The sequence below is a fragment of the Micromonospora sp. NPDC050276 genome (assembly GCF_044459545.1).
Classification (GTDB): Bacteria; Actinomycetota; Actinomycetes; order Mycobacteriales; family Micromonosporaceae; genus Micromonospora.
In genome coordinates this window covers 110,172-167,842 of the sequence record NZ_JBITJA010000006.1, presented here as the reverse complement: position 1 = coordinate 167,842, position 57,671 = coordinate 110,172, and the positions used below count along the sequence as shown (strand labels likewise).

Annotated in this window: 49 protein-coding genes (2 of these 49 cut by a window edge); 25 read left to right on the top strand and 24 right to left on the bottom strand. The window is 70.0% G+C overall.

Going from position 1 to position 57,671, the window contains the following annotated elements; translation table 11 throughout:
* On the bottom strand, window positions 1–1,385 hold the 5' portion of the coding sequence (gene dnaA / locus ACIBF8_RS14765) for a chromosomal replication initiator protein DnaA (protein WP_396783325.1). Its footprint begins 562 nt before the window's first position; only the first 1,385 of its 1,947 coding nucleotides appear in the window; it begins with the start codon at window positions 1,383–1,385; the stop codon falls past the left edge of the window.
* Window positions 1,386–1,894: 509 nt separating this feature from the next.
* On the opposite strand from dnaA, the gene rpmH reads away from it, so the two are divergent.
* The 9 genes from rpmH (at window position 1,895) to ACIBF8_RS14720 (ending at window position 10,353) form a co-directional block, all read left to right on the top strand.
* Window positions 1,895–2,032, top strand: coding sequence for a 50S ribosomal protein L34 (gene rpmH / locus ACIBF8_RS14760; RefSeq protein WP_007453904.1), 138 nt, complete (start codon window positions 1,895–1,897; stop codon window positions 2,030–2,032).
* Window positions 2,033–2,066: 34 nt separating this feature from the next.
* Window positions 2,067–2,483: a ribonuclease P protein component gene (rnpA, locus tag ACIBF8_RS14755; RefSeq protein WP_396783324.1), complete on the top strand. Its 417-nt coding sequence runs from the start codon at window positions 2,067–2,069 to the stop codon at window positions 2,481–2,483.
* The gene (yidD, locus tag ACIBF8_RS14750) at window positions 2,480–2,776 is read left to right on the top strand and encodes a membrane protein insertion efficiency factor YidD (protein ID WP_396783322.1); all 297 of its coding nucleotides are present in this window, start codon (window positions 2,480–2,482) and stop codon (window positions 2,774–2,776) included. The genes rnpA and yidD overlap by 4 nt, the downstream gene beginning before the upstream one ends.
* 2 nt (window positions 2,777–2,778) lie before the next feature.
* On the top strand, window positions 2,779–3,768 hold the full coding sequence (yidC, locus tag ACIBF8_RS14745) for a membrane protein insertase YidC (RefSeq protein ID WP_396783759.1): 990 nt from the start codon (window positions 2,779–2,781) through the stop codon (window positions 3,766–3,768).
* A 212-nt stretch (window positions 3,769–3,980) separates the two neighbouring features.
* Window positions 3,981–4,601, top strand: coding sequence for a protein jag (locus tag ACIBF8_RS14740; protein ID WP_396783321.1), 621 nt, complete (start codon window positions 3,981–3,983; stop codon window positions 4,599–4,601).
* A 130-nt stretch (window positions 4,602–4,731) separates the two neighbouring features.
* Window positions 4,732–5,439: a 16S rRNA (guanine(527)-N(7))-methyltransferase RsmG gene (gene rsmG, locus ACIBF8_RS14735; protein WP_396783758.1), complete on the top strand. Its 708-nt coding sequence runs from the start codon at window positions 4,732–4,734 to the stop codon at window positions 5,437–5,439.
* 256 nt (window positions 5,440–5,695) lie between these two features.
* Window positions 5,696–7,021 carry an AAA family ATPase gene (locus tag ACIBF8_RS14730; protein WP_396783320.1) on the top strand — a complete coding sequence of 442 codons (1,326 nt, stop codon included), beginning with the start codon at window positions 5,696–5,698 and terminating at the stop codon, window positions 7,019–7,021.
* Between the two features lie 27 nt (window positions 7,022–7,048).
* On the top strand, window positions 7,049–8,062 hold the full coding sequence (locus ACIBF8_RS14725; RefSeq protein WP_396783318.1) for a ParB/RepB/Spo0J family partition protein: 1,014 nt from the start codon (window positions 7,049–7,051) through the stop codon (window positions 8,060–8,062).
* 1,028 nt (window positions 8,063–9,090) lie between these two features.
* Window positions 9,091–10,353, top strand: coding sequence for a hypothetical protein (locus tag ACIBF8_RS14720; protein WP_396783317.1), 1,263 nt, complete (start codon window positions 9,091–9,093; stop codon window positions 10,351–10,353).
* A 92-nt stretch (window positions 10,354–10,445) separates the two neighbouring features.
* Here ACIBF8_RS14720 and ACIBF8_RS14715 read toward each other — a convergent pair whose 3' ends face one another.
* Both ACIBF8_RS14715 and ACIBF8_RS14710 read right to left on the bottom strand, forming a co-directional pair.
* Complete coding sequence (locus ACIBF8_RS14715) at window positions 10,446–11,447, bottom strand: D-alanine--D-alanine ligase (RefSeq protein ID WP_396783316.1); 1,002 nt, start codon at window positions 11,445–11,447, stop codon at window positions 10,446–10,448.
* A 7-nt stretch (window positions 11,448–11,454) separates the two neighbouring features.
* On the bottom strand, window positions 11,455–12,768 hold the full coding sequence (locus tag ACIBF8_RS14710; RefSeq protein WP_396783315.1) for a PLP-dependent aminotransferase family protein: 1,314 nt from the start codon (window positions 12,766–12,768) through the stop codon (window positions 11,455–11,457).
* A gap of 295 nt (window positions 12,769–13,063) precedes the next feature.
* Between ACIBF8_RS14710 and ACIBF8_RS14705 the strand changes: the two genes are divergently transcribed.
* Window positions 13,064–13,729, top strand: coding sequence for a GNAT family N-acetyltransferase (locus ACIBF8_RS14705; RefSeq protein ID WP_396783314.1), 666 nt, complete (start codon window positions 13,064–13,066; stop codon window positions 13,727–13,729).
* Between the two features lie 36 nt (window positions 13,730–13,765).
* Here ACIBF8_RS14705 and ACIBF8_RS14700 read toward each other — a convergent pair whose 3' ends face one another.
* The 7 genes from ACIBF8_RS14700 to murJ all read right to left on the bottom strand — a co-directional run bounded on the left by ACIBF8_RS14700 (window position 13,766) and on the right by murJ (window position 22,161).
* Window positions 13,766–14,929, bottom strand: a complete 1,164-nt coding sequence (locus ACIBF8_RS14700; RefSeq protein ID WP_396783312.1) for an N-acetylmuramoyl-L-alanine amidase — start codon at window positions 14,927–14,929, stop codon at window positions 13,766–13,768.
* A gap of 171 nt (window positions 14,930–15,100) precedes the next feature.
* Window positions 15,101–15,424, bottom strand: a complete 324-nt coding sequence (trxA, locus tag ACIBF8_RS14695) for a thioredoxin (RefSeq protein ID WP_396783311.1) — start codon at window positions 15,422–15,424, stop codon at window positions 15,101–15,103.
* Between the two features lie 31 nt (window positions 15,425–15,455).
* Window positions 15,456–16,406 carry a thioredoxin-disulfide reductase gene (gene trxB / locus ACIBF8_RS14690; protein ID WP_396783309.1) on the bottom strand — a complete coding sequence of 317 codons (951 nt, stop codon included), beginning with the start codon at window positions 16,404–16,406 and terminating at the stop codon, window positions 15,456–15,458.
* A 183-nt stretch (window positions 16,407–16,589) separates the two neighbouring features.
* A complete protein-coding gene (locus ACIBF8_RS14685) occupies window positions 16,590–17,615 on the bottom strand; it encodes a hypothetical protein (RefSeq protein WP_396783308.1) in 1,026 nt (341 codons plus the stop codon).
* Complete coding sequence (gene sigM, locus ACIBF8_RS14680) at window positions 17,612–18,325, bottom strand: RNA polymerase sigma factor SigM (RefSeq protein ID WP_396783307.1); 714 nt, start codon at window positions 18,323–18,325, stop codon at window positions 17,612–17,614. Before sigM ends, ACIBF8_RS14685 begins: the two co-directional genes overlap by 4 nt.
* 43 nt (window positions 18,326–18,368) lie before the next feature.
* Window positions 18,369–19,976 carry a protein kinase family protein gene (locus ACIBF8_RS14675; protein WP_396783305.1) on the bottom strand — a complete coding sequence of 536 codons (1,608 nt, stop codon included), beginning with the start codon at window positions 19,974–19,976 and terminating at the stop codon, window positions 18,369–18,371.
* Between the two features lie 445 nt (window positions 19,977–20,421).
* Window positions 20,422–22,161 (bottom strand): murein biosynthesis integral membrane protein MurJ, encoded by a 1,740-nt coding sequence (gene murJ, locus ACIBF8_RS14670; RefSeq protein WP_396783304.1) that lies wholly within the window; start codon window positions 22,159–22,161, stop codon window positions 20,422–20,424.
* A 127-nt stretch (window positions 22,162–22,288) separates the two neighbouring features.
* Between murJ and ACIBF8_RS14665 the strand changes: the two genes are divergently transcribed.
* Together ACIBF8_RS14665 and ACIBF8_RS14660 are read left to right on the top strand one after the other, a co-directional pair.
* On the top strand, window positions 22,289–23,746 hold the full coding sequence (locus ACIBF8_RS14665) for a CCA tRNA nucleotidyltransferase (RefSeq protein ID WP_396783303.1): 1,458 nt from the start codon (window positions 22,289–22,291) through the stop codon (window positions 23,744–23,746).
* A gap of 247 nt (window positions 23,747–23,993) precedes the next feature.
* The gene (locus ACIBF8_RS14660) at window positions 23,994–26,000 is read left to right on the top strand and encodes a S8 family serine peptidase (RefSeq protein WP_396783302.1); all 2,007 of its coding nucleotides are present in this window, start codon (window positions 23,994–23,996) and stop codon (window positions 25,998–26,000) included.
* Window positions 26,001–26,130: 130 nt separating this feature from the next.
* On the opposite strand, the gene ACIBF8_RS14655 is transcribed toward ACIBF8_RS14660, so the two are convergent.
* Together ACIBF8_RS14655 and ACIBF8_RS14650 are read right to left on the bottom strand one after the other, a co-directional pair.
* Window positions 26,131–27,681: a flotillin family protein gene (locus ACIBF8_RS14655; protein WP_396783300.1), complete on the bottom strand. Its 1,551-nt coding sequence runs from the start codon at window positions 27,679–27,681 to the stop codon at window positions 26,131–26,133.
* Between the two features lie 29 nt (window positions 27,682–27,710).
* A complete protein-coding gene (locus ACIBF8_RS14650) occupies window positions 27,711–28,232 on the bottom strand; it encodes a hypothetical protein (protein WP_396783757.1) in 522 nt (173 codons plus the stop codon).
* A gap of 90 nt (window positions 28,233–28,322) precedes the next feature.
* Between ACIBF8_RS14650 and ACIBF8_RS14645 the strand changes: the two genes are divergently transcribed.
* Together ACIBF8_RS14645 and ACIBF8_RS14640 are read left to right on the top strand one after the other, a co-directional pair.
* Window positions 28,323–28,802: a methylated-DNA--[protein]-cysteine S-methyltransferase gene (locus ACIBF8_RS14645; RefSeq protein ID WP_396783299.1), complete on the top strand. Its 480-nt coding sequence runs from the start codon at window positions 28,323–28,325 to the stop codon at window positions 28,800–28,802.
* A gap of 110 nt (window positions 28,803–28,912) precedes the next feature.
* Window positions 28,913–29,854, top strand: a complete 942-nt coding sequence (locus ACIBF8_RS14640) for a hypothetical protein (RefSeq protein ID WP_396783298.1) — start codon at window positions 28,913–28,915, stop codon at window positions 29,852–29,854.
* 92 nt (window positions 29,855–29,946) lie between these two features.
* On the opposite strand, the gene ACIBF8_RS14635 is transcribed toward ACIBF8_RS14640, so the two are convergent.
* A complete protein-coding gene (locus ACIBF8_RS14635; protein ID WP_238669615.1) occupies window positions 29,947–31,026 on the bottom strand; it encodes an inositol-3-phosphate synthase in 1,080 nt (359 codons plus the stop codon).
* A gap of 23 nt (window positions 31,027–31,049) precedes the next feature.
* On the bottom strand, window positions 31,050–31,688 hold the full coding sequence (locus ACIBF8_RS14630; RefSeq protein WP_396783297.1) for a PadR family transcriptional regulator: 639 nt from the start codon (window positions 31,686–31,688) through the stop codon (window positions 31,050–31,052).
* Window positions 31,689–31,863: 175 nt separating this feature from the next.
* Here ACIBF8_RS14630 and ACIBF8_RS14625 point away from each other — a divergent pair, with 175 nt between their 5' ends.
* The gene (locus ACIBF8_RS14625) at window positions 31,864–32,313 is read left to right on the top strand and encodes a DUF5318 domain-containing protein (RefSeq protein ID WP_396783296.1); all 450 of its coding nucleotides are present in this window, start codon (window positions 31,864–31,866) and stop codon (window positions 32,311–32,313) included.
* Window positions 32,314–32,452: 139 nt separating this feature from the next.
* On the opposite strand, the gene ACIBF8_RS14620 is transcribed toward ACIBF8_RS14625, so the two are convergent.
* A complete protein-coding gene (locus ACIBF8_RS14620; RefSeq protein ID WP_396783295.1) occupies window positions 32,453–33,178 on the bottom strand; it encodes a hypothetical protein in 726 nt (241 codons plus the stop codon).
* Between ACIBF8_RS14620 and ACIBF8_RS14615 the strand changes: the two genes are divergently transcribed.
* Together ACIBF8_RS14615 and ACIBF8_RS14610 are read left to right on the top strand one after the other, a co-directional pair.
* Window positions 33,141–35,366: a transglycosylase domain-containing protein gene (locus tag ACIBF8_RS14615; RefSeq protein ID WP_396783294.1), complete on the top strand. Its 2,226-nt coding sequence runs from the start codon at window positions 33,141–33,143 to the stop codon at window positions 35,364–35,366. The two genes, ACIBF8_RS14620 and ACIBF8_RS14615, sit on opposite strands and share 38 nt — an antisense overlap.
* 125 nt (window positions 35,367–35,491) lie before the next feature.
* Window positions 35,492–37,003 carry a glycosyltransferase family 87 protein gene (locus ACIBF8_RS14610; protein WP_396783293.1) on the top strand — a complete coding sequence of 504 codons (1,512 nt, stop codon included), beginning with the start codon at window positions 35,492–35,494 and terminating at the stop codon, window positions 37,001–37,003.
* 79 nt (window positions 37,004–37,082) lie between these two features.
* Here the strand turns inward: ACIBF8_RS14610 and ACIBF8_RS14605 are convergent, their stop codons facing one another.
* The 3 genes from ACIBF8_RS14605 to ACIBF8_RS14595 form a co-directional block, all read right to left on the bottom strand.
* Window positions 37,083–37,586 (bottom strand): DUF2690 domain-containing protein, encoded by a 504-nt coding sequence (locus tag ACIBF8_RS14605; protein ID WP_396783292.1) that lies wholly within the window; start codon window positions 37,584–37,586, stop codon window positions 37,083–37,085.
* A gap of 182 nt (window positions 37,587–37,768) precedes the next feature.
* A complete protein-coding gene (locus ACIBF8_RS14600; protein WP_396783291.1) occupies window positions 37,769–40,096 on the bottom strand; it encodes a hypothetical protein in 2,328 nt (775 codons plus the stop codon).
* Window positions 40,093–40,884, bottom strand: a complete 792-nt coding sequence (locus tag ACIBF8_RS14595; RefSeq protein WP_396783290.1) for a deoxyribonuclease IV — start codon at window positions 40,882–40,884, stop codon at window positions 40,093–40,095. The genes ACIBF8_RS14600 and ACIBF8_RS14595 overlap by 4 nt, the downstream gene beginning before the upstream one ends.
* A 627-nt stretch (window positions 40,885–41,511) precedes the next feature.
* Here ACIBF8_RS14595 and rpsF point away from each other — a divergent pair.
* The 4 genes from rpsF (at window position 41,512) to rplI (ending at window position 43,156) form a co-directional block, all read left to right on the top strand.
* Window positions 41,512–41,802: a 30S ribosomal protein S6 gene (gene rpsF, locus ACIBF8_RS14590; RefSeq protein ID WP_007073791.1), complete on the top strand. Its 291-nt coding sequence runs from the start codon at window positions 41,512–41,514 to the stop codon at window positions 41,800–41,802.
* A 78-nt stretch (window positions 41,803–41,880) separates the two neighbouring features.
* Window positions 41,881–42,414, top strand: coding sequence for a single-stranded DNA-binding protein (locus tag ACIBF8_RS14585; RefSeq protein WP_396783288.1), 534 nt, complete (start codon window positions 41,881–41,883; stop codon window positions 42,412–42,414).
* A gap of 41 nt (window positions 42,415–42,455) precedes the next feature.
* The gene (rpsR, locus tag ACIBF8_RS14580; protein WP_013289355.1) at window positions 42,456–42,695 is read left to right on the top strand and encodes a 30S ribosomal protein S18; all 240 of its coding nucleotides are present in this window, start codon (window positions 42,456–42,458) and stop codon (window positions 42,693–42,695) included.
* Between the two features lie 14 nt (window positions 42,696–42,709).
* The gene (rplI, locus tag ACIBF8_RS14575; RefSeq protein WP_030331806.1) at window positions 42,710–43,156 is read left to right on the top strand and encodes a 50S ribosomal protein L9; all 447 of its coding nucleotides are present in this window, start codon (window positions 42,710–42,712) and stop codon (window positions 43,154–43,156) included.
* A 152-nt stretch (window positions 43,157–43,308) separates the two neighbouring features.
* Here rplI and ACIBF8_RS14570 read toward each other — a convergent pair whose 3' ends face one another.
* Window positions 43,309–44,850: a hypothetical protein gene (locus ACIBF8_RS14570; protein ID WP_396783286.1), complete on the bottom strand. Its 1,542-nt coding sequence runs from the start codon at window positions 44,848–44,850 to the stop codon at window positions 43,309–43,311.
* A 395-nt stretch (window positions 44,851–45,245) separates the two neighbouring features.
* Between ACIBF8_RS14570 and dnaB the strand changes: the two genes are divergently transcribed.
* Window positions 45,246–46,649, top strand: a complete 1,404-nt coding sequence (dnaB, locus tag ACIBF8_RS14565) for a replicative DNA helicase (protein ID WP_396783756.1) — start codon at window positions 45,246–45,248, stop codon at window positions 46,647–46,649.
* 164 nt (window positions 46,650–46,813) lie between these two features.
* Window positions 46,814–47,569 carry a hypothetical protein gene (locus ACIBF8_RS14560; protein WP_396783285.1) on the top strand — a complete coding sequence of 252 codons (756 nt, stop codon included), beginning with the start codon at window positions 46,814–46,816 and terminating at the stop codon, window positions 47,567–47,569.
* 49 nt (window positions 47,570–47,618) lie between these two features.
* Here the strand turns inward: ACIBF8_RS14560 and ACIBF8_RS14555 are convergent, their stop codons facing one another.
* From ACIBF8_RS14555 to ACIBF8_RS14535, 5 genes are all read right to left on the bottom strand, one after another.
* Window positions 47,619–48,296 (bottom strand): maleylpyruvate isomerase N-terminal domain-containing protein, encoded by a 678-nt coding sequence (locus ACIBF8_RS14555; protein WP_396783283.1) that lies wholly within the window; start codon window positions 48,294–48,296, stop codon window positions 47,619–47,621.
* Window positions 48,297–48,400: 104 nt separating this feature from the next.
* Window positions 48,401–48,781, bottom strand: a complete 381-nt coding sequence (locus ACIBF8_RS14550; RefSeq protein WP_396783281.1) for a zf-TFIIB domain-containing protein — start codon at window positions 48,779–48,781, stop codon at window positions 48,401–48,403.
* Window positions 48,782–48,803: 22 nt separating this feature from the next.
* Complete coding sequence (locus ACIBF8_RS14545; protein WP_396783280.1) at window positions 48,804–49,436, bottom strand: phosphoribosyltransferase; 633 nt, start codon at window positions 49,434–49,436, stop codon at window positions 48,804–48,806.
* A gap of 41 nt (window positions 49,437–49,477) precedes the next feature.
* Complete coding sequence (locus ACIBF8_RS14540; protein ID WP_396783279.1) at window positions 49,478–50,830, bottom strand: glycosyltransferase 87 family protein; 1,353 nt, start codon at window positions 50,828–50,830, stop codon at window positions 49,478–49,480.
* Window positions 50,831–50,880: 50 nt separating this feature from the next.
* The gene (locus ACIBF8_RS14535; protein ID WP_396783277.1) at window positions 50,881–53,406 is read right to left on the bottom strand and encodes a putative bifunctional diguanylate cyclase/phosphodiesterase; all 2,526 of its coding nucleotides are present in this window, start codon (window positions 53,404–53,406) and stop codon (window positions 50,881–50,883) included.
* A 703-nt stretch (window positions 53,407–54,109) separates the two neighbouring features.
* On the opposite strand from ACIBF8_RS14535, the gene ACIBF8_RS14530 reads away from it, so the two are divergent.
* Together ACIBF8_RS14530 and moaC are read left to right on the top strand one after the other, a co-directional pair.
* Complete coding sequence (locus ACIBF8_RS14530) at window positions 54,110–57,214, top strand: AfsR/SARP family transcriptional regulator (RefSeq protein WP_396783276.1); 3,105 nt, start codon at window positions 54,110–54,112, stop codon at window positions 57,212–57,214.
* 258 nt (window positions 57,215–57,472) lie between these two features.
* A protein-coding gene (gene moaC, locus ACIBF8_RS14525) for a cyclic pyranopterin monophosphate synthase MoaC (RefSeq protein WP_099856846.1) crosses the window boundary here: on the top strand, window positions 57,473–57,671 show its start. 293 nt of this gene lie beyond the right edge of the window; the window shows 199 of its 492 coding nt (coding positions 1–199); the start codon lies at window positions 57,473–57,475; its stop codon lies beyond the right edge, outside the window.

Below are 57,671 nucleotides of genomic sequence, written 5' to 3'. Positions count from 1 at the left end.
GTTCGCATCCGGTCCTCCAGCGTGGCCAGCTGACGCGGCGACCGGTCGGAGGTGATCACGATCTGCTTGTTGGCGTTGTGCAGGGTGTTGAACGTGTGGAAGAACTCCTCCTGGGTGCGCTCGCGGTTCTCCAGGAACTGGATGTCGTCGATCAACAGGATGTCGACGTCGCGGTAGCGCCGCTGGAACGCGCTGGTCTTGTCGTCCCGGAGCGAGTTGATGAAGTCGTTGGTGAATTCCTCGGTCGAGACGTAGCGGACCGAGCGGGCGTTGCCGAGCGTGGTGGCGTAGTGCCCGATGGCGTGCAGCAGGTGGGTCTTGCCCAGCCCCGAGTGCCCGTAGATGAACAGCGGGTTGTACGCCTTGGCCGGTGACTCCGCCACCGCCACACTCGCGGCGTGGGCGAAGCGGTTGGACGAACCGATGACGAACGTCTCAAACATGTACTTCGGATTGAGCCGGTTACCGCCGGTGTCGGTACCGGGCAACCGGCGGTCGTCGCGGCCACCGGTCCGATGGTCCACCGCGCTGCGGCCCGGCCCGCTGTCCGTGCCGCTGTCCCGGGGGAGCGCGCGGATCACGTGCTGGTCGCGCGGCGACGCCGAGTCTTCCCGATAGCGGGGCTCGTAGGGCCGGGTGTCCGGGCCCGGCGGGTCGAGGCGGGCGGCCTGCTCGTCGTAACCGCGCCGGTCCGGCCCCGGCCGGGGCGACCGCATGGGTTCGGCGAAGGCGGTGCTGAACAACGCCTCCTGCCCGTCCCTGCTGGCCGGGATCAGCCCCGAGCGATGCCCGTCGACGGTCGGCGCGAGCGGCGGACCCGCCGGCGCGGGTGGCGCCACCGTATCGGGCGTACGCGGCGTCGGTGACTGCTCCGGGATCAGCGCGTCGGCGGACGGTCGAGCGCCCTGGTCGTCGTCGAGCGGCGCGGCACCGGGGCCGTCGATGCCGATCGGGCCGGCGTCCGGGGCGCTGCGGTAGACGGTGCCGGCCGGTCGGCCGGTGGCGTCCTCCGCCACCCGGACGGTGACCGCGACCTGGATCGGTCGGCCGAGCCGGCGGGTGAGCGCCTCGGTGATCGCCGGGCGCAGCCGCGACTCGATCACGTCACGGGTGAACGCGTCCGGCACGGACAGCAGTGCGGTGTCCTCGACGATCGCTCGCAGCCGGGTCAGCCGGAGATAGGCACGCTGCTGGGCAGAGATGATCTCGTCGGCTAGCTCGTCGGTCGCCGCTAACCACACTGCGGCAAGGTCGGTCGTACCGGCCACCGTCGTGCCACCCCCTCGCCTCTGCTCCCGGCCGCCGCTGTCTGCCAGCCGGCCGTCCCGGGCCCGCCGCGTTCGCGGGTGGAACAACACCCACCCGGACGATCGACCGGTGGTCATCCACAAGTTATCCACAGCCTGTGTACCGACCGATTGTGGCCGCCGCCGGACGCGGGTGGGACCTGCCCCCTGCCTGAACGGGCGCTGAAGCGGGTTCACCGTGCCGAACGATTCACTGCCTTGTCCGGTCTTGCCTCTGCGACGACCGGAGCTTCCGACGCTCACCGCAATCGGGCACGGTAACAGCGTTGTCCCTGCGCCATCAACCGGCGACGCGGCGGTGCCCTTGTCGGCATCAGCGAAAACCACCCTTCGGCCTCGGGCGCGTCCTGTTGCCCGCTGCTCGGGGTGTTTGACGGTCATTGCCCCCCTGCGTAGGCTGGAACGGCTGCTTTCTCGCCCTCTGCTAGGGTGATGGGTGCTTGCTGTCCGCGGTCGCATCCCCGCATCGCCGAGGTCCTGCTCCGCCGGACAGCACCGATCGTGGGCCACCGTCGAGGTGGCCTGGACCACCACACGACCCCGGCGATCCCGTCGCGCGGGGCGCGTACGAAAACGGAGAGCCTGACGTGAGCAAGCGCACCTACCAGCCGAACAACCGCCGGCGCGCGAAGACCCACGGCTTCCGGCTGCGCATGCGCACCCGTGCCGGCCGTGCCATCCTGTCGAGCCGTCGCGCCAAGGGTCGCACCACCCTGTCGGCCTGAGCCGACCGGGCCGGTCCAGGGGACGTGGGCAGTCGTGCTGGCCGCCGCACAGCGACTGCGGCGCAGCACTGACTTCGCCGCAGCGGTTCGCGGTGGCCGACGCGCCGGACGTGGCGCCGTCGTGGTCCACCTGGCCCTGCCGGTGACCGCCGACCCCAGCACACCGACCTTGCCGGAGCCGGTACGGGACAACAGTGCGGATCAGTCGTCCGCGCCGTCCCGTGCCGGCTTCGTCGTGTCCAAGGCGGTCGGCAACGCGGTGACCCGCAACCGGGTCCGGCGCCGACTGCGGGCGCTGGTCCGGGAACGGCTGACCGCCCTGCCCGATGGCAGCACCCTGGTCGTCCGGGCGCTTCCCGCCGCGGCGCAGGCGTCGTACCCCCGGCTCGCCACCGACCTGGACGCCGCCATCGCGGTCGCCCGGTCGCCCCGCGAGCGGCGGCCTCGATGAGCGGCACCGAGCAGACCAGCCCGGGCCCGTCCACAACCGGTGCCAAGGTGCTGATCGCGCCTATCATCGCGTACCGTCGGTGGATAAGTCCGGCCCTGCCGGCTCGCTGTCGGTTCTACCCGTCGTGCAGCGCGTACGCCCAGGAGGCGGTCGCCCGGCACGGCGCGCTCCGGGGAGCCGTGCTGGCGGTCCGGCGGTTGTTGCGCTGCCACCCCTTTCACCCTGGTGGATATGACCCGGTGCCGGAGCCGGGCGGCCGCCGTCGTGCTGATGTGACTGGAGCCCCGAATTGAGTCTGAGTCTCGACTGGATCTACTACGCGATTTCGTGGATCCTGCTGACCTGGCACTCTGCCTGGGACGCCATCGGGGTGCCGGTCGGCGCGGTGATCGGCACCAACTTCGCCTGGATTCTGTCGATCATCTTCCTGGTGGTCACCGTCCGGGTGATCCTGTTCCCGGTCTTCGTCAAGCAGATCAAGTCGCAGCGGGCGATGCAGGCGCTCCAGCCCAAGGTCAAGGAGCTGCAGGAGAAGCACAAGGGTGACCGGGAGACGCTCCAGAAAGAAATGATGGAGCTGTACAAGAAGGAGAAGGCCAACCCGCTGATGGGTTGCCTTCCGATGTTCCTTCAGATCCCGGTCTTCCTGGGCCTCTTCCACGTGCTGCGGCGGCTCGACCCGGACAAGCCGAACAAGACCCTCTACGGCTGGACCGTCGATCAGTTCCAGAGCGCCTCGCAGGCGAAGCTCTTCACCGCCCCGATCGCGGGCAAGTTCGGCTCCACCGCCGACGAGCTGGCCAGCCTCGGCGCCAACGGCACCACCGTCAAGGTCATCGCCGGTGTCCTGGTCCTGGTCATGATCGCGACCACCTACCTGACCAGCCGTCAGATGATCCTCAAGACCGGCTGGGCCGAGGACCCGCAGCAGCGGATGATCCAGCGACTGATGCTCTACGGCATCCCTGCCTCGCTGCTGATCTCCGGCGCGATCTTCCCGATCGGTGTGATCATCTACTGGGTCACCAACAACCTCTTCACCCTCGGCCAGCAGCAGTGGGTGCTGCGGAAGTTCCCGCCGCCGGTGACCGCCAAGAAGGCCACCGCCCCCGCCGCCAGCCGCAACCCGGTGCAGCCCGCCAAGTCCGGCGGCCTGTTCGGTCGGGGCAAGACGGCTCCGCCGGCGCCGGTCAAGGCCGCCGCTCCCAAAGTGGCCGGGCCGAAGCCGGGTGCCAAGCCGATGAACAACCCGAAGAAGGGTCGCCCCGCCAAGCGGCAGGGCTGACCTGGAAGGGCCGCCGCCGGTGATCCGACGGCGGCCCGTTCCGCACCGCGCAGCCGCCGTATGGCCGGCGCCGGACGGAACCGACCGCGCGCTGCGCGGCCACGGGCGACACTGCCCGTACAGACGTGCCTGGGGGCACCGGCGACCTCCCGCCGGCCCCGGGAAACCAGTCGGACCCGACGGTCCGGCCGAGCGAGTACGGAGATGAGACCGTGACCGAGACCAGCATCCCCCGCGCCGAGCAGTCCCTGGACGAGGAGGAGACCGCGACGCTCGCGGTGGACGGCGACGACACCGAGGACGACGACACCGAGGCGGACGACGACACCGACACCGCCGTGTCCGGCGCCCGGTCGAAGAAGGCAGTCGGCGAGGGCGACCTGTTCCGGCAGAGCGAGATCGCCGCCGACTACGTCGAAGGGCTGCTCGACATCCTGGACTACGACGGCGACATCGACGAGCTGGTTTCCGCCGGCCGTCCGATGGTCGAGGTGGTCGGCGAGCGACTGCAGAACCTGGTCGGTCAGCGCGGAGCCACCCTGGAGGCTCTTCAGGAGTTGACCCGCCTCGCCGTCTTCCGGCAGACCGGTACGCCGAGCCGTCTGCTGCTCGACGTCGGTGGCTACCGGGCCAACCGCCGCAAGGAACTCGCCGCGGTCGCCAAGAACGCCGTCGAGAAGGTCAAGGAGTATGGCGAGCCGGTCCGCCTGGAGGCGATGTCCGCGTTCGAGCGCAAGTGCGTGCACGACGTCGTCAACGCCATGTCCGGCGTGGCGAGCGAGTCCGAGGGTGTGGAGCCGAACCGGCGCATCGTCGTACGGCCGGCGGACTGACCGGGTGACCCACGACGACACCACGGCCGACGCCGTGTCCGGCCCGGGCGGTACGCCGCCCGGGCCGTCCGCTGTCCGGCCCGACACCTCCGACGCCAAACCAACCGCCCCGTCGCCAGCCGACGCGGCGTTGCCGCCCGAGTTGGCTCCGGCCGCGCTGACCCTCTTCGGTGATCGGCTGGACCTGGCCGCCGCGTACGCCGAACTGCTGGCCACCGACGGGGTGGTCCGCGGCCTGATCGGCCCCCGCGAGGCACCCCGCATCTGGGATCGGCACCTGCTCAACTGCGCTGCGGTCGCCGAGCGGATCCCGACCGGCGCCACGGTGCTCGACGTCGGCTCCGGTGCTGGTCTGCCGGGCCTCGTCCTGGCCATCGCCCGACCCGACCTCACGGTCACGCTGATCGAGCCACTCGCCCGACGGACGTCGTTCCTGATCGAGGTCGTCGAGCGACTCGGTCTGGCCAGGTCGGTGCGGGTGTTCCGGGGCCGGGCCGACGAGGCGGCCACCGGGTCGAGCGGCCGGGAGCCGATCAGCGGAGACGTGGTGACCGCGCGCGCGGTCGCGCCACTGGATCGGCTGGCGGGCTGGAGTCTTCCTCTGGCGGTTCGCGGCGGCCGGCTGCTGGCGCTCAAGGGGTCGTCCGCCGCAACCGAGATCGAGGAGCACGCCGAGGTGGTGGCGCGACTCGGCGGTGGAGAGCCAGCCGTGCGGCTCTGCGGCGTCGGGGTGATCGATCCGCCGACCACCGTCGTGGAGATCGTGCGTGAGCGGATGATCGGCTCCCGCCCGGCGGCCAAGAAGCGTGCCCGGGGCGGGCGCTCCCGCCGAGGTTGACACTTCGTGCCATCGGGCTTCCGGCCGGTGGGTTGCCTCGTTGTACCGGTACGGATGGACGAGGGGATGAGAACCCGACGTGGACCGGCCGCGCCCGTCCGCCGTAGGCTGACCGCGCGTCGATAGTGTGGAGCGGGTGACGGACGTCGCGGGTCTCCGACCGCTCCCTTGGGCCGTACGCTCCGGGATGCGGGCGTGGATGCGGCCAAGTTGACCGGGGCGCGGACCGACCATCCGAAGCGGGCAGGGATGACAGGTGCATGACGACGGCAGGTACGACGATCCACGCGTGACCGGGTCGACCAGCGATCCCGTTTCACGTGAAACCGACTACCCAAGCTGGTCGCCCGGCGCGACCGGGCCATCGATCCGACCTACGGACAGCGATTCGGCGGCAGTGCTCGACCAATCCTCGACGGCCGGGCGGTCGGAGGACGCGGCCGGTCCGGATCCGGCGGGTGCCCGCCGGTCGGCGGAAGGATTGAGTCGACCGGTCAACGCCGCCGAGGTGCGGTCGACCTCGGGTCGCCGCAACACCGCCGCGGCGGTTCGCTTCGAGCCGGCGGTTCCGCATCAACCGACTGCGGCCGTCGTTCGGGACTCCGCGCCGGTGGTCGCCGACGTGCCGGTTGCTTCGGCCGAGTCGCTGGCTGCCGTGGCGGCCGACCCTACGTACGTTTCACGTGAAACCCCGACGCGCGAAGAGGATGACCCACCGTTGGCTATGGAGGCGATGCGCGCCGTGCAGATCCTGAATCCCAGTGGCGAGGTGACCATGCCTCGGCCGGACCGGACCCGGGTCATGTGCGTCGCCAACCAGAAGGGCGGCGTGGGTAAGACCACCACCACCGTCAACCTTGCGGTGGCGCTCGCCCTGCACGGCAACCGAGTGCTCGTGGTCGACCTCGACCCGCAGGGAAATGCCTCGACCGGGCTCAACGTCCCGCACCACACCGGCATCCCGGACGTCTACGACTGCCTGATCAACAGTGTGCCGCTGGCCGAGGTGGCACAGGCGGTCGAGGGTATCCCCAACCTGTGGTGCGTACCCGCGACCATCGACCTGGCCGGCGCGGAGATCGAGCTGGTGTCGGTGGTGGCACGGGAGTCGCGCCTGGACCGGGCGATCGCCGCCTACCCGGGCGAGTTCGACTACGTCTTCATCGACTGCCCGCCCTCGCTGGGGCTGCTCACGGTCAACGCTCTGGTTGCCGCGCAGGAGGTGCTGATCCCGATCCAGTGCGAGTACTACGCACTGGAAGGGCTCAACCAGTTGATCAACAACATCAACCTGGTGCGCCAACACCTCAACCCGAAGCTCGATGTCTCCACCATCCTGCTCACCATGTACGACCGCCGTACCCGGCTGGCCGACGCCGTGGAGCAGGACGTCCGGAACCACTTCGGCGACAAGGTTCTCCAGGCGGTCATCCCCCGCAACGTCCGGGTCTCCGAGGCACCGAGCTACGGCCAGTCGGTGATGACCTACGATCCCGGTTCGCGGGGCGCCACGAGTTACTTCGAGGCCGCCCAGGAGATCGCCGAGCGAGGCGTCAAGGAGCCGGTGGGCCGGAATGCGTAGTGCGGACGAGTCGCTGGGAGGCGTGGCATGAAGAACCGTCCTCGGGGCGGTCTGGGTAGGGGCCTGGGGGCGCTGATCCCGACCGGGCCGGCGCCGGGTGCCGCCGGCACCGCGACGGCCGAGCCGGAGAACGAGCACGTGGACGACGCGGGCTCCGCGGCGGTCTCCACCGTGCCCGCCCGAGCGCCAGTCCACGAGCCGGAGCCCACGCTCAGCCCGGTGCCGGGTGCTCGATTCGCCGAGATCCCGGTCGACGCGATCATGCCCAACCCGAAGCAGCCCCGCCAGGTCTTCGATGAGGAGGCACTGGAGGAGCTGAAGACCTCGATCCAGGAGGTCGGCTTCCTTCAGCCCATCGTCGTCCGACAGCTCGACGACGAGAAGTACGAACTGGTGATGGGCGAGCGGCGCTGGCGGGCCGCCCAGGCGGTGGGGCGGGAGAGCATCCCGGCGATCGTTCGGGACACCCGCGACGACGCCATGCTTCGCGATGCCCTGCTGGAGAACATCCACCGAGCCAACCTGAACCCTCTGGAAGAGGCCGCCGCCTACCAGCAACTGCTGGAGGAGTTCGGGGCCACCCACGAGGAGTTGGCGCGCCGGATCGGCCGGAGCCGCCCGCAGATCTCCAACACCATCCGACTGCTGAATCTGCCCGCGCAGGTGCAGCGTCGGGTCGCCGCCGGCATCCTGTCGGCGGGGCACGCCCGCGCTCTGCTGAGCCTCGACGAGGCTGAGGCGCAGGAGCAGTTGGCGCTGCGGATCGTGGCGGAGGGACTGTCGGTCCGGGCGACTGAGGAAATCGTGGCCTTGACGCTGAACGACGGGCCGGCGAGGGGTCAGACCGGGAAGCGGCGACCCAAGGCGCACGCGCCGGCCCTGACCGATCTCGCCGATCGGTTGTCCGACCGGTTCGACACGCGGGTGAAGGTGGACATCGGCCGGAGCAAGGGCAAGATCACGATCGAGTTCGCGACGGTGGACGACCTTGAGCGGATCGTCGGGATCATCGGAGTGCAGCAGGAGGAGAGCGGGGACTGAGTCCGCCCCTTCTCGTCCACGGCCGCGCTACCCACGGGGGCGCGGCCGTTCTGCGTCCCGAGTCGCCGCGTTTCACGTGAAACATTCGACGGTCTCGCTTCGACCGGAGCGGCGTGGCCGACGGGCGACGGGCGCGAATCCGTTAGCGGCGTGAGACGGCCGATGAGTGGCGGCGCGCGGAGGCGGCGCGTGGGAACAGCAGGCGATGACGGTGAGCCGGTGCAGGCGAGCGGAGCCGCCTACACGCGCCGCAGAAGGCTCTGAGATGGCCCACTCAACCGCAACCACCCCCAGCCCCGGTCGAAGCGCCAGCGGGCCGCTGAGCGGCGCGTAACGCATCCGCTGGGGCGTCGTTAGGCGTGCCGAGGTCCGCAGTGCGTCCTTCAGGACGAACTTGGCGAAGGCGACCGACAGGCCGGGCCGACCGACAGGCCGGGGCCGACCGACGAACTGGGCCGGCCGACGAACCGGGCCGACCGACGAACCGGGCCGACCCCGCCGGCAACGCCGCCGCCGCGTCCCTGGTTTCACGTGAAACGGAGCCCGCTGGGGCTGATCGAGAATCCTCCGGTGCCGGGCGTGACGAGTGGCCCCGTGTCGTCCGCCACGTTTCGGCCGCGCGGTGATGGGTGCCGCCGCAGGTTCGAGCTGTACCGGCCGGCTGCGACGCAGCGCCCAGCCGGCCAGTGGCGCGACATGAGCGTTCGGAGCGCCCCCGCTCGGGCACCCGCCCCAGTGATCAACCGACGTCCGCCAGTTCGGTGGTCGCGGATAACGACCGTCCGGCCGAAAAGTTATCCACACCGGTTGTCCACAGGCACCCCTCGTTTCACGTGAAACAGCGCGTGGGAGTGGGTGTGAGCCTGTGGATGACGGCCTGTGTTCAGGATCTCGGCAGCCTGTGGATATCGCCTTCCGGTGCCCGCGCGACCACCCGGACCCGGCCGACGCCGGGCACCGATCCGGTGGGGACGGGACCGCTCAAACAGGTAGGGACAGCGGTGCCAGACTCGGTTAGGGTCAGCGTCGTGCACGACACCCCTCCCTCAGTCCCGGACTTCACCCAGTGGCCGTCGTTCCCCTTCGAGGGCGACCTTCACGTGAAGCAACTCGATGATCCGGTCCCGGTCGAACCGCCTCGGAAGGGCGAGGGTCTCCGGGAATGCACCGCCTGCAACGCACCCGACGACGCCTACATCTGGGTGGGCGAGCGGTGGCGGGTACGCGCCATGGACCGGCCCACCGGCTTGCCCATGGTGCTCATCCTGGAATCGCGCACCCACCTCGATCTCGGCGACCTGCCGAACCTGCTGGCCGCCGAGTTGGGCGTGATGACCGTCCGTCTGGAGCGGGCCATCCGGTCTCTCGACGGTGTGGCGCGGGTGCACGTCAATCGGTGGGGCGATGGCTCGGCTCACCTGCACATGTGGTTCCTCGCCCGGCCCTACGGCCGCCTCCAACTGCGGGGCACCTTCCTGTCCCTGTGGGACTCGATCCTGCCGCCGATCTCCGAGGCGCAGTGGCGGGAAAATCTGGCGCTCGTCGCCGCCTGGCTCGCCGAGTTCGGTGGCCGTCCGCTCGCCGAGCCGCCCCGCATTCAGTGGCAGGCTCCGTCGAGTCTGCTGGCACAGTCGGCGGCCGCGGATGCCGCTGCCGCAGCGGAGGTAGCCGCCGCAGCGGAGGCGGTCTCGGTCATCGAGGCGGCCGAGGAGGTTCCGGAGCCGGCGCTCGACTCCGGTCCCGACTTGACCGACGCCGACGGCGCCCCCGGGGTCGAATCAGTCGCGACCACGGATGTCGGCTCGACCGCGACCACGGATGTCGGCTCGACCGCGACCACCGGCGCCGACCGGACGGCCGAGCCCGTTCAGACGGCCGGCGATCCGGCGACTGAATCCGTTCGGCCGGCATCCGCCACCACCCTGCCCGGCATCTCGGCCGCCGACGCCCAGGCATCCACCGCCTCAGCATCCGGCGGCGCCGCCACCGGCAGCGCCGCCACCGGCGAGACGCCCTATGACCGCCCGGAAGAGGCGCCCGCCAACGGCCCTCGCGTCGGCCCGGCGGAGCCGACCACCGACGGACCCCGTTTCGGCCCGGTGAGCGGGAGTGTCGACGAGACCACCTCGGGCACCTCCAGCGCGGCTGCCTCCGAGGTCTCCAGCGGGGGCGTTTCCGGTGCGGGAGTCAGGAAGCCCACCTCCCGGGACGGCGTCGGGGACGCCAGCACCCCGGCCGTGCCCGCACAGACCAACGGCAACGACGCACCCGACGTACCCGCGAACCACTGATCTGGAATCGGCCATGAGGTTGGCCCCGGCCGGCCACCCTCATGGCCGATTCGCGGGCGGGTGCCCGGCGGTCCGAGGGGTTGGCGGATAGGTCAGTGGACGGTGAGGCGGGCTGCCGCCCGGGCAACCAGGGTGCCGAGGAGTCGGCCGAAGTCCAGACCCGCCGCCTGCACGGCGAGCGGGAGCAGTGACGTCTCCGTCATACCCGGCGAGACGTTGACCTCCAGCACGTGTGGCTGACCGGCCGCGTCCACGATCACGTCGACGCGGGAGAGGTCCCGCAGACCGAGCGCGGTGTGCGCGGCGAGGGCCACGTCGGCAACCGTGGCGGCCACCTCCGGCTCCAGCCGGGCCGGTGCGTGCCAGGTGGTCCGTCCCGCCGTGTAGCGGGCGGCGTAGTCGTACAGGCCGTTGCGCGGCACGATCTCCACCGGTGGCAGTGCCTTCGGGCCATCGCCGAGGTCGACCACGGAGACCGCCACGTCCATGCCGGGCACGTACCGCTCCACCAGCGCCGTGGAGTCGTACGCGAAGCAGCCGACCATCGCGGCGGGCAACGCTGCGGCGTCCCGGACCACCGCGCCACCCAGCCCGGACCCGCCCTGCGCCGGCTTGACCATGAGGGGTAGGCCCAGGCGGTCGACGATCCGGTCCAGCACGGCGACCGCGCCCAGCTCGGAGAAGCGGTCGTGCGGGAGGGCTACCCACTCCGGGGTGGGGATGCCGGCCTCGCGCAGCACCGCCTTCGCCGAGGGCTTGTCCCAGGCGACCCGGGAGGCGCGAGCGTCGCAGCCGACGTACGGGATGTCGCACAGATCCAGCACCCCGCGCAGGGAGCCGTCCTCGCCGGTGGCACCGTGCAGTGCGATCACCACCGCGTCCGGCGGATCGGCCTGGAGCGCCGGTAGCAGCGCCACGTCCGCGTCCCGCAGCTCGGCCTCCACGCCGACGGCACGTAGCGCGTCGAGCACCCGACGCCCGGAGCGCAGTGACACGTCCCGTTCGTAGGAGAGCCCACCCGCGAGCACCACGACGCGCAGGTCGGCCGAGATTGCGGAATCGGTCACGAGGAGGCGCTCGGCGGTCGTACCCATGCCGGCATCATGCCAAGTCGGGCCCGGGCACGTCGGAGCCGGCCCGGCCGCGACGACCCGCCGCGCCACCCACGGCGCCGAAGACCCGGCGCATGGCGATCTCCTGCTCCATCACACCGGCCAGCCGGCGGACGCCCTCGCGGATCCGCTCCGGCGGCGGGAAGCTGAAATTGAGCCGCATGGTGCCGGTGCCGGTGCCGTCGGCGTAGAAGCCGGTGCCGGGTACGTAGGCGACCCGCGCGGCGACCGCTCGCGGCATCATGGCCTTCGAATCGAGCCCGTCGGGCAGGGTGGCCCACACGAAGAGACCGCCGGCCGGTGTGGTCCAGCTGGTGCCTTCCGGCATCAGGTCGGCCATCGCGTCGAGCAGGGCGTCCCGGCGTTCCCGGTAGACCTCCCGATAGACCTTGAGCTGCTGCCGCCAGGGCATCGTGCTCAGATAGGTGGCCACCGCGGCCTGGGCGTAGCCGCTGGGGCAGAGGATCTGCGCCTCGTTGGCGATGACCAGCTTGTCGCGCACCGCGTGCGGCGCGAGGATCCAGCCGACCCGCAGCCCGGGGGCGAAGGTCTTGGAGAAGGTGCTGAGGTAGAAGACGCCGTCCCGGCGGCGGGCCCGCAGGGGCGCCGGGGCCTCACCCTCGAAACCCAGCTGACCGTACGGGTCGTCCTCGACGACGAGCAGGCCGGCGCGCTCGCAGATGTCGAGCACCCGTTCCCGGCGCTCCTCGCTGAGCGTCACGCCGGTCGGGTTCTGGTAGGTGGGGATGGTGTAGAGGAACTTGACCCGTCGGCCCGCGCGGACCAGGTCGGCGATCGCCGCCTCCAGCGCCTCCGGGATCAGCCCGTCCGCATCCATGGGTACGTGGACGACCTGTGCCTGGGCGGCCTGAAACACGCCGAGCGCACCGACGTACGTCGGCCCTTCGGCGAGCACCACGTCACCGGGGTCGAGGAAGAGCCGGGCCACCAGGTCCAGTGCCTGCTGCCCGCCAACGGTGACCACGACGTCTTCCGGGGAGGCGCCACACGCGGCGTCGATCCCGGAGAGCGACATCACCTCGCAGATCCGCTCGCGCAGCTCAAGGGTGCCCTGGCCGATGCCGTACTGAAGGGTGGTCACGCCGTGCTCGGAACCGAGTCGGCCGAGCATTTCGCCGACCGCGTCCAGCGGAAGGGCGGCGATGTACGGTGCGCCGCCGGCGAGCGAGACGACCTCCGGACGACTGGCCACCGCGAACAGTGCTCGGATCTCCGAGGCGGTCATCCCGCGTACCCGCCGGGCGTACCGGTCGGTGTAGTCGTCGAGCGTCGTGCCGGTCATGACCTCACCTCGATCGCTGCTCGGGTGGTTCCCGCCCCGGGTACCCCGCACACCGCTGACCATGGGCGCGGGCACACCGATTGTCGATCCTAGTCGCCCAGAGTCGGCTTGCCGCCGTTCCGCGACGGATCGACCACATGGCGGACCGTCCCCGTCGTCCCCCACTGGGGTGGGCATCTGCGCGTCCCCTCCCGCATCGCCGATCGGCGGCGTACGATCGCTCGTCGGGGGCAGGAAGGCGGCGCTGTCGTTCCATGCCGGTCTTACCACCGAGCCTATTGTGGGGATGCGCCATATGTCGCGACGTCTGGTCAGCCTGACCCTCGACACGTTGGAAGACCTCCCGCGCCCGTGCCGGCAGTGCGTCTACTGGGAGCTCGATCCGGTCTCCGCGGACCGCGCGTGCGCCGCTGGCGATCCGGGCCTGGAGAAGGAGGCGTGGGTCTCCCAGACCCTGCTGGAGTGGGGCTCCTGCGGCAAGCTCGCCTACGTCGACGGCATGCCGGCCGGTTTCGTGATGTACGCCCCGCCCGCCTACGTGCCCCGTTCGATGGCGTTCCCGACCTCGCCGGTCTCCGCGGACGCGGTGTTGTTGATGACCGCCAACGTGGTCGCCGCGTTCTCCGGTGGCGGGTTGGGTCGGATGCTGGTGCAGGGTGTCGCCCGGGACCTGACCAAGCGCGGGATCAAGGCCATCGAGGCGTTCGGCGACGCCAAGTTCGGTGACGCGGACGACCCGGCCGGAGGTTGTGTGGCACCGGTCGACTTCTTCCTCTCCGTGGGCTTCAAGACCGTACGTCCGCATCCACGTTTCCCCCGGCTGCGCCTTGAGCTGCGGACCGCGCTGAGCTGGAAGTCCGACGTCGAGTACGCGCTGGAGAAGCTGCTCGGGTCGATGAGCCCGGAGACCCTGCTCCGGCCGGTACGCCCCGCTCCGGCCACCCGCTCCACCAACGGCTGACCGCGGACATCGCGGTAGCCGTCGCCGGGGGACGGATCAGTCGACCACGGTGCCGGCGGCCACGACGGCGCGCAGCTCACTGACGTCGAGGGATCCGGTCGGAACGTCCCGTTCGATCGGGTAGTACATCCGCTGCACCGCAGCCACGATCGCCTCCACCACGCGGTCCCGGAACCGGGGGTCGACAAGGTGGGCGCGGTCCGTCGGCGAGGTGAGATAGCCGACCTCGACCCGGACGGCGGGCATCCGGGTCAGTCGCAGCAGTTCCCACGTCTTGGCGTGGGTACGGCAGTCCCGCAGCCCGGTGCGCGCGACGATCTCCCGTTGCACCAGCCCGGCCAGGCGTTCGCCGGTCGCCGAGGTCACCCCGTTGTCGGTGCCGTAGTGGTAGGTCGCCACGCCCTCCGCGTCCGGGTTGGCGTGGCCGTCCAGGTGCAGCGAGATGAACACGTCGGCGCCGAGCGAGTTGGCCAGCAGGGCCCGGTCGGTGTCGGGCAGACAACTGTCGGGCGACGGGCCCCGGGTGAGCTGCACCCGCACCCCGGAGGCGGCGAGGCGCCCCTCCAGGCGGCTGGCCAGGTCGTGCACCAGGTCCGCCTCCGTCCAGCGCAGCGAGCCGTCGGGCACCACCATCCCGGGGTCGGTGCCCCCGTGCCCGGGGTCGATGACGACGGTCTTGCCGACCAGCGCCGGCCCGGACTGCCGGATCGCGTCGGATTCGCGTAGCCACTGCGGGCGGCCACCGACCACCTTGCGGCCGATCCGGCGGAGCGCGTTCATGGTGTGCGGGCCGCAGGAGCCGTCGGGGGTGAGCCCGACCTCGCGCTGGAACTGGGCCACCGCCCGGGACGTTCGGACACCGTAGATGGCGTCCGCCCGGCCCACGTCGTACCCCATCTCCAGCAGTCGCTCCTGTAGTGACCGGACGTCCTCGCCGGCGAGCGGTTCGGGGACCGCGTGGTAGAGGGTGCGGGCGCCGAGCCGCCAGCGGGCGGCGTCCAGAGCGCGCCACGTCTCCGCTCCGACCCGGCCGTCCACGCTGAGCCCCCGCGACTGTTGGAACGCGCGGACCGCCCGTTCGGTGTCGAGGTCGAACTCGTCGGTCTGCGGGCCGGCGGCAGTGAGTAGGTCGAGGCCGGTCAGGATGGTACGGATCTCCGTGACCGCGGGTCCCCGGTCACCGGGTCGGATCGGACGCACGCACGACCCCCTCTGCACGACGCTGGCTGGCCGGGCGGCCCAGGCTTGAGGCTATGCGCTCCGGGGCGGCCAGGTGGCTGGGCCGGGAAATACGTCGACCGGGCGGCCGGGAAGAACGCCGAACCCCGCACCCGCCGAGCGGGTACGGGGTTCGGTGAATGTTTCTGCTGGTCAGAGGGCCGATTCGATGAGCCGGACCAGCTCGCCCTTCGGCTTGGCACCGGCGATCGACTGCACCGGCTGGCCGTTCTTGAAGACGGTCAGCGTCGGCACCGACATCACCCGGTAGGCCCGAGCGGTCTCCGGGTTCTCGTCGATGTTGAGCTTGACGATGGTGACCTGGTCGCCCATTTCCCGGGCGATCTCCTCGAGCAGCGGCGACACCTTGCGGCACGGCCCGCACCACTCCGCCCAGAAGTCCACCAGCACCGGCCTGTCGGCCTGCAGTACGTCAGCGACGAAGCTCTTGTCCGTGACCGCCTTGGTTGTTCCCACTATGCCCCTCCTCCGGGATGTGTTCCTTGTTTCAGCTGAGCGTCGCGATGAACCGCTCGGCGTCGAGCGCGGCGGCACAACCGGTGCCGGCCGCGGTGATCGCCTGACGGTAGGTGTGGTCGACCACGTCGCCGGCGGCGAAGACACCGGGCACATTGGTGCGGGTGCTCGGGGCCTGGACCTTCACGTAGCCCTCGTCGTCCAGCTCGATCTGGCCCTGGAACAGCTCGCTGCGCGGGTCGTGACCGATGGCGACGAAGACGCCGGTCACGTCCATCACCTTGGTCTCGCCGGTGTGCACGTTGCGGACGCGTACCCCGGTGACCTTGCCGTCCTCGCCGAGGATCTCCTCGACGGTGCTGTTCCACTCGACCTTGATCTTCTCGTTGCTCAGCGCCCGGTCGGCCATGATCTTGCTGGCCCGGAAGGAGTCGCGACGGTGGATGATGGTGACCGACTCGGCGAAGCGGGTGAGGAAGGTGGCCTCCTCCATCGCCGAGTCGCCGCCGCCGACGACCACGATCTGCTGGTTGCGGAAGAAGAAGCCGTCACAGGTGGCACACGCGGAGACGCCGTGGCCCAGGTATTCCTGCTCGCCGGGCACACCCAGCGGGCGCCACGCCGAACCGGTGGAGAGGATGATGGATCGCGCCCGGTAGGCGGTCTCGCCAACCCAGACGGTGCTCACCGCGCCGGAGCCGGCGTCACCGGTGTCGACCAGCTCGACCCGGGTCACGTCGTCGGTGAGGAACTCGGCGCCGAACCGCTCGGCCTGCTTGCGCATGTTGTCCATCAGCTCGGGGCCGAGGATGCCGTCAGCGAAGCCGGGGAAGTTTTCCACCTCGGTCGTGGTCATCAGCGCGCCACCGGACTGCACGCCCTCAATGATCAGCGGCTTCAGGTTGGCGCGTGCGGCGTAGACCGCCGCTGTGTAGCCGGCCGGCCCGGAGCCGATGATGATCAGGTTGCGGACCTCGTCCACTGCCGTCTCCCGAGTTGTGTGTGTTCGGCGTCGGCGCGAGCACCGATGCTGATCCGAGTCGCCGACGCCTGGGTGGGGCCGGCAGCTGACTTCCAGAACGTCATCGTACGAACCGGGGATTCCCGAGCCGGGCATCCGGTGGGTCAGGTCACGTGGGCGGCCATCGTGCCATAGACCGTGGATTCACCCTACCCGCGCCGAATACCGGCTGTCCGAGCCGGACCCGGGCACGCCGCACTCGGGACCGCTCACCCAGGCCCACCGGGCTCCGCTCGCATCAGTGAAGTGAATGACCAGCGCCTGGTCGCCCTGGAACCGGGCGTAGTCGATCACCTCGACCACGAGGGGGGCGGACCCGTGCTCCGCCGCGACACTGGCCAGGCAGGTGGTCAGGGCGACCTCGTCGGTCAGCCGGGTCAGCTGATCCGACCCGTCGGGTGCGGGACGGCGTCCGCCCTCGGCATCGACCTCCGGCTGCCCACTGGGCGGGTTGCCGGTCGCCCGGCTGGCCGCCGGTGCGCTCGGTTCGGAGATCCGGTAGGCGTTGCCGAGGGTCTGCGGGGTGTAGTTCGTGCCGCTGTGCAGTGCCGGCCCGGTGGTGCGGACCGTTCCGGCCCCCGCGACGCCCTCGGGCGCGCTGGCCGGATGGTCCATGGCGCTGGTGGCGCCGGAATCCTCCGATGCCCCCCGCATCGACAGCTGGTTGAGGCCCAGGGCGACCGCGACGACGGCGATCGCGGCGGCGGCCACCGGCGCGCCGCGACGGGCCCAGCCGCGCTGGCGGCGGCCCGGACCGGTGGACGCCCGCCGCACCGACCCCACCGACGTGGAGACGGCCGGCCGGCGGCCGGCCCCACCCTGCACCGGTACGACCAACGGCGTCGCGGCGTCCCCGCCCGGGTGGACCCCGGGCGTGGCGGTCAATTCCTCGGCGGTCGAGCTGTCGCTCGTCGGCTCCGCGCCGGCCAGCGCGGCCACCAGACGGTCGGCGATCGCCTGCGGCATCTCCGGGGGCGGCTCGGCCCACCGGGTCAGGTCCGCCCGGACCTCCGTCACGGCGGGGGCCAGCAGCGCGTACGCCCCGGCCCAGGCCGGGTCCGCAGACACCAGTTGGGCGACCTCGTCCTGCTGCGGGGTGCCCTCCAACGCCCCGCCGAGGTAGTCAGCGAGGAGGTCGGCGTCGACCTCTCGGAACCCCTCGGTCGTCACGTTTCCTCCTGGTTGGCGTCCCGCCGGTATCGGCCCGACCCCGATCCGACGCCCTCCACCGGACCGGGGTTCCCCGGCGTGACGCCGGGCACGCCGGGGACCGGGGAGGCCGGGTCCGGTCGGGCCGAAGGCGTCGCGACGGCGGCGGGGCGGAGATGCCCGAGCAGCACGGCCAGCCGCGCCCGGCCCCGGGCGCACCGGCTCTTCACCGTCCCCTCGGCGACGCCGAGGATGCGGGCGACCTCGGCGACCGGATAGCCCTGTACGTCCACCAGTACCAGCGCGGCGCGTTGCTCGAGAGGCAGTGCGGCGAGCGCCTCGCGGACCACCAGCACGGTGTCGTGGTCCGTTGCCGGAGCCGCCGGCTCCAACCCACCGGTGCCCGATCCGTCCTCAACCCGGTTGCCGTCCGGCAGCGGCACCGTGGGGTGCGCCTGCCGGCGGCGGATCCGGTCCAGGCAGGCGTTGACCACGATCCGGTGCAACCAGGTGGTGACTGCCGAGTCGCCGCGGAACCGGGCTGCCGCCCGATGCGCCGACAGCAGGGCGTCCTGGAGGGCGTCGGCCGCCTCCTCACGGTCGCCGAGCGTCCGCAGGGCAACCGCCCACAACCGGTCGCGGTGTCGGTGGAACAGCTCGGCGAAGGCGTTCCGGTCTCCGGCGACGTGGGCGCGCAGCAGCTCCAGGTCCGTTGCGTCGCGCCCGTCCATCACCGCGTCCAGCGAATGCCGAGCCCGGATCGTGGTGCCCGGCTCACGACCCCTGGACCGTAATCTCCTGCACCCCCAGCTTGAACCCACCCTCGGCCGTAGCCAGCTCGGTGATCCAGAACAGCAGGTACTGGTATTTCTGGTCGGCGTCAAAGCCGTTGAACGTCATGGTGGTGCCGTCGTGATCCTCGAACGGCTGGCCGATGGCGGTCTTGTAGCTCGCGACCAACTGCTTGTCACCGCTGGAGCTGGACGGCGGGTTGGTCGTGCCGGCGAGAAGCTGAGCGGAAGCTCCGGTGGCCGACAGCACCGCCTGCACCGACTTGACGTTGTGCGGCTCGCCGAGGTCGATCCAGACGCCCATGCCCTTCTTCAGGTTGCCGAAGTTGGGCCGGTCCCGGTAGGTCTCCGTCTCCCAGCCCTTGTCCTCGTCACCGTCGATGACCTTCTCGGCGCCGTCGACCTCACTGCGGTTCTTGCTGTCCGGGTCGATGATCCGGACGTCCTTCACCGTCAGCTTGCGGGCCGTCGCGGCGGCCGGGGTGGTATCGCCGGCCGGGGCACTGGAGGTCGGCGCGGCGACGGGGTTGGACGGCGGGTCCTTGTCGTCGTCCCCCAGCGCGCTGATCCCGATCAGCAGACCGACCAGGGCGACGGCGAGCAGGCCGGCGATGCCCACGGCGACCTTGCGGCCCCCGGCTGCGGCCAGCGGAGACGGTTCTTCCTCGGTGTCGGCGGCGAACCGCAGCGGCCCGCTGTTGTCGAGGTAGTGCTCCTCCTCGGCCGGCACGTCCAGTCGCGCCAGCTCAGCGGCGAGCACGTCGGAGGACGGCGGCGCGATCTCGGCGTCGAGCAGATCCATGGTCAGGTCGTCCAGGTACGCCGGAACGCCCGCCCGGACCTGGCGGGGTGCGGCGATCCCTCCCGTGGCGTCCCGAACAGCGTCCGGGATCGCGGCGCGGCCGTGGCCGGCGGTGGCACCATGCAGCGGCGCCTCGGTGTGCGGCCAGTAACCGGTCAGAGCGAAGTAGAGGACACCGCCGACCGCCCGGATGTCGTTCTCCTGGCTGTCGGCGCCGTCGGTGCGGGCGTCAGCTAGGACCACCCGACCCTCGTCGCTGATCATGACGGTGCCGGGGTGGACGTTGCCGTGCACCATGCCGGTGGCGTGCACCGCGGCGAGAGCGCTCGCGACGGCGTTGCCGATCGCGGTGGCCCGAGCCGGGTCCAGCGGGCCGTCGGCCGCCAGGTCCCGGAGGGACTGCCCGTCGACCCACTCGCGCACCACGTACGCCCGGTCGGCCTCGTCGATCGCGTCGTAGACGCCGACCAGGTTGGGGTGGATGACCCGGCTGGCCGCGACGGCGGCCTGAAGCATCTCGGTGGCGGAGTCGCCACCCGGGTACCGCAGCACGACCGCAACCGGGCGTCGCAGGATGACGTCGACCCCGCGCCAGACCAGCCGACCCGCACTGTCGTTGTTGATGTGCTCAACCAGTTCGTACCGCTCGGCGAGGACTTCACCGGCCGTGGGAGCACCGAAGGTCATGACCGGAGGAGCGCTTTCGTCCGCCTCCTGACCCTCGCCGACCTGGGTCACCCGTCCTCCCTCGGTGATCGTGTCGATCGATGAACCCGAACTGCTGGGCATGTGGCTTCCCGCTCTGCCGTTGAAGGAACCGGCCGACCGGTGTCGACGCGCAGCGTCGGCCCCTGCCGTACCCGTCGAGAGCGACCTTACCCGGGTTGCCCGTCTCTCCGACATGTCATCTTCCCGCCGTACCTGGCGGGGTTCCGGCAGTCGGAGAACTCGTCCGGTTACGACCGTTGTCAGCCACGTTGCTGGCACATGTACTAGCTAATCTACGGCTTCACCGCAAGTGACCGACGCCGGGGCTGGGCGGGCGCGGCGCTCGCGCTGCCTCGTACGTTCCCACCGATCGGGTTGCCACCCTCAGCCGTACGGTTGGTTATCCACAGGCCGATGTGGTGGTTGACCGGCGAATCGCGGAGTTATCCACAGGAGCATCCCCAGCCTGGTGATCCGCAGTCACGGTCCGTATGAATGCCAACTTGTTGTAATCAGGCGCTGGCGCTCAGCGACCGAGGCGTCGGCGGACCATCCCAACCACCTCGGTGATCTCGCCGATCCGCAGCAGCATGGCCAGACCCAGGTAGGTCCCGCCGATCACCGCGCCACCGATCACGAGCTGGATCGCAGCCTCGATCCAGCTCGGCTTGTCGTCGCCGGGCAGCAGGGTGATCACCAGCCATCCGACCAGCGCCGCGCCGAGAGCCGCGACCACGACCCGGCCCAGCGTGCGCATGATGGCGCCCAGGCCGATCCGGCCCACCCGAGGCCGCAGCAACCAGGCAGAGCCGATCGCCGCCGCCAGGTAGGAGACCGCGTTGCCGATCATCATCCCGGCCGCCGCGAAGTGCGCCGCGAACGCGGCGAAGAGCACGATCTGTACGCCGACCCGCAGCGCCACCACCGGAATGTTGATCAGGGCGGGGGTACGGGTGTCCGGCAGCGCGTAGAAGGCGAAGGTGAAAAGCTGGCTGATCGCGAACGGCACGAGAGCGAGCGCGGCGGCCAACAGCACGGTGGACGTGGCCGTCGCGTTCTCGGCGCTGAACGCGCCGTACCGGAAGACCACCACCGAGATCGGGGTGGACAGCACGGCATAGCAGACCGCGATCGGCGCGAGCACCGCCGAGACCATCCGGACGCCCCGGGAGAGGTCGGCGGTGACGTCGTGGAACCGGCCGTCGGCCGCGGCGGCGGCCATCCGAGGCATCAGCGCGGTGATGATCGAGACCGCGATGATGCCGTGCGCCATCATCAGCAGCAGGAAGACGTTGTTGTAGATCAGGATGCCGGCCTGGTCCGAGCCGGCGGCCCGGGTGAGGAGATTGACCACCACGAAGAGGCCGAGCTGGTTGACCGCGACGTAGCAGAACATCCAGGCACCGAGCTGGGCCAACTCCCGCAGCCCCAGTTCACGGAAGTCGAACCGCCACCGCCAACGGAAGCCGACCTTGCGCAGCGCCGGCAGCAGCCCGGCGGTCTGCACGGCCACGCCGAGCAGGGTGCCGCCACCGACCAGCAGGGTCCGGCCCAGGCCCACCTCCCCGGGCTGCAACCCCTTCGCCCCGAAGACCAGGATGTAGAGGCCGAACGTGCCGATCACCACGAGGTTGTTGAGGATCGGTGCCCACATCGGCGCGGCGAAATGACCTCGGGTGTTGAGCACCGCGGCGATCAACGCGCTGACGCCGGTGAAGAAGAGCATCGGCAGCATCAGCCAGGACAGGTGCGTGACCAGGTCGGTGTAGTCCTCGTCCTTCCCGCTGGCGTAGATGGTGGTCAGCAGGGGTGCCGACGCCACGGCGAGCAGGGCCGCCGCCCCCAGCGCCAGCACCGCGAGGCTGAGCAGCCGCTGGGCGTACGCCTCGCCCCGGTCCGCGTCGCTCTTGCGCCGCCGCACCAGCACCGGGATCAGCACACTGGTCAGCACGCCGCCAAGCAGGAACTCGTACACCTGGTTAGGAAGGAACTGGGCTGTCGTGTAGGCGTTGCCGACCAGGTTGCCGAGGGCGGCACCGATCATCAGGTTCCGGATGAACCCGGTACCCCGGCTCACCAGACTGCCGACCGCCATGACCGCGCTGTTCGCAGCGGCGCTGGTCTCGGCAACGACCTCCGGCGGCGGTGCCGTGGCCTCCACCGCTGGCTGGTTCAGCGGCTCCGCGGAGATGAAGATCGCCCCGTCAGCCGGCGGCACGTCACCGTCCGGCATGGCGTTGGCGCTGCGGTAGAGCCCGCCGCTCATCTCCAGCCTCCCAGGGGTACGTCGAGTCGGGCACCGACCCGCACGCCACAGACCATAGTCAACCCCCACCCGTTACCCCGCGCCCGGCGGATCGGATCACACCCCGGCCCGATAAGCTGGCGATCCCATGTCCGAAGCCTCCGCTCCCCACGCCGCCGATCGCCGCGAACTCACCGCCGCGCAGCGCAACGCCGTCGCCGAACTGCTCCGGGTCTCCCCGGTCGCCGACGAGTTGGGCCGCCGCTTTGTCCGCGCCGGTCACGAGTTGCACCTGGTGGGCGGTTCGGTGCGGGATGCCCTGCTCGGTCGACTCGGGGATGACCTCGACTTCTGCACCGACGCGCACCCCGACGAGACCCTGCGGATCATCAAGGGCTGGGCCGAGTCGATCTGGGAGACCGGTCGGGAGTTCGGCACCATCGGCGCCCAGCGCGACGGTCTCCGGCTGGAGATCACCACGTTCCGCGCGGAGTCGTACGACCAGGTCAGCCGCAACCCGGTGGTGGTGTACGGCACCAGCCTCGACGAGGACCTGAAGCGGCGCGACTTCACCATCAACGCGATGGCGGTCAGCCTGCCCGACCACCGGTTCACCGACCCGCACGGCGGGCTGGAGGACATCTCGGCCAAGGTGATCCGGACCCCGAGCACGCCGGGTGAGTCGTTCGGCGACGACCCGCTGCGGATGTTGCGGGCCGCCCGGTTCGCCGCGCAGCTGCGTTTCGCCGTGCATCCGGACGCGCACCTGGCCATGACCCGGATGGCTGCCGACCTGGACCGGATCACCGCTGAGCGGGTCCGTGACGAGTTCACCAAGCTGCTCTGCGGAGCGGACCCGATCACCGGGTTGCGGCTGCTGGTCGACACCGGGCTGGCCGAGCGGTTCCTGCCGGAACTGACCGGACTGAAGCTGGAGATCGACGAGCACGCTCAGCACAAGGACGTCTACGAGCACACGCTGACGGTCGTCGAGAACGCGGTCTCCTTCGAGGATGAGGGCTGCGACTTCATTCTGCGGATGGCCGCCCTCATGCACGACGTGGGCAAGCCGGCGACGAAGGCGGTCGGGTCCGACGGCCGGGTCAGCTTCCACCATCACGAGGTGGTCGGCGCACGGCTGACCAAGGCCCGGATGAAGGCGATGCGGTACCCGAAGGAGGTCACCGCGAAGGTGACCGCGCTGGTCGCGCTGCACCTGCGCTTCTACGGGTACGGGCGGGGCGAGTGGACGGACTCGGCGGTGCGCCGCTACGTCGCCGATGCCGGTGACCTGCTGCCCCGACTGCACAAGTTGACCCGCTCGGACTGCACGACCCGGAACCGGCGCAAGGCTGCGCAGCTCGCCGCCGACTACGACGCGCTGGAGGAGCGGATCGCCCGGATCGCCGCCGAGGAGGACCTGGCGCGGGTCCGACCCGACCTGGACGGCAACGCGATCATGGAGCTGCTCGGCGTACCGCCGGGGCCGGTGGTCGGGCGGGCGTGGAAGCACCTCAAGGAGCAGCGGCTCGAGCACGGTCCGCTGGACCGCGACGCTGCCGAGGCGGAGTTGCTGCGCTGGGCTCACGAACAGGGTCTTCGATAGGTCGACACGACTTTCGCGACCACAGACCGGGTGAATCGCCATCGTTGTCCACCGAACGGATGAAGCGTCGACATTGGCGCTCATGGACGATTAGGCAACATCCCAGCGTCCGTCTTGCGCCGCCAGAGGGCGGCCTGCATCGATGTCCATCATGGACAGGCGCTGATCTGCCTTACGGGGAGTCCATGTGAGAATCAGCCGTGGCGTGAAATACCGAACGGCTGCGGCGGGCCTTGCGCTCGCCTCAGTGACCACTCTGACGTCCGTCCTCGCCGCTGCTCCGGCTATGGCCGACCCGGGCGGGGTGCAGTTGCCCTCCGCCCCGCGTACCCCGGCGGCCGCGGCGAAGGACAAGGCGGACGCGGTGGTGCCGGGTCGCTACATCGTCCTTCTGAAGGACAAGAAGGCGACCCCCGCGCAGACCCGCTCGGCGGCGACCGCACTGTCGAAGAGCAGCGGCGGGCAGGTCCGGCAGGTCTTCACCCGCTCGGTGCGCGGTTACTCGGCCCAGATGAGCGCGACGCAGGCGAAGCGGTTGGCGGCACACGAGGACGTGGCCTCGGTCCAGCCGGTGCTGCGCTACCAGGCGAACGGTACGCAGACCAACCCGCCGTCGTGGGGTCTGGACCGGCTCGACCAGGTGACGCCGGCGCTGAACAAGTCGTACACCTACCCGTCGACGTCGGCGAGCGGCGTGCACGCGTACGTCATCGACTCCGGCATCAAGATCAACCACCAGGACTTCGGCACCCGGGCCTCGTACGGCTACGACTTCATCGACAACGACGCGGTGGCCGACGACTGCGAGGGACACGGCACGCACGTCGCCGGCACCCTCGGCGGCAGCACCTTCGGCGTCGCCAAGGACGTCAAGTTGGTGGCGGTGCGGGTGCTCGACTGCGGCGGCGGGGGTGACACCGAAGGAATCCTGGCTGGGATCGACTGGGTGACGGCCAACGCCGCCAAGCCGGCCGTCGCCAACATGAGCCTCGGCACCGTCGCCGGCCGCGACACGGTCATCGAGCAGGCGGTGGCCACGTCCATCGCCTCCGGCATCACCTACGCGGTCGCCGCCGGCAACAGCTACGACGACGCCTGCAACTACTCGCCGAGCGCGGTGCCGGCGGCGATCACGGTGGGCGCCACCGATCGGATCGACATGCGGGCGACCTTCTCGAACTGGGGCCGGTGCCTGGACATCTTCGCTCCCGGCGTGGGGATCACCTCGGCGGGCATCGCCAGCGCCACCGCCGCCGTGCTCGGTGACGGCACCTCCATGGCGTCGCCGCACGTGGCCGGTGCCGCCGCGCTGCGGTTGGCCGCCAACCCGACCTGGAGCCCCGCCCGGGTCCGGGACGCCATCGTGACCAGCGGTATCTCGGGTGCCGTGCTCGGCACGACGGCCTCCGTGGACCGGCTGCTCTACATCGGGCCGGAGGTGACGACCCGTACCGACGTGGGCCTGCGGGCCCGGGTCAACGACCGTCTGGTTTCGGCGGATTCCGCAGGCGCCAAGCCGCTGATCGCGCGTGGCACCGTCCTCGGCGCGTGGGAGAGGTTCGACATCGTTCCCGCCGGCACCGGTCTGGTCGCCCTGAGGGCGAAGGTCAACGGCAAGTACGTCAGCGCCAGGGCCGCAGGCGCCGAGCCGCTGCTCGCCTCTGCCCCGGCCATCAGTACCTGGGAGAAGTTCCAGCTGGTCAACAACACCGACGGCAGCGTCAGCCTCAAGGCACAGGTCAACGGCAAGTACGTCACCGCGGAGAGCGCGGGCACCAAGCCGCTGATCGCTCGCGGCACGGCGATCAGTACTTGGGAGAGGTTCGACCTGGAGGCGCCGAACCCGGTGATCAGCCTCAAGGCGTCGGCGAACGGCAAGTTCGTCACCGCGGAGAGCGCGGGCACCAAGCCGCTGATCGCCCGGGGCACGGCGGTCAGCACCTGGGAGAGGTACGAGCTGGTCGATCTCGGCTTCCAGTACTACGCCCTGCGGACGCTGGTGAACAACAAGTACGTGACCGCTGGGGCCAACCCGCTGCTCTCCAGCAGCGGGGCAATCACCGACGCGACCGTCTTCTACATCATCGACCACAACTCCGATGGCACGGTCATGTTCGGCTCCTACGCCAACGACAAGGCCGTGACCGCCGAGAGCGCCGGTACCAAGCCGCTCATCGCGAACCGGTACATCGACTGGTACAGCCTCACCTACGGGCTCGGGGCCTGGGAGAACTTCACCCTCGGTCTCGCCTGACCAACACCCTGTTCGACCGACGCCGGTCGGCCCGCTGAACATGGCGGGCCGACCGGCGTTTCGCTGGCCGCACCTGGCGCCGCCGAACCGTCTGGCTCGGCGGCGCCGCTGGTGACGGGAGGACGTTGGGTCAGCGGGTGCTCGGGACGACCGAGTTGCCCGTCGGCGGCGTGTCGCCCCGCGCCGCCGGATCGGCGGCGCGCACTGTGCGGTCGTCGGCACCACCAGCGCCGAGCCGGGCGAGCAGCCCGGCCAGGTCGATCCCGGTCAGGTCGCTGCCGAGCTGGAGACCTTGGGCCACGTTGCCGGCCACCGACTTCGTCAGCGACGACGCGCCGTCGGTGGAGATGACGGTCATCTTGTCGATCGCACCGATCGGTGCGCTGGCCGCCTGCACCACCTGCGGCAGCACCTTGACCAGCAGGTCCAGCACTGCCGCCTCGCCGTACGCGGCGAACGCCTCTGCCTTGCGGGCCATCGCGTCCGCCTCGGCCTCACCCTTCGCCAGGATGGCCGCCGCCTCGGCCTGACCTTCCCGCTCCACCGCCTCGGCGATGGCGGAGCGCCGCCGCTGCTCGGCCTCACCCTCCTTGGCGCCCTCGATCGCGTTCGCCTCGGCGAGCGCGGCACGCCGGGCCCGCTCGCCCTCACCGGTGAGTCGGGCCTGCTCGGCGGAGGCCTGCGCGGCGGCGATGACCGACTGCCGCTGGGCGTCCGCGTGCAGCACCGCCGCGTTGCGGGACGCCTCGGCCTCCTGCTCCACCTTGTACCGGGCGGCGTCGGCCGGCTTGCGTACCTCGGTGTCGAGTTGGCGCTGCTTGAGTTCGGCGTTGCGCTCGGCGACCTTCTGCTGTTCGGAGAGGATCGCCTGGTCACGCTCGGCCTGCGCGAGCGGGCCGGCCGCGGCGGACTTCGCCTTGGCCGCGTCGATCTCGGCCTGGATGCCGGCCTGCTTGAGGGCGAGGTTCCGGTTCGCCTCCGCGATGGCCTCCTCGGCGAGCAGTCGTTCCTGTTCGGCCTGCTGCCGGGCGCGGGCCTCGGCGATGGCCGCGTCCTTGAGCACCCGCGCGGCCTCGGGTCGGCCCAGGTCTTGCAGGTAGGACCCTTCGGCGAGGATGTCCTGGAGCTGGAAGGTGTCCAGTACCAGCCCCTGGTTGGTCATCGAGTGCTCGGCCTCCTCGGCCACGGCGCTGGCGAACGCCGCCCGGTCCCGGATGACCTCCTCGACGGTGAGCCGGCCGACGATCGAGCGCAGCGCCCCGGCGAGCACCTCCCGGGTGAAGTTGTCGATCTCGTCCTGCTGGTGCAGGAACCGCTGCGCGGCGGCCCGGATCGCGTCCTCGGTGCCGCCGACCTTGACGATCGCCACACCGTGCAGGTCGGCGCGGATGCCCTGCTTGCTCACCGCGCCCCGGATGCCGACGTCGATCCGCCGGCTGGACAGGTCGAGCGACTGGAGTTTCTGCACCACCGGCAGCACGAAGACCGAGGCGCCCAGCACGACCTTCTGCCCGGAGTTGTCGGTCGACCGCCCGCCGTCGGCGGTCTGCGTGGTGCGGCCCTTGCGACCGGTGACGATGAACGCCTCGTTCGGTCCAGCCACCTTGATCCGAGAGAGCACGAAGAGCACCAAGATGAGCGCGAGGAGGACCGCGCCACCGATGGCGATTAACAGGGCCATACGAGGAGTCCCGTCTACGAAGGAAAATGTCAGTAGGTTTCGACGTGCACGCTGGTCTCGCTGAGTGCCTGCACGACGAAGACCTGGGCGCCGACCGGTATCGGCTGGTCCGCACGGGCGCTGAGCTTGACGGGTTGGCCGGCGAGGCGTACCCGGACCTCGCCGTAACCGTCGACCGGCACCGGGGTGACGACCAGGCCGAGCGCCCCGACCAGGTCGTCGCGGGTGGGGGTGGGGTCGGTGCGCATGTTCCGCGCCGCCCGGCTCAGCCGGGCGGCCAACCAGGCGGTGGGCACGGCCGCGAGCACGCCGCCGGCCGCCGCACCGACGATCATGCCCGAGGTACGCGCACCGAGCAGTTCGTTGACGATGGCCGCGCCGAACCCGAACGCGCCGGCGAAACCGGCGACGGTCTCGACCGAGATCGGACCGTCCACGTCGGCGTGCCCGAACTGGAACAGCTCGGTGCCGAGCAGCGCGAGGGCGAGCACGCCGATGCCCGCCCCGCCGATGATCAGAAAAATGAGCGTCCCCGTTGCCACGACCTGCACGGTATCGACGACGCGCAACGCGGGGTCGCTCGGCGCGACAGTGTGGGCCGGGGTCGGCCAGCACCGGCAAGGGTCGGGGACAATGGGTGGATGCGCTGGACCGTCCTCGACTCACCAATCGGTGAGTTCTCCGTCGCCACCGACGGCACCAGCGTGCGCGGCGCGCATTTCGGGCGGGTCGAGGCGGCCACCGAGGAGCCCGACGACGCGCTGTCCCGGCAGGCCGTCGATGAGCTGCGGGCGTACTTCGCCGGTGAGCTGACCCGGTTCACCGTCCCGGTGTCGGTGCCGCGCGGCTCCGACTTCGAGCGCGCCGTGTGGCGGGAGATGACGCGGATTCCCTACGGAGGGACGCTGACGTACGGCGAGGTGGCCCGACTGGTCGGCGACCCCGGGGCGGCACGGGCGGTGGGAGTGGCCTGCAACCGCAACCCGGTCCCGGTGATCGTGCCGTGTCACCGGATCGTCGGGGCGGGCGGCAAGCTGGTCGGCTTCGGGGGTGGCCTCCCGCGCAAGGTGCACCTGCTGGAGTTGGAGGCCCGGGTGGCCCTGCAGCAGGCGTGGTCCTGACCGGTCCGCCGGGATCGATCCGGATCGTGGTTTGTCGACCAATCGGTCGATGTGGGCGGCCTATCACAAGCGGCATGATCGGTCATTCAACCAACTCTTGCGGGGGAAGAATGACCGAGAATCAGGACAAGACTGTCGACCGCCGCCGGCTGCTGCGCCGCGCCGGCACCGTCGCGGCCGGCGTTGCCGGCACCGCCGTGGTGGGCGCCGCCGCGCCCGCTCAGGCCGCGCCCGGCGACCCGCTGATCCTGGGTACCGGCAACCTCGCCGGCAACGCCACCACAGCTCTGGTCGGCAACGGGACCGGTGCCACCCTGCAGCTGACGAGCACGAGCAAGACCACCGCCCCGGATGGCACCGTGCTGGCCCGGCCGGCGCTGCAGCTGACGCCGATCGGCGATGCCCTGCACGGCGACTCGCCCGGCGGCTCGATCGGCATGGACACGTACGGCAACCTCCAGGTGGTCGCCGCGTACGGCGGCGGCAATTACCTGGAGTACGTGCACACCACCGGCAACTCGAACCAGATCGTCCCGATCATGCCGCAGCGGGTCGTCGACACCCGTGCGGCGTCGTCGCGTACCCGGATCCTGAACGCCTCGTCGACCACCCTGGACAGCTCGGGTCGCCTGCGGGACGGCCAGACCATCCACATCAACCTGGACGACTTCGCGTACTTCAGCGACGCCCTCTTCGGCAACCTCACGGTGACGAGCGCGGTTGCCGGGGGGTTCGTGCAGATTTTCCCGTACGGCGGGCCGCGCCCGACGAACTTCTCGACGATCAACTACCTGACCAACCAGGTGATCTCGAACTCGTTCATGTCGGGGGTCGGCTACGACCAGAACTGGACCGACGTCATCTCCGTCTACGCCGCCCGGACCACTCACATCATCATCGACGTGGTGGCATTCGTGATCGGCATCGGCCAGGTCAACCCGGGGATCCTGCCCTCCTCCGCTGGCGCGGCGGCTCGTGGCGCAGAGTCGCCCGAGCAGCGCAGGGCGAAGCGGGCTGCCAGGGCTGAGCAGGGCAAGCCGACCTGGAAGTGAGCAGATCGGCGTACCGGATGGCGAGGCACTGAACGTGGCGAGGGCCGGGTCCGTTCGGACCCGGCCCTCGGCCGTGCTTGGTGCTCAGCGGGTCAGCGGGTGACCTCACCGGCGATGAACTCCTCGACAGCCTGGTGGGCGTCGTGGTCGGCGTACTGCACCGGCGGGGACTTCATGAAGTACGACGAGGCCGACAGGATCGGGCCGCCGATCTTCCGGTCCAGGGCGATCTTCGCGGCCCGGACCGCGTCGATGATCACGCCGGCCGAGTTCGGCGAGTCCCACACCTCGAGCTTGAGCTCGGCGTTGAGGGGGGTGTCACCGAACGAACGGCCCTCCAGGCGGATGTACGCCCACTTGCGGTCGTCCAGCCACGGCACGTGGTCCGACGGGCCGATGTGCACGTCGCTCTTGCTCATCTCGTGCGGGATCTGCGAGGTGACCGACTGGGTCTTCGAGATCTTCTTGGAGACCAGCCGCTTACGCTCCAGCATGTTCATGAAGTCCATGTTGCCGCCGAAGTTGAGCTGGTAGGTGCGCAGCAGTTCAACGCCGCGGTCCTCGAAGAGCTTCGCGAGGGCGCGGTGCACGATGGTGGCGCCGACCTGGCTCTTGATGTCGTCACCGACGATCGGCAGGCCAGCGTCGGTGAACTTCTGGGCCCACTCGGGGTCGGACGCGATGAAGACCGGCAGGGCGTTGACGAACGCGCAACCGGCGTCGATCGCGGCCTGGGCGTAGAACTTGGCGGCCTGCTCGGAGCCGACCGGCAGGTAGCAGACGACGACGTCGACCTGCGCGTCACGCAGCGCCTGCGCCACGTCGACCGGGGTGGCGTCCGACTCCTCGACGATCTCGCGGTAGTACTGGCCCAGGCCGTCGAAGGTCGGACCGCGCTGCACGCTGACGCCGGTGGGCGGCACGTCGCAGAGCTTGATGGTGTTGTTCTCGCTGGCGACGATCGCCTCCGCGAGGTCCATGCCCACCTTCTTGGCGTCCACGTCGAATGCCGCGACGAACTCCACGGCGTTGACGTGGTAGTCGCCGAAGGCGACGTGCATGAGACCCGGGACGCGGTCGTTCGGGTTGGCGTTCCGGTAGTACTCGACGCCCTGAACCAGGGACGAGGCGCAGTTACCCACACCGACGATGGCGACGCGGACGGAGCCCATAGCGTCTGCCTCCTTCTTTTCTGTCACGGCCGCTCATTCCTGGTCTCTCCAGGCGGAGGCGGGCTGTTGTCTTCTCGTCGGCCGCCGGCTGTCCCGATGTTCGGGACCGTCGGGGCTCGGCCGGAGCGCTCGTTGGCGATGAGCTCCTCCAGCCAGCGGACCTCGCGCTCACAGGCATCAAGACCGTGGCGCTGCAGTTCCAGCGTGTAAGCGTCGAGGCGCTCGGCCGCCCGGCCCAGCACGTCACGAAGCCCTTCGCGACGCTCCTCGATCTTGCGGCGACGACCCTCCAGAATGCGTAGTCGGGTCGCCTGGTCGGTCCGGGCGAAGAACGCGAAGTGCACGCCGAAGCCCGTGTCGTCGTACGTCTCGGGCCCGGCCTGCGCGATCAGCTGGGCGAAGCGTTCCTTGCCTTCCGCGGTGATTTTGTAGACCACCCGACCTCGTCGGCTGGTCAGCGCGGGAACCTCCTCGGCAGTGGCGGGTGTCTCAGCAGCTTCGGTGATCCATCCCGCCGCCTGCAGTCTGCGTAGCGTCGGGTAGAGCGAGCCGTAGCTGATTGCCGCCCGGATCGCGCCGAGTTTGGCGGTCAGCTCCTTGCGCAGCTCGTAGCCGTGCATCGGAGACTCCTGCAGGAGGCCGAGGATGGCGAAGTCGAGCACTGGCCACCCTCTCTTTACCCTCCGGCGTGGAGACGTAACCGCCGCGATGTATCGGACCGATACATCGCACGTTAGCGGGTCGCGCGAGCCAGGGCAAACCCCCGTTCCGGGGTGGTGTCGTCACGGATTGTGAGCATGGTCGCCTGCTCGGGCCGGACCGCGTACCCTTCTCCGCATGCGTACGCAGCGCCAGGTCGTCGACTACTCGCTTCAGAAGCGAGCAGTGCTGCGTGAGCTCCTGGCCGGCCGTGTCGGCACGTACGACGTCTGCGACGCGTCGCCGTACCTGAAGAACGCCGCGCGGTTTCACGGAGAGCCGACCGACCGGCGCTGCCCGATCTGCCGCAGCGAAAACCTGACCCTCGTCCACTACATTTACGGCGACGAACTCAAGCAGTCCGCCGGGCAGGCACGGACACTGGCCGAGTTGCCCGTGCTGGCGATGACGCTGCGTGAGTTCCAGGTGTTCGTGGTGGAGGTGTGCCTCGGTTGTGACTGGAACCATCTCGTCGAGCAGTACCTGCTCGGCCGGGACGGTCTGGCCGGTGACAGCGACGGCACCAGCGAGCAGGACGCGGCGGGCGCCGAAGGCGCCGGGCGGCGGAGGCGAGAGGCGCAACGGTGATCTCAGCTGGTTGGACCGGCCCCGGGGCCGTGGACGAAACCCGGGACGGTCGACCGCTTGGTGGTCCGATTGACCCGATTGATACGGCAATGACCCCGGTCGGCTGGCAACTCCGTGCCGGCGTCCCGGGTGAAGCAACTCACGGCAACCCGGTGGCGGCGCACTCGCGCCCCACCGCGACCGGCAGGGTGTGAGGAATGAACTCGTACGGCGATCCCAGTTCTGCGCGCGGACGGACCCCGTACCCGGGTCCGGACGGTGACCCCGGACCGGGCGCGGACGACGCGTACCGCCGACCCGGCGGTGACTCCGGCGGGAGCGGCTGGTCAGCCTCGGAGGGCGGCGCGGCGACCCCGGGCCGAGCCTCGGTGACCCCGCGAGCCCCCGGTGGCCGCGCCACCGTCGGCGGGTCGGCCTCGGTGCCGCCACGCGGCGCTGCGGCGGCCGGGTCCGCCTCGATGGGTTCGGCGTCCTCGGGCCGGGCCGGTCGCGCTTCGGTGCCGGTGTCTCCGGCACCGGGTGTGGCCGCCGGCCGCGCTGGCGCCGGTCGGGCCTCGGTGCCCGTCTCCCCGGCGCCGGGCGCACCGGCAGGTCGGGCCGTGGTCGGTGCCGCCTCGGTCGGCGCCGCCTCGGCGGGCCGGGCCAGCGTCGGCTCTGCCTCGGTCGGTGGTCGCGCTGCGGTCGCCCGGGCGAGCGTCTCACCGGTCTCCGGTGGGCCGGGTGGCCCCGGCGGGCCAGGAGGACCGGGCGGGCCGGGTGGTCCCGGTCGGGGCGGTCGCGGTCCGGGTGACTCGGGGGCGGCGGCGCGGGCGAAGAAGCGCAAGCGGATGAACCTGCTGATCGCCGGGTTCGCGGTCTTCATCATGCTCGCCGGCCTCGGTGTGGTGACCTTCACCTACTACTCGACCAACGTGGTCATGCCGAACGAGATGCCACTGCCGCTCTCCACCACGGTGTACGCCAAGGACGGCAAGACGCAGCTCGCCAAGCTGGGCAGCGAGAACCGCAGCTTCGTTACCATCCAGCAGATCCCGCAGCACGTGCAGGACGCGGTCGCCGCGGCGGAGGACCGGAACTTCTACCGGCACTCGGGGGTCGACTACAAGGGCATCGTCCGGGCCGCGTGGAACAACGTCTCCAACGGCGACAAGCAGGGTGCCTCGACGATCACCCAGCAGTACGCCCGCAACGCGTTCGAGAACCTCAAGGACGACACGTACGGCCGGAAGGTGAAGGAGGCCATCCTCGCCTCCAAGCTGAACGACAAGTACAGCAAGCCAGAGATCATGCAGCACTACCTGAACGTCATCTACTTCGGTCGTGGCGCGTACGGCATCGAGGCGGCGGCGCAGACCTACTTCGGCAAGCCGGCCATCAAGCTCACCGTCGCCGAGGGAGCGGTGCTGGCCGCGCTGATCAAGCAGCCGCAGGCGACCGACACCCACCGGGGCTACGATCCGGCGGTCAACCCGACCGACGCCAAGACCCGGTGGGACTACGTGATCGACGGGATGAAGAAGGAGGGCTGGCTGGACGCCCCCGGTCGGGAACCGGCACCGACCGAATACCCCAAGGTGTTGCCGCCCAAGAAGGACGGCGTCGGCTTCGGTGTCGACAGCCCGCGCGGCAACGTCATCAACTACGTGCGGCAAGAGATGGACGAGATGGGGCTCTGCTCCGACAGCGGCGCGGAGGGCAAGACGAGCTGCGTCGACGCGCTGCGGGACGGCGGCTACCGGATCACCACCACCATCGACCCGAAGCTCCAGGCCGCCGCGGAGAACACCGCGATGCAGTCGAAGAAGGGTTCGGAGCTCAACGACCAGCCGAAGAACCTGATGGCGGCTGTGGTGTCGATCGACCCGTCGAAGGGTCGTGTGCTCGCCTACTACGGCGGTGACAGCGGCGCCGACTTCGACTACGCCGGCAAGAACATCGACAAGAACGGCGACCTGACCGGTGGACACCAGCCGGGCTCGTCGATGAAGGTGTACACCCTGGCCGCCGCGATCGAGGCCGGTATCTCGGTCAAGTCGCACTGGGACCCGACGCCGTACAAGCCCGAGGGCTCCGCGGTGGCGATCGGAAACGCCAACCGCACCAACCTCAAGTGCGGCAAGTGGTGCACCCTCGAAGAGTCGACGGTCCAGTCGTACAACGTGCCCTTCTACTGGGTCACCGACGAGATCGGTGCCGACAAGGTCGTCGACATGGCCCGGAAGGCCGGCGTGACCACCATGTGGGGTGTCGACCCGCCGAAGGCATTCGACCTGTCGAAGAAGGGGCAGAAGACCCCGTTCGACAACTACACCGGTTTCGGTAAGTACCCGATCACCGTCTTCGACCACGCCAACGCCATGGCGACGTTCGCGAACGACGGCAAGTACATCAAGGCCCATTTCGTAATCAAGGTGGAGCAGCAGGACAAGGACACCGGTAAGTGGAAGGTGGTCGGCAGCGAGCGCATCAAGCCGGAGCAGCGGATCCCCAAGAAGATCACCGACGAGGTCACCGGCGTTCTGAAGCAGATCCCCCGGCCGAACAACATCTCCCTGGAAAACGGCCGCCAGGCCGCCGCCAAGACCGGCACCTGGGAGTACGACGACAAGGACAACTCGCACGCCTGGACGGTCGGCTACACCCCGCAGAACGCCACCGCGGTGTGGGTGGGCAGCCGAGACCCGAGGAAGCCGCAGATCCGGCTCGCCAGCGGTAAGGACATCGGCGGTTCGACGCTCCCCGGCCCGATCTGGGAGAAGTACATGAACATCGCACTCAAGGGCCAGGAGGAGATTCCCCTGCCCAGCGTCACCGGCGAGGGTGACGTCACGAAGGGCAACGGCAAGGAGCCGCCGCCACCGCCGCCGACCAACCCGGGCGGTCAGCCCGGCCAGGGCACCCCCTGTAACCCGTTGATCGATATTTTCTGCAACCCCGGGGGCAACAATCCCGGCGGCAACCCTGGGGGCAATCCCGGCGGTAACCCCGGCGGCAATCCCGGCGGAGGTGGTGGTGGCGGGGTGTTACCCGGCCTGCCACCCAACCGGGACTGACCCGCACCACCGCACAACGCCGCCGTCGGCCGGACGACCTGTCCGGCCGGCGGCGGCGTTTTCGTACCCGGAACTCCGCGCCGGGACGGGACGGGCACCCCTGTCGTACGGCAGGATGCCTCTTCATGAGCACCCAGTCGACGCCCGGCATCGACGACGCCGGAACCACTGATCACCCGTCCCGCTCCGACGGGTTCGTTCGCGGCATCTCCAGCGTCATCGGCGGCCCGCTGGGCGACCACGCGACCGCGCTGGACCGGCCGGCCGGTGGGGAGCGTCGCTTCTGGACCGCCGTGCGGATCGTGCTGGCGTTGGTGTGTCTCACGCTGGCGCTGCACTGGGTGCAGAAGTCGCCCTGCCAGAACGGCGCCTGGCAGAACAACGTCCAGTACACCCGGTTCTGCTACACCGACGTCCTCGCCCTCTACTACGCCGAAGGGCTCAACGAGGGCAAGGTGCCCTACCGCGACCACCCGGTCGAGTACCCGGTGCTCACCGGCTACTTCATGGGGGCGCTGGGCCTGCCGGTGCACGCCATCGGTGACGACGACCCCAGCATCAACCAGGGCCAGTGGTTCTACAACCTCAACGCGCTGGTGCTGGGCGCACTCGCGGTCGCCACGGTGGCGGTGATCCTGGCGTTGCGCCGCCGACGACCCTGGGACGCGGCGATGTTCGCCCTCGCACCGGCGTTGGTGCTCACCGCCACCGTCAACTGGGACCTGCTCGCCATCGGCCTGGCCGCCTTCGGCCTGCTGGCCTGGGCCCGAAAACGACCCGTGGCGGCCGGCGTACTGCTCGGGTTGGCCGGTGCGGCGAAGCTGTGGCCGCTGTTCCTGCTCGGACCGATCCTCATCCTGGCGCTGCGGGCCAACCGGGTCCGCGCCGCGCTCATCGCCATCGGCACGGCGATCGCCGCCGTGGTGCTGGTGAACCTGCCGGCCGCGCGGGCGTACCCGGAGAACTGGGACCGGTTCTTCGAGCTGAACACCACCCGGCCGATCGACTGGGGCACGCTCTGGTACATCGGGCGCTATCTGGACGGCAAGGTCGGCAACGACCCCGCCCAGCTCGGCCCGTTCGAGTGGCTGAACGTCAACATCCCCACCCTCAACACCCTCTCGTACGCGCTGTTCGGGCTGGCCTGCCTCGGCGTGGCCGTGCTGGCGCTGCGCGCACCGCGTCGACCGCGGCTGGGTCAGCTCGCCTTCCTGGTGGTGGCGGCGTTCCTCATCTTCAGCAAGGTCTGGTCTCAGCAGTTCGTGCTCTGGCTGCTCCCACTGGTGGTGCTGGCCCGGCCGAAGTGGGGGGCGTTCGTGGCCTGGCAGATCGCCGAGGTCTGCTACTTCGTCGCCTTCTACGGGGAGTTGCTCGGTGCGGCGACCAGCCGTCCGGTCTTCCCGGAGGGGGTGTTCGTGCTGGCCTCGACGCTGCGGCTGGCCACCGTCGTGGTGCTCTGCGTGCTGGTGGTCAAGGAGATCCTGCACCCGGAGCGGGACGCGGTGCGCGCGACCTACCCGGACGACCCGGACGGCGGCGTGCTCGACGGCGCACCCGACGCTCCCTGGCTCGACCGCTGGCGAGTTCGACAGGCCGTCCAGGTCGAGGCGACGCCGGCTCTGGGTCACACACGCTAGACACCACGCGCGTTAGACACCACGGCGGCCGGAGCGCCACGCTCCGGCCGCCGGTGGCGTTCCCGTCGTACGACAGGTGTCAGTAGCGCGCCGTACAGTAAAGGATGCGGCGGTTGCCGGCCTCGTAGTCCCACTCGGTGTCGTACTGGTAGAAGCACGCCCGCGCGGTCATGCCCTTGTCGTTGACCATCGCCGACCAGGAGCCCGAGGTGGACGTGTCGTCAACGGTCCGACGCAGCGTCCCGTTCGAGTTGTAGCTCTGGACCAGCACCCCGGAGAGCCAGCCGAAGCTGTCGGTCTGCCGCGCCCACGCGGTCCGGCAGAAGGGGCTGTAGCGCAGTTCGACGTTGGTCGCGCTGTACGGGGTGATGACGTCGATGAAGTTGCACCGCATGACCTTCCCGTCGACCGTCGCGAAGTACGTGTCGGGATCCTTGCCGTCGCAGACCGAGCCACAGCCCGACGTGGCGGCCATCGCCGGCGCCTGGAACCCCGTGACCATCGCGAGGCCCATCGCCAGCACCAGCAGCAGTCGGGAGTGCCACGAACGGCGGTGTGGCTGAGACACCTCTGGCTTCGTCATCTGTCTCCTTCGTCGAACCGTCGACCGACCGAAGGGGCCGACGTGAACGGGCTGAGCCAGCGACGCTAGGCAAGCAGGCCATCAAACTGCCATCACGTCGGCACGCCGCCGGTGGGGAAACGTTGTTTCATCCGCGTGCCGACCCCCTGGCCGAGCTTCTGGTCAACCAACCGCTCGGGGTTTCACAGCCGGAAGACGACCGCCTCGCCGATCTCCTGTCGCGTGATGCCGAGCGACTCGACCGGCGCGTTGATGGTGATCTCCCAGGGTGTGCCGGCCAGTTGGCTGCGCAGCAGCACCACCGTGCGGACGCCGAGCGTGCGCAGGTAGTCGACGCTGGTCTGGTCGGGGAACGACTGGCTCACCCGACGGACGTCGTCGAGCTGGCGCGGAGTGAAGCCGCTACCGCCGTTGACCACGTCGGGGAACCCGCTGGTCGACCAGAGCATCACGTGCTGGTCCAGGCTCTGGTTGCTGGGCAGGACCAGGAGCGGACCCTCCGCCGAGCGCATCGCGGCCGGTTGGGTCGGCACCACCGGATGCGGGGTCGTGTTCAGACCCTCGACGGTGACCAGCAGCAGCGGCAGCAGGGTGGCCATCCGCAGCCACGGCCCCGGCCACGACGGGATCCGCTGCGCGGTCAACTCACGGACCCGGTCGGTGAGCGCGGTGACCGCGCCCGCCGCGAGCAGGCCGAGCAGCAACGTGGTCCAGAGCATCAACCGCCCAGGGGTACGCAGCGCGCTCCAGCCCGGCACGTGCTCGAAGAGCGGCACGTAGGTGAAGGTGCCGTCGAAGAAGCGGGTGCCCATCGCGAAGACCATCGTCAGCAGCACCCCGGCGAGCAGCAGCAGTCGGTGCCGCAGCCGCCAGACCGAGAAGAACAGCCCGCCCGCGGCGAGCGCGTAGAGCACGAAGCCCGGCAGCAGGGTCATCTCCGGGTGCCACGGCAGCGCCGCCCGGGCCCCCTCGTGCAGTCCACCCCAGATGCGCGACTCGGCGGGCGCCGTCACGAAGCCCGACGCCGGCGGCGAGAAGAGGCCGATGTCGGCGACGGTGCGTTCGGCGTACGGGTGCAGCTCGGTCACCTTGAAGAACGGGAACGCCATCAGCAGACCCACACTGGCGAACAACACCCCGCCGAGCACGTCGGCGGCGAACAACCGGCGACCGAACGGAACGGCCTGGCCGGTGCGCAGTCGCCGCACGGCGAAGAGGACGGCCGCGACCAGCACCGCGCCGGCCAGGACGTACGCGAACGGCAGCCCGATGCCGAAACCGAGGCTGAGCTGCCAGGCCGCCACCAGCCAACCCGCGTAGACCCAACCGTCGTGCCGGCGTTCCGGCCGGTAGCCGTGTCGCAGCGACCAACCGTGCCCGCGCGCCAACATAGCCAGCGCCAGCGGAATCCCGCCGTTGGAGAGCACGTGCAGGTGCCCGGCCTGGGCCAGCAGCCACGGCGCGTAGGTGTAGCTCACCCCAGCGACGGCGGCACCGATCCGGCCCGCCCCGAGCTGTCGGGCCAGCGCGTACGCCCCCAGTGTGGCGAGCGCGTGCGCCAGCACGAACATGATGTTGTAGCGCAGCACCGCGTCCTCGGGACCGCTGCCGAGCATCCCGGCCGGGGCGTACCCGAGCAGCGTGTCGGAGAACGCGAAGCTCCACAGCTCGGGGAAGAACGTGTTGGACTGCCACAGGCGGGCCGGGTCGGCCAGCAGAATGTGCCCGGACCAGGCCATCTGCCAGGCCTGCAGGCTGGGGTCCCAGTAGTCCTGGGGGAGCGTGTAGCGCGGATAGCGCAGCGTCGGCCAGGTCATCAGCACGGCCAGTGCCAACGCGCCCAGGGTGGCCAGGGTCCACTCGTGGGCCAGGAACCGACCGACGGCCCGGGTGGCCCGGGTGGCCATGGAGGGCTTCGGCTCAGGGGCAGAGGCGAACGCCTCCCAACGCTCCGGGGTGACGGGCTTCGCCTCGCCGTCAGCCTTGTCCGGACTGTCGGCGTCACCCGCCTTCGCGCTCTTGGCCGCGTCGCCGTCCTTCGCCGTGTTGTCCGTCGTGCCGTCGTCCTTGGCCGGGCTGCTGTCCTTGGTCGCGTCGGTCACCGGGCCGCTGCCCTTGGTCGCGTCGTCCTTGGCCGGGTCGCTGCCCTTGCCGCTGCTGGCCTGCTTGGCCGCGCTGTCGCTCTGCTTGGCGGCGGTGCTCTGCTTGGCTGCGAGGTCCTCCTCGTCGCCGCGCCGGGCCGCGCCCTGCGCGGGTCCGCCCTGCGCGGGTCCGCCCTGCGCGGGTTCGGTCTCGGGGTCGCCGGTCGGGGTGGTTCCCGTCTTCGCACTGTCGGCCGGTGGCGAATGGTCCGCGGTGGTCCCGACAGGGGCCTTGTGCGGAGCCTGGTCGGAGCCGCGGGCCGGCTGGATGGGGGCGCCCGTCGCGGCACTGGTGGCGGGCCGAACCTCGGCGTCCGCGCCGGTGGGGGTGGGCCGGGCGTTGCCGGTCCCGGGCTGTCCGCTCGTCATGCCGCCGGGCTCTCCGCTCCGAGCTGCTCACGCAGGAAGTCGATGTCGGCGCCCTGGCCAGCCACGCCGCCTGGCGTCTCGACGACCACCGGCGCGCCGGCCGCCCGGATCACCGCCACCACCAGCTCGGGGTCGATCGTCCCGCCGCCCAGGTTGTCGTGCCGGTCCTGGCCGGAGTTGAACGCGCCCTTGGAGTTGTTGGCGTGCACCAGGTCGATCCTCCCGGTGATCGCCTTGACCCGGTCGACCAGGCCGAGCAGCTCCTCGCCGCCCGCGTACGCGTGGCAGGTGTCCAGGCAGAAGCCGACCTCGTGGTCGCCGATCGCGTCCCAGAGTCGGGCGAGCGCGTCCAGGCGCCGGGCGCAGGCGTTGTCGCCGCCGGCAGTGTTCTCGATCAGGACCGGCACGCCGAAGCCACCGGAGTCGGCCGCGTACGCGAAGGTCTTGCGCCAGTTGTCGAAGCCGACGGCCAGGTCGTCGCCGGCGTTGACGTGCCCGCCGTGGACGATCAGACCCTTGGCGCCGATGGCGGCGGCCGCGTTGGCGTGTCCGAGCAGCAGCTTTCGGCTCGGGATCCGGATGCGGTTGTTGAGGGTGGCCACGTTGATGACGTAGGGCGCGTGCACGTAGAGGTCGACCTCGGCCGCGCGCAGCCGTTCGGCATCTTCCCGAGGCTTGGGCGCCTTCCACCCCTGTGGGTCGGAGAGGAAGAACTGCACGGTGTCGGCGGACCGGGCGGCCGCCTCCGCCAGCGGGTCGGTCGAATCGACGTGGGCTCCGATACGCATGCGAGCGAGCCTACGTCGCGACCCCGACGGCCGGGGCGACGGCCGGGGCGGTGTCGCGTCACTGGACGGACCGACGATCGTTGATGGGTTTGAACCGACGACCAGCATCCGGTGCCGCCAGCGGCGCGAGCCTCGCACCAGGCGGTCAGTGGTCGACGGCCGACAGCGAGGTCACCCCCGCCGCGCGGCCCGGCGCAGCGGGGGGACCCATCGCAGACCGGGTATCGACCGATGAAGAATCTCGGAAATTTGGTCTTTTCCCCCCGACAAGGTACGACTGCTGTTGTATCGTCAGATAACAACACGATAAAGCTCCGCGGGGCGTCTTCGGTCCAACCTCATCGGTGTGGTCGTTCCTCCCCAGGTCCCACCCAAGGAATGCGGACCGGACGCCCCGCGGCCTTGTAGACGGGGGTCCACCACCGGCCGATTGAGCGGTCGGACGGTGGACCCCCGTCAGCACGTCCGGGTGCGGACCCGACCACCCCGGGCATGATCGTTCGGACCGGGTATCCTGGTCAGGTTGTCCGCGTCCGGCCGGGTTCCCCCGGCGCGTGCGGGCAGCGACGCACGACCTCCTGCCACGGAAGGACCGTGGCCGCTTAGCCCACAGGAGGTGAGCACGTCTTGCGTCATTACGAGATCATGGTGATCCTCGACCCCAGCCTCGAGGAGCGCACCGTCGCCCCGTCGCTCGACACGTACCTGAACGTGATTCGGACCGCGGGTGGCTCGGTTGAGAAGACCGACGTGTGGGGCCGCCGGCGCCTCGCGTACGAGATCAACAAAAAGGCCGAGGGCATCTACGCCGTCGTCGACCTGCAGGCCACGCCTGCTGCCGTGGCTGAGTTGGACCGTCAGCTCCGCCTCAACGAGTCCGTGCTGCGCACCAAGGTCATCCGGCCGGAGATGCGCTAACCATTCAACCCGGTTCGCCCGGATCAGCCTCCGCGACTCTGTCGTACGGCTCTGCGAGCCTGTACGACGAGACGCTGAGTGCGCGAGGAGATGGTCATGGCAGGAGACACCACCATCACGGTCATCGGCAATCTGACCGATGACCCCGAGTTGCGGTTCACCCCCTCCGGGGCTGCGGTCGCCAAATTCCGAGTCGCTTCGACGCCCCGTTTCATGGACAAGGCGTCGAACGAATGGAAGGACGGCGAGCCGCTGTTCCTCGCTTGCACCGTGTGGCGGCAGGCTGCCGAGCACGTCGCCGAGTCGCTGCAGCGTGGCGCTCGGGTGATCGTGTCGGGCCGGCTGCGTCAGCGGTCCTACGAGACCCGCGAGGGCGAGAAGCGCACTGTCATCGAGCTTGAGGTCGACGAGATCGGCCCGTCGCTGCGCTACGCCACGGCAAAGGTGCAGAAGATGTCCCGCTCCGGTGGCGGTGGCGGCGGCTTCGGTGGCGGTGGCGGTGGCAACCAGGGCGGCGGCGGAGGCAACTTCGACGACCCCTGGGCTTCGGCTGCTCCCTCTCCCGCGCGTGCTGGATCGGGCGGCAACTTCGACGAGGAGCCTCCGTTCTAATGGCGCCGAGCGCCCGCGATCGCAAACCAGGAGCACGTGCAATGGCCAAGGCTGCGGCACTTCGCAAGCCGAAGAAGAAGGTGAACCCGCTCGACAAGGACGGGATCACCTATATCGATTACAAGGACACCGCGCTGCTGCGCAAGTTCATCTCCGACCGCGGCAAGATCCGCGCTCGGCGGGTGACCGGCGTGACCTCGCAGCAGCAGCGGCAGATCGCCCGTGCGGTCAAGAACGCCCGTGAGATGGCGCTCCTGCCGTACACGGCCACCACCCGCTGAGAGGAGGCACCGATATGAAGATCATCCTGACTCAGGAAGTGTCCGGCCTCGGTGCCCCGGGCGACATCGTCGAGGTCAAGAACGGCTACGGCCGTAACTACCTGCTGCCGCAGGGCTTCGCGATCGCCTGGACCAAGGGCGCGGAAAAGCAGGTCACGGTCATCAAGCGGGCCCGTTCGGCCCGCGAGATCCGCGACCTCGACCACGCCAACGAGGTCAAGGCTCAGCTCGAGGGTCTCAAGGTCAACCTGAAGGTCCGCGCCGGCGACGGCGGACGGCTCTTCGGCTCGGTCACCCCGGCCGAGATCGTGGACGCCGTCAAGGCGGCCAGCGGCCCGGTCCTCGACCGGCGTCGGCTGGAGGTGCCCGGTCACATCAAGTCGACCGGCACCTACCCGGTGAAGATCAAGCTGCACCCCGAGGTGACCGCGTCGTTCAACCTGAACGTCGTTCAGGGCTGACGTCCGCAACACCACCACGAGGGCCCGCGCCGAGCGATCGGTGCGGGCCCTCGTGCGTACGTCGTCCAACCCGACGGTGCCCGAGCTGACCTGACCCGCCCGCCCGCTGCGACCCACCCCGCCGCCCGCCGCGACCGTGACCCGCCACCGGGTCAACCGATGGGCTGCCCCGTCACCGCGCTGATCAGCACCGTGGAGAGGCCGCCGCCCACCACCGCGGCGGCGAGCGCGATCGTCGCCGAACGCCACGTCGTGCCCACCCGACGCAGCAGCGCCGCCACCACCAGACTGCTCACCAGCGCCAACCCGAAGCGCGGCGAACCGGCGAGGAGCGACTCCAACGCACGTGACCGGGCCGAGTCACACCCGCCCCCGCTGATGTCGGTCACACATCCGGCCGGCGCCTGGCTGTCCAACGTCAACAACCAGACGAAGATCATCATCGCCGGCACCAGGTAACAGGCAGCCGTGTACAGCAGCGGCCGGACCGACCCACCCGGATCCGGGTCCAGCAGGTCGTCCTCCAGCCGCCGCGCCCAGGCACCCGTGGCCGCCGACTCGACCCGCCGACGCACCGACGCCGTCCCCACCACCGGCCGGTCCGCCCGACGACGTGGCGCACGCCCAGGCGGCGGCACCGGCATGCTGCGCGGTCGCGGCGCGGTGTATCCCACCACCGGAGACCGGGGCGCCGACGTCGACGAATCCGTCCACCGCGGATCGTCATCGGCCAGCCGAGTGCCGGACCAGAATCCGTCGTCCCGGCTTGGCCACCCCTCCGCGGCCACCGAGCGGTCGGAGCGCGGCGCCAGCGTACGGTCCCACTCGTCATCCTCGATCGCGGACCGCTCCCACTGGCCGGTGCGGTCGGACCGCTCCCAACCACCGACGCTCTCGACCGCCGACCACTGCCCGCTCAGATCCCCGCCATCCGCGCCGGACGCCGGCGGCCACGCGTGCACGCCCGAAGCGTCCCAAGGATCCACGGCAGGCGGGTACGACGGTTCGGGTTCAGCCACCCGGTCCGACCCGCGGGCCCACGGGTCGGCCGCCGGACGGGCCCAGGACTCCTCCGCCGCCCGGCGGCTGCGCCGGCTGCGACGGCTCGGCTCCTGATCCGGCACCTGCTCGGCCGGGGCGGCCTCCAGATCGCCGCCCGACCAGATCACCTGGGGGTGGCCAACGGGGGCACGGCGAGGACGCCGGTCGGAGACGGCACCGGAGACCGGCTCGCCCTCCCCGGCATCGGCCCGTCGGCGGCCGGCGTACCCCTGCTCCTGCGGCCGGTCGAGCGTCCACTCTCTGGTGTGGTCCGAGTCGGGAGCTGGGCCGATCGCGGCCTGCTCCCGCCGACCAGCTTCCCAGCCCCGCCGCCGACCGCCCGACGACTCGGCGGAGCGTCGGCCGGCACCGGACGTCGGCCGCTCGGGCTCGCGCTCGTCCTCGTCCGGGGCCGCGTGGCGACCGCCACCGTCAGCGTGCCGGACCCCCGACTCCAGCGCCCAGCGGGGCAGGTAGGCGTCGACCGGCTCATCCTGGCCGCGGTCGAACGCACGCCGCCGGCTGGAGGTGCGGTAGCGCCCCTCCTCGTCGTACGGATCGACCGGAACGGACGCCGCGCGCTCACCCCACGAGGCGGTTGGCTGGCGCTCGCGCGGGCTGCCATCGCCGCGTCCCCAGTCCCGGTAACTCACGGCCGGAGTGTGACCCTTCTGAACCGAAAGCGGAATCCGCTGTCCAGGTGTAGCCGTTCGCTGGAGATAGTACGGGACGATCGTGTCACAGGCCCGACCGAAATATTCTCCTCCACAGGCTGGGGAGCGCGTATTCGCAGGTCAGCGGCTTTCGGCCGAGAATTCCCCAATGGTTGTCCACAGGCTGTGCACACGCTGCGCACATGCTGTCCACCGGGATCCACAGGTTGTCCCGAGGCTCGTCCACCGGCGTTGTTGAGTCTCTGACCTCGGGGTCCGTATGGTTGGCCCTCGACCGCCGGCGATGGCCCCCGATCGACCGGCCCGGTCGAACGGAAGTGTCAGACCCCAGCGGTAAAGCTGGGACTGGATCCGGCGCAGTGGAGGGGGGACCCGTGTCGGTCACCGACGACATGCGGGCAGAGCCACGCTCCGGCGGAGGCCAGCCACCTGCGCAGCGGGACGGCCAGTTCGACAAGACTCCGCCGCAGGACGTGGCCGCCGAGCAGTGCGTCCTCGGCGGCATGCTGCTCTCCAAGGACGCCATCGCCGACGTCGTCGAGATCCTCAAGACCAACGACTTCTATCGGCCGGTGCACGCCACCATCTTCGACATCATCCTGGACATCTACGGGCGGGGCGAGCCAGCCGACCCGATCACGGTGGCCGCGGCCCTGACCGATTCCGGCGATCTGGCCCGCATCGGTGGCGCGCCCTACCTGCACACCCTCATCGCCAGCGTGCCCACCGCCGCGAACGCGGCGTACTACGCCCGCATCGTCAGCGAGCGGGCGGTGCTGCGCCGGCTCGTCGAGGCCGGCACCAAGATCGTGCAGTTGGGCTACGGCACCGCCAGCGGCGGGAGCCGCGACGTGGACGACGTCGTCGACCTCGCCCAGCAGGCCGTCTACGACGTCACCGAACGGCGGGTCAGCGAGGACTTCGCGGTCCTGGCCGACATGTTGCAGCCGACGCTGGACGAGATCGAGGCGGTGGGCGCGCAGGGCGGCGTGATGACCGGCGTGCCCACCGGCTTCAGCGACCTGGACCGACTGCTCAACGGTCTGCACGCGGGGCAACTAATTATCGTGGCCGGCAGGCCGGGTCTCGGAAAATCGACCGCTAGCATGGACTTTGCCCGAAATGCGGCTATCCGTGCCAACCAGGCGGCCGCCATCTTCTCGCTGGAAATGAGCAAGGTCGAGATCGTCATGCGGCTGCTCTCCGCCGAGGCGCGGGTGCCGCTGCACGTGCTACGCAGCGGTCAGCTCTCCGACGACGACTGGACCAAGCTGGCCCGCTGCATGGGCGAGATCAGCGAGGCACCGCTCTTCGTCGACGACACGCCGAGCATGAACTTGATGGAGATCCGGGCGAAGGCGCGGCGGCTCAAGCAGCGGCACGACCTCAAGATGATCGTGGTCGACTATCTCCAGCTGATGACCTCGCCAAAGCGCACCGAGAGCCGCCAGCAGGAGGTCGCCGACCTGTCCCGTGGCCTGAAGCTGCTGGCCAAGGAGGTCGAGTGCCCGGTCATCGCGGTGAGTCAGCTGAACCGTGGTCCCGAGCAGCGCACCGACAAGCGACCGCAGCTGTCCGATTTGCGTGAATCTGGCTCAATTGAGCAAGATGCCGACGTTGTCATACTTTTGCACCGCGACGACTACTACGACAAGGAGTCGCCGCGAGCCGGGGAGGCGGATTTTATAATTGCTAAGCATCGGAATGGTCCCACCGATACCGTGACCGTTGCGGCTCAATTGCATCTGTCGAGATTCGTCGACATGGCTATTGGATGAGGGATACTGCTTCTCGTCTGTCGACGGAGCAAATCGCGGCGGTTGTTGAACGTGCGCAGACGGGTGAGAGTCTGACTCGAATTGCGAGCTCGTATGGCGTCAGCAGGCAGGCTGTGCGTGGTCTGCTGCGAAGACGAGGCGTACCAGCTCGGTCGAGGGCAAAGTTGACCGAATCGGAGCGTTCAGAGGCGGTGAGGCAATACGCCGAAGGCTTGTCTGTCACTGAGGTGGCAAAGAACTTCGGTTTCACCGAACCAGGGATGCGTGGACTACTGATCCGCCGTGGCGTCGTCCTTCGGAAGACTGTTCACACGCTTCGACACGACGCGTTCGACCTGCTGACGTCGGAAGCATGCTACTGGCTAGGGTTTCTCTTCGCCGACGGATGCGTGACGTACCGGGCGGGCCATCTCCCGCAGATCTCCGTAGGGCTTGCCCAGCGGGACCGCGAGCACCTCGTCTTGCTGCGTACCTTCCTGGGTTCGACCAGTAGCATCTCCGCACCAAGCCCCACGCATGGGTCGTGTCAGTTTTCGGTCCGCTCGAATCGCCTTGCGGAGCGCTTGATGGCTCTGGGCAGGTACGAAGGCGCGCTCAGCGACCGGTTGACTGAATCACGCGACTTTTGGCGCGGTGTCGTCGATGGTGATGGCTCAATCGGTAAGTACCGGCGACCGAGTCCTAGTCAATCGACGTTCTCCCAATTCAGGCTTGTGGGCAGCAAGCGGCTACTCGATTCGTTCGCGGCGTTTCTTCAGAGGAATGATATCGACGGCCTGTCTGTCCGCCCACACAAAACGATCTACACGATCGGAACAACGTGCGGTCCTGCGGAAAGGATCGTGGCTTTGCTGTACGCGGAAGCGGAGGTCGCGTTGGCGCGGAAAGCAGAGATCGCGAAGAAGATTCTAGATGGCTGAGCATTCCTCCGGCTGATTCTTGTTTCTGCTCAGCAGGAACGGCGGCGGCTCAGCCGAGCAGTGGAAACCAACCCGCCGACTCGCCCAGCTCCAGCCGGTCCCGGTCGGTCAGTGGGACGCGCCCGGTGGCCTTCAGCAGGTAGTCATGGTCGGTCCACGCCGTGGGGCGAACGGCGTCGTCGCTGAGCAGGCCATCCATGGTGGCCACGGCGACGCGTACCGCCAGTGGGCCGGGTGGCGGCGCGTCGGGCAGTTCGAGCGTCAGGTCCAGGTGGTGGATGACGGCCTCGGTGGCCAGGGTGGCGAGAAAATCCAGTACGCGCAGCACGTGCCCCTGAGTGGTCACGTACCCCTGGGGGTCGGCTGACCCGGCGGCGCGGACCGCCGCCGGGGCGGTGTCCCGCCAGAGTTGGACGATCCCGGTCGGGCGGTCGAAGGCGGCAGCCGATCGGCGGACCCACCAGGCGTGCCGGGCAGCCTCGTCGTCGTTGCCGGGAAAGTCACGCCAGTAGCTCACGTCGTCGACGTCGGCGGGGCCGTCTACGGGGCTGGCCAGGGCGACGAGGGCCCGCTGGGCGTCGCCGAGCACGTGCAGGAGCAGATCAGCGATCAGCCAGCCCCGGCACCGGGTGGCTCGTTGCAGGCCGGCGTCGTCCAGGCCACCGACCACCGCGGTGATCCCGTCGTACGCCTGGGCCAGCGCCTCCTCCGGTCGGATCGCGGTCATGCGACTCAGCCTCGCATGAACCGCCGCACCCACCAACGATCAATGCCGCGGGTGATGTGCCCGGGCCGACGCGTGGATCGACCCGGGCGGGAGGTCGGCAGGGCTCAGCCGAACATCTCGTCGAGGAAGCCCTTGCGCTTCTTCTGCCGGTAGTGCCCGTGGTAGCCGTGGTGCTGCTGCTGGTGGCCGTAGGCCGGCTGCGGCGGGTAGCCGTGCGCGGGCGGGGGCGGCGGCGGGACGGCGCCGTAACCGGGCTGGTGTGGCGGGGGCGGCGGCGGGGGCGGGTAGCCGCCCGGCTGGTGGGCGGGCTGCGCCGGCGCACCGCCGGCCTGCTGGCGGCTCCAGTTGGCCTCCGCCTCGAACAGCTTCTCCAGCTCGCCCCGGTCCAGGAAGATGCCTCGGCACTCCCCGCACTGGTCGATGACGACGCCGCTGCGCTCGTACTGGCGCATTTCTCCGTGACACTTGGGACAGGTGAGGCTCATCTCCCGACGGTACCCGGTGGACCTAAGCAGTTGCTGTGAGCGCCTCGGTGACTTCTTCGTCGGACACCTCGTGGAAGTCGTCGTAGTAGACGCTCACGGCGCCGAAGTCGGCCGGGCGCTGGGCGCAGATCACCTGGTCGGCCTCGGCGGCGAGCAGTTCGTACGCCTCCTGCGCGCCGACCGGAACCGCGATCACGACCCGGTGTGCTCCGAGTTGGCGGGCGACCTCGACGGCGGCGCGGGCGGTCGCGCCGGTGGCGAGACCGTCGTCGACGATCACGGCGGTCCGTCCGGTGAGGTCCAGCTGTGCGCGGCCGCCCCGGTAGAGCCGTTCCCGGCGTTCCAGTTCGGCCTGCTCCCGACGGCTGACCTCGGCGATGTCGTCGTTGCTGAGTCGGCTGGCCACCGCGTCGTTGAGCACCTGGACCCCGCCCGGTCCGAGTGCGCCGAAGGCGACCTCACGGGCCCACGGCATGCCGAGCTTTCGGACGACCAGCACGTCCAGTGGTGCGCCGAGCCGTTCGGCGACGACCCGGGCAACCGGGACGCCGCCACGGACGAGGCCGAGGACGACGACGTCTGGTTCGCCGATGAGTGCGGTGAGTCGTTCGGAGAGCACCCGGCCCGCGTCGGCCCGGTCACGGTACGTCGTCATGTCTTCAGGTCTACGCCCTGACGCGCCGTTCCGCTGGGCAGTTACGCCGAAGTGGTCCGACCGGACCGCCCGCCGGGGACCTGGGTGGTCGGCGGCGCGTCGACTGCGCGGTGCAGCGCGGGCGCCCAGGTGAGCAGGGCCAGCGGATACAGCAGGTAGCCGAAGCGGGTCGAGGGCATCAGTGCGATCGCGGCGAGCAGCCCGTACCCACAGATGAGCGCGGTGGCGACGGCGGTGCGGGGCGGGCGGCGGACGAGCTGGACGGCGATGGCCGCTCCGGCCGCGACCAGCAGGGCGGCGGCGATCAGCCGGCCGGCGGGCAGCGCGCTGGCGATCAGGTAACCGGGGAACGGGGACTGCGCGGGGCTGGTGACCAGCCCGTGCCCGAGGGGGAAGCGGAGGACGTTCTCGGTGAGGGCGTCGCGGTCCACCAGCAGCGCCGGCAGTAGTGCGGCGATGGGCAGGCCGATCGCGCCGGCGGCGACCCGGGTGCCGGCGCGCCGGGTCAGACCCCAGACGATCAGGACCAGGGCGACCGGCCAGGCGAACAGCTTCAGCGCGCCGGCGAGCCCGACCGCGAGGCCGGCTCGGCCGGGTCGCTCGGCGGCGGCGAAGGCGAGGGCCAGCAGGCAGAGCGCGAGTACGGGTAGGTCGTCGCCGCCGGTGGCGAGGGTGAGGGCACAGATCGGCAGGACGGTGGCGGCCTGCACGCCGCGCAGCAGGGCGGCGTCCCGCCGCTGGTTCGCGGCGGAGGTGACCTGGCTGGCGGTGGCTGGCGTGCGCCGGAGGGCGGCGACGGCCAGGGCGAGCGCCAGCGCGGTGCCCACCGCGAACCAGACCCGCGAGTCGGTCCACCAGCTGTCGACGAGCGCTCTGGGCAGGCCGAACATCGCCATGCCGGGCTGGTATGGGGTGTAGCCCATCAGTTGCTCGCCCGGCGGCAGGGCGGCGATGGCGTCGGGTCCGAGGTACGGCGTGCCGTGTTCCAGGAGCCGGTTGCCGGCCTGCTCAACAACCAGCACCTCCTCCTGGGCCCGGTCGGTGCGCCCGCCGGCCCGGTCGATGCTCTGCCAGACCAGGGGCAGCAGTGCGGTGCCCGCCCAGGCGAGGCCGGTGACCGTCCAGCGGGCTGGCAGACCGCTCAGCCGGGAGCTCGGCGAGCGTCGACGTAGCAGGAGCTGGATGATCACCGCCAGCGTCGCGAGCAGGTAGCCGATGGCGGCGACGGCGCCCCAGGCGCGGTGCGGCAGCAGGGTCGACGTGACCGCGGTGATCGCGGCGAAGATGGCCGAGACGGCGTAGAGGCCCAGGTCGAGGGCGAGTCCGCCGGCGGCGTTGTCGAGCGTCCGCCAGTGCCAGCGACGGCGGCGGGCGGTCGGGTCGTCGACGATCACGGGCGACAGTCTGGCAGACCGGGCTGCTCGTGCGGCGGGCCGTTGGTTGCTCAGGCGGGCAGGTGCGGGAGTCGGTCGGTGCCGGAGCGGCCGGCCTGGCGGCGGTTCTGGTTCAACCGGATCACCGCCCCGGCGTCGTGCAACGGCGCGGCCAGGGTGCCGGGTCGGCCGCCCGAGCCGCGCTGCATCGCCGCGAGCAGGGTGCCGGACGGCATCGGCCGGGCGAACAGGTGCCCCTGGCCGGCGATGCAGCCCAACTCCCACAGGGCCCGCCGTTGCGGTTCGCTCTCCACCCCCTCGGCCACCACGTCCAGGTTGAGGCTGCGGCCCAGATCGAGGGTGGAACGGATGACCGCGGCGGCCTCCGCCGAACTCTCCATGGTCGTCACGAAGCTCCGGTCGATCTTCAGCTCGTGTACCGGGATCCGGGAGAGCAGGGAGAGGGAGGAGTAACCGGTGCCGAAGTCGTCCAACGCCAACCGGACCCCCTCGTCGCGCAACCGGCTGAGCACCCGGTCGACGACGTCGAGTTGGCTGAGGGTCAGCGTCTCGGTCAGCTCCAGGACCAGTCGGTCCGGTGGTAGGTCGTGGGCGCGGAGCCGGGCCAGCACCGAGCCCGGGAACCGCGCGTCGAGCAGGCTGCGGGGGGACACGTTGACCGCGACCGGTACGTCGAAGCCGGCGTCGCGCCAACTCGCCGCCGCGATCAGCGCCTGGTCGAGGATCGCCTCGGCGAAGGCCGGGAGCAGGCCCGAGCGTTCCACCGCCTCGAGGAACCGCAGCGGGTCGATCATGCCGTGGGTGGGGTGGTGCCAGCGGGCCAGCGCCTCGGCGCTGGTCACCGCACCGCTGCCCAGGTCGACGATCGGTTGGAAGTTGACGACGAACTCGTGGTCGGCGACGGCGCGCGGCAGGTCGCCGCCGAGGGTGAGGCGACCGAGGTCCGCGGTGTCCCGGGTCGGGGCGTACGTGGAGATCCGCTGGCCGGCCCGCTTCGCCTGGTACATGGCCACGTCGGCGCGGCGCAGCAGCTCGGCCATGCCGCCGCTGGACGGGGCGATGGAGATCCCGCCGCTGGCCTCGACGCTGATCCGCATGCCGTCCAGCTCGAACGGCTCGTGCAGGGCGGCGAGCAGCGTCTCGGCCCGGTGCGCGGCCACCGCCGGGGCCGGCAGACCGCGCAGGAGTACGGCGAACTCGTCACCCCCGAGGCGGGCCACCAGGTCGGTCGCCTGGGCCGCGCCCCGCAGCCGGTCGGCCACCTGCACCAGCACCTGGTCGCCGGCGGCGTGCCCGAGCGTGTCGTTGACCTCCTTGAAATGGTTGAGGTCGATCAGCACCAGCGCGGTCACCCCGTCGGCGTGCCGGATGCTCAACTGCTCGGTGCCCTCGTCGAGGAGGTGTCGGCGGTTGGCCAGGCCGGTCAGCGCGTCGTGCGAGGCCGCGTACGCGTGCTCGTCGGCGACCCGGGCCAGCTCGGCGTACGCCTGGGCGTTGCGGACAGCCGTGCAGAGCGCGGAGGCGAAGGTGCGCAGGGTGTACTGCTCCCGCTCGGACAGCCGCACCGGGCCCCGGAAGCGCAGTCGAAGCATGCCGACATCGACGGTCCGGTCGTGGCCCTCCAGCGGGGCGGGGACGACGGTGCCGTCCACGTCGGTGGGCGTGCCGGTCGGACCGTCGAAGGTGATGCCGCCAGTGCCGCCGCGTACGGTGCGGCCGCCGTCGCGCAGCTCGATCTCGACCTCGTCGGCGGAGAACAACTCGGCGGCCTGGGTGACGGCGGTGGTGAGGACGTTGTCCAACTCGACCACGTTGAGCGCGTCGGTGGTGCGGGCCAGGCGCTGCCACGCCTGCTGCTCGGTGCGGGATCGGATTCTCGTGGAGTAGGCCAGGTGCAGGCTGAACACGAGTGGTGGGACGGTCAACACGAGTTTGAGGTTCGCGTCGAGGATCAGCAGTGTGCAGACCGCCACCACGAACCGTACGGCGAATCCGGCGAGTCGAAGGTCGAGGTTGGTCTGGAACTGCTTTGAAATCTTGGTCCTGGACGCGAGCGCGATGACCGGGATGGCCAGTAGATCGTCCAGCAGTGCCGCAACCAGGTAGGAGAGAGCTACCGGCACGATCAGGGCAACTGTGCTCTCGGGTGGCCAGGTCCAGGCTGTCATCGCCAAGGTGAGGCCGGCGCCCCAGGCCACGATGACGTTTTTTCCGACGCTGAATGCCAGCTTGATTGGTGGCAGGCGGAGCGAGGCGAACGTGATGCCTACTGCGGTGCAGAGCACTACCGAGTGAGTTGGAGCGATGGCGAGGCCGATGATGATCGCGGCCTCGGTCCAGCTGATCGAGTGGGTGGTGGACCGGATCCGCACTCTCGCTTTGACCAGGGTTCCCAGGGCGATCGTGACGGTGAGCACGACGAGGATCGCGGCGTTGCTCGGTGTGGTGGTCATCGCGGTGCGCGCTGCGACCGGTAGTGAGGTGGCCGTGATGACTGCCGCTACAACGACGACGAGACCGACGAGCAGCCGTAGCTGTCGTTCGGTCTCAATCTCTCGTCGCTGAGGAAGGGTCATACCACTCCCGAAGGACTGCCTCCGCCGTGCTCGTAGCCTATCGCTCGGGCTCGTACACGGCCCCTGTCAACTTTCAGTTCCACTCGCTGCCGCGCATCGCGGTGCCTCCTCTGCTGAGCCAATTCGAAGACCTGCCCCAGGGGGAGCTCTTCCTTCGAAAGGCAGCTTAAGAGGAGGATCGACCGCTTAGAAGAAATAAATGTCGGTATGCGCAACATTAGTCAAGTTGAGGCCCTTTTATCACGTTCTGTCCATCGATGCTGAACGGAGTGCGGTCGAAGCTTGCCGGCGCTGGATTCAAGTGGCACCTTGCAACTCCGGACGGTATCTGACGGAGTTATGGGTCGCGTTATTCCTTGAGTCTGAGGGCTCTTCGGGAGTTGCCTCATCCGGAGTTTGGTCGGGTGTAAGGGCGGCAAGGGCAGAGTTGGCGCGGCCAGGGTGTCCAGGCGGGCAGGTAATGGTGCCAACCTCGCCAGGGGGTGGTGGCGACGACGGCGGGTGGATAATCGCGTTTCGGGAGGCGGCGATGCAACTTGTCGCCGACATCGTGCACTCCCGGATTGGCATTCGCGCAGCTCCTTGCGTCGCTCGTGGGCAGCCAGCGGTCGTTCGTGTCGCCCGTGAGCGGTACGCCACCCCACGGGAGTCGTAGACTTCGTTGCGTGATCGGCTGAATACCTGACACGGCTGGCGGGGGCGGGTGGAGATTCAGGTTCTGGGCGGCCTTTCGGTACAACTGCCTGCCCGTGCGCTGCGTCTCGGTACACCCAAACAGCAGGCGATCTTCGCGATGCTCACGGTTCAGGCCGGACGACTGGTGACAGTGGATGACCTCGTCGATGAGTTATGGGCCGATCGCCCACCGCGATCGGCCGTAGCTAATGTGCGGACCTATGCTGCCAATCTGCGCCGGGCTTTCGAGGCTTACCCGGCCGGTCGTGGCGCCATCGAGCGTCAACGGAACGGCTATCGACTCGCCGTCGACCCGGAACGGGTCGACGTCTTTCGCTTCGAGCTGGAACGGAACGCGGGTCGGGAAGCGCTGACGGGTGGCCACTTGGACGATGCCCGCGAGCTGCTGGGGCGTGCCCTGGCTCGGTGGCGGGGACCGATGCTCGCCGGTGTCCCGCTCGGGCCCGTCCTTACCTCCCGGACTACCGCCGCCGAGGAGGAGCGGCTGTTGACCGTGGAGCTTCTCGCCGACGTCCAACTGAGATCGGGCCGAGACGACCTGGCGATCCCGCTGTTGCGTGAAGTGGTTGTCCGCCATCCTCTCCGCGAGCCGACCTACGTCCTCCTCATGCGGGCCCTGCACGAGTGCGGGAACAACGCGGAGGCGCTGGCGGTGTACGACGAGATCCGAACAACTCTGACCACTGAGTTGGGTGTGGGCCCCGGGCACAACCTTGAGGAGTTGCGCCGCTGCATCATCACGGCGATGTCGCGCCCAGGTTCAGGGCGGGGCACCGTGCAGGTTGCGGGAGTTGGCCGGGCGCGCTCGGTAGCGGTCGAGGCGGGTGTGCCGGTCGGCGCGGCATCGAAGGAAGCGGATCGGCACGATCCGGTGGATCACCTTCCCCGAGCGGTCACCGACTTCGTCGGCAGGGAGGATGTGGTGTTGCGGCTGCTGGCGGAGACCCGGCGGGTCGAGGAGCGGGTGCCGGCCGTACACATCATCGATGGCATGGCAGGTAGCGGCAAGACGACCCTCGCCGTGCACCTGGCCCGCCGGTTGTCCGATCGATACCCGGACGGCGCGCTCTTCATCGACCTGTGCGGGCACGGCGAGAAGAACCGTGTGGAGCCGGCGAGTGCCCTGTTCACCCTGCTTCGACAGCTCGGTGTCCCGGCTGGCCGTGTACCGGTGGAGTTCGACGACAGGGTGGAGTTGTGGCGACAGGAACTGGCCCGCCGGAGGTCAGTGGTAGTGCTCGACAACGCGGCGAGTAGCGAGCAGATCATGCCCTTGCTTCCGGCCGAGCCGACCACCGTCGTGCTGGTTACCTCGCGGCGGCGTCTGTCCCACCCGGATGTCGGGCCCTCGCAGACGCTGCCGCTCCTGAACCCACAGGAGGGCGTGGATCTGCTCAGCCTGAGCGTCGGTCGGGACAGGGTTGAGGCCGAGTCGGAGGCGGCCGCCGAGGTGGTGCGTCGGTGCGGATATCTCCCACTGGCGATCCGGCTGGCCGGTGCGCGGCTGGCGCACCGGCGCGGCTGGCGGTTGGCGGACCTGGCCGAGCAGATGGCTGGCGATGCTCCGGTGTTGCACCATCTGGCCCAGGAGCAGAGCACTGTCACTGGGGCCTTCGCCGCTTCCTACGAGCCTCTTCCGAGTTCGACCAAGCGCGTCTTTCGATTCCTGGGTCTGTATCCCGGTAGCCGCTTCAGCGCGCCGGCAGTCGCTGCGCTGACCGGTCTGACGATCGCGGAAGCTCACGCGGCGCTCGACGACCTCGTGGACAGGAACTTGGTGGAGGACCTGGACTCGACGCGATATCGACTGCACGACCTCATGCGGCAGTACTCCATCGAACTGTGTTCGCGTACCGACTCCGCGAGCAACCGAAAGGCCGGGCTGGCTCGCCTGCTCGACTTCACGCTGGAGGTTGTCCTGAAGGTCGCCGATCTGCTGGAGCCGGGCGTCATCAGATCCCAGGTGACGCACACTCCGTCTGGACAGCTCGAACTCGTCGAGGCCATCGGGGAGCCGACCGCTGAATGGTTGGAGGCCGAGCGGATGGACCTGGTGACGATGGTGTTGTCGGCCCGCGAGTCGGGGTTCTACCGGCACTGCTGGCAATTGGCCCGCGCTCTCTGGCGCTTCTGCTACATCCGGGGCTACTTCGAGGACATCATCCTGACCCACCGTCATGGGCTCGAGGCGGCGGAGGCTGCCGGGGACATCGAGGCGCTCGCGCTGATGAACAACTACCTGGCATCCGCCTACGTCCGTACAGGGAACAAGCAGGGGGCGCTCGACCACCTGACACGCTCGGTCGAACTCTCCCGCAACTCGCGGGATGTATTGAACCCGGCCCGGTACCGCGCAAACCTCGCCGCCGTCTACTGGTGGAGCGGTCACCTGTCCGAGTCGGTAAAGCTCGGCTTCGAGTGTCTGCGCGATTACAAGGTGTACGGAAACGTTGGCGGGTCCATCCTGCTGCCGAATCTGGGGCTGGCGCTGACCGCTCTGGGGCGTTACGAGGAGGCGTTGCGGATACACCGCCTGCATCTGGCCTGGGCCCGGACGAACTCCGACGAGTTCCACACGCTCAACGCGCTCAGCCACATCGGCGCCGTACGTCTCCGGATGGGCGACCTTCCGCAGGCGATCCGCATTCTCCTGGCCTCGTTGGCGCTACGCGATCGCACCGGCCACCGGTATGCCGAGGCCGAGGTGCGCAACGACCTCGGGATCGCCTATCGCGGTCTGGGCCGTCTGGTGGAGGCCCAGCGGGAACACGAGGTGGCCCGGAAGCTGTCCATCGGTTCGGGCGAGCGACACGTCGAGGCGGCTGCGCTGAACGAACTCGGGCGCACCCTGCTGGCGCAGGGGCGCAGTGGCGAGGCGTTCGAGGTGCACCAGGAGGCGTTGCGGTTGGCCACGCGGATCGCGCACCCACACGAGCAGGGTCGAGCGCTGGCCGGGCTTGCCGAACACTTCGTCCGCGCGGACCCAACCGAGGCCCGACGGCACTGGGAGCGTGCCTTGGCGATCTTCCGACGGATGGGCGTGCCGGAGCGCTTCGAGACCGAACGCCGCCTCGCCGAGTTGTCGGAACGGGCCGTGAGTGCGAGGCGTTGACCAGCCCGAACGGCACTTATCGATTTCTTATCGCCCGGCCCGATAGCCTTCGCGACGTATCGGCGAACGGGGGAGGTTCTGCCTCTGGGCAGAACCGGGTCGTCGACACGCGCCCGCTGCCAGGTCCCCCAGCGACCTCGGCGGCGGGTTGGTGAGGGAGGAGCGGCGTCCGGGCCGTTGTGCCGTCAGCACCCGGTGCGGTCAGCGTGACGCCGCTCCTTCCGGCCGCCGTCGTACCGCAGCGATAGGCTCACGACTGTGACCGAACCCGCGCAGCTCAGCCACGTCGACCGCGCCGGCGCGGCCCGCATGGTCGACGTCTCCGCCAAGGCGGTGACGGGGCGGCTCGCCGTCGCTGCCGGCCGCTTGCGCACCACCCCCGAGGTCATCGACCTGCTGCACCGCGACGGGTTGCCCAAGGGTGACGCGTTGGCCGTCGGGCGGCTGGCCGGGATCA

Excerpts from the sequence above, each read along its gene's own strand:
- sigM (WP_396783307.1), bottom strand. The coding sequence starts at position 18,325 with ATGGACGGGCGCGACGCAACGGACCTGGAGCTGCTGCGCGCCCACGTC.
- ACIBF8_RS14715 (WP_396783316.1), bottom strand. The coding sequence starts at position 11,447 with ATGGGTACGACCGCCGAGCGCCTCCTCGTGACCGATTCCGCAATCTCG.
- ACIBF8_RS14625 (WP_396783296.1), top strand. The coding sequence starts at position 31,864 with ATGCGTACGCAGCGCCAGGTCGTCGACTACTCGCTTCAGAAGCGAGCA.
- ACIBF8_RS14675 (WP_396783305.1), bottom strand. The coding sequence starts at position 19,976 with ATGCCCAGCAGTTCGGGTTCATCGATCGACACGATCACCGAGGGAGGA.
- rplI (WP_030331806.1), top strand. The coding sequence starts at position 42,710 with ATGAAGATCATCCTGACTCAGGAAGTGTCCGGCCTCGGTGCCCCGGGC.
- ACIBF8_RS14600 (WP_396783291.1), bottom strand. The coding sequence starts at position 40,096 with ATGACGAGCGGACAGCCCGGGACCGGCAACGCCCGGCCCACCCCCACC.
- ACIBF8_RS14645 (WP_396783299.1), top strand. The coding sequence starts at position 28,323 with ATGCGCTGGACCGTCCTCGACTCACCAATCGGTGAGTTCTCCGTCGCC.
- ACIBF8_RS14545 (WP_396783280.1), bottom strand. The coding sequence starts at position 49,436 with ATGACGACGTACCGTGACCGGGCCGACGCGGGCCGGGTGCTCTCCGAA.
- murJ (WP_396783304.1), bottom strand. The coding sequence starts at position 22,161 with ATGAGCGGCGGGCTCTACCGCAGCGCCAACGCCATGCCGGACGGTGAC.
- ACIBF8_RS14705 (WP_396783314.1), top strand. The coding sequence starts at position 13,064 with ATGTCGCGACGTCTGGTCAGCCTGACCCTCGACACGTTGGAAGACCTC.
- rpsR (WP_013289355.1), top strand. The coding sequence starts at position 42,456 with ATGGCCAAGGCTGCGGCACTTCGCAAGCCGAAGAAGAAGGTGAACCCG.
- ACIBF8_RS14640 (WP_396783298.1), top strand. The coding sequence starts at position 28,913 with ATGACCGAGAATCAGGACAAGACTGTCGACCGCCGCCGGCTGCTGCGC.
- ACIBF8_RS14535 (WP_396783277.1), bottom strand. The coding sequence starts at position 53,406 with ATGACCCTTCCTCAGCGACGAGAGATTGAGACCGAACGACAGCTACGG.
- ACIBF8_RS14655 (WP_396783300.1), bottom strand. The coding sequence starts at position 27,681 with ATGGCCCTGTTAATCGCCATCGGTGGCGCGGTCCTCCTCGCGCTCATC.
- ACIBF8_RS14610 (WP_396783293.1), top strand. The coding sequence starts at position 35,492 with ATGAGCACCCAGTCGACGCCCGGCATCGACGACGCCGGAACCACTGAT.
- ACIBF8_RS14595 (WP_396783290.1), bottom strand. The coding sequence starts at position 40,884 with ATGCGTATCGGAGCCCACGTCGATTCGACCGACCCGCTGGCGGAGGCG.
- ACIBF8_RS14555 (WP_396783283.1), bottom strand. The coding sequence starts at position 48,296 with ATGACCGCGATCCGACCGGAGGAGGCGCTGGCCCAGGCGTACGACGGG.
- ACIBF8_RS14620 (WP_396783295.1), bottom strand. The coding sequence starts at position 33,178 with ATGATGAAGACCGCGAACCCGGCGATCAGCAGGTTCATCCGCTTGCGC.
- ACIBF8_RS14725 (WP_396783318.1), top strand. The coding sequence starts at position 7,049 with ATGAAGAACCGTCCTCGGGGCGGTCTGGGTAGGGGCCTGGGGGCGCTG.
- ACIBF8_RS14550 (WP_396783281.1), bottom strand. The coding sequence starts at position 48,781 with ATGAGCCTCACCTGTCCCAAGTGTCACGGAGAAATGCGCCAGTACGAG.
- yidD (WP_396783322.1), top strand. The coding sequence starts at position 2,480 with ATGAGCGGCACCGAGCAGACCAGCCCGGGCCCGTCCACAACCGGTGCC.
- ACIBF8_RS14605 (WP_396783292.1), bottom strand. The coding sequence starts at position 37,586 with ATGACGAAGCCAGAGGTGTCTCAGCCACACCGCCGTTCGTGGCACTCC.
- ACIBF8_RS14665 (WP_396783303.1), top strand. The coding sequence starts at position 22,289 with ATGTCCGAAGCCTCCGCTCCCCACGCCGCCGATCGCCGCGAACTCACC.
- ACIBF8_RS14635 (WP_238669615.1), bottom strand. The coding sequence starts at position 31,026 with ATGGGCTCCGTCCGCGTCGCCATCGTCGGTGTGGGTAACTGCGCCTCG.
- ACIBF8_RS14710 (WP_396783315.1), bottom strand. The coding sequence starts at position 12,768 with ATGACCGGCACGACGCTCGACGACTACACCGACCGGTACGCCCGGCGG.
- ACIBF8_RS14615 (WP_396783294.1), top strand. The coding sequence starts at position 33,141 with ATGAACCTGCTGATCGCCGGGTTCGCGGTCTTCATCATGCTCGCCGGC.